The following is a 57,671-nucleotide window of genomic DNA, read 5'->3' as shown; positions in this document are numbered from 1 at the left end:
TGATAATCGCTATTAAAATAATATTCATAAGTAATAAGTATTGTGAATTATGATTTGTAAATATAATCATTCTTAAAGATAAGTTAGCAAGAATGCAAAATAGCAGTCGATAATCATTTTTAATTTATCTTTGCCAAAAAAAATTACATGCAGTTTCTTGTCTATATTTTAGCCTACCCATTACTTTGGCTTATCTCTATACTTCCTTTTCCTATATTTTACCTATTTTCAGATTTTGTCTGTTTTTTGGTTTATAGAGTTATTGGATATCGTAAAAAAGTGGTTCGCGAAAATCTTGCGCTTACTTTACCTCATTTGAGCGATGCCGAGAGAAAAGTTATAGAAAAGAAATTCTACAAGCATATGTGCGATATGTTTTTGGAAATGATTAAAACCATGAGCATGTCTCCTGAAGAAATGGAAAGAAGATTTCATGTCACTAATATTGATCTGGTTCGTGATTATGCTAAAAGAGGAAAAAGCGTGATTCTTGTGGCTTCGCATTATGCAAGTTATGAATGGCTTTTAACAATTAATCCCAAACTTGGATTTCAAGGAGTTGCTGTTTATAAGAAACTGGCTAATCCATATTTTGATAAATTGGTTCGAAAAATCCGTTCTAAATACAATACCGAGATGATCGAAACCCGAAAAGCAATTCCAACAATGGCAAAGAACCAACGTGAAGGTGTTTTAAGTCTGTATGGTTTAGCAAGCGACCAATCGCCAAAAATGGAAAGGATTTTTCATTCGATGAAATTTATGGGAGTTGAAGTTCCTGTGCACACAGGCGCCGAAACATTAGCAAAAAAATATGATTTGGCAGTTCTATTTGTAGAAGTTAAAAAAGTTAGAAGAGGGTATTATGAAGCTACATTTATTCCTCTTGCAGATAATCCGAAAGATTTTGAAAACTTTAAAATTACAGAGATGTATTTAAAAGAAGTCGAAAAACAGATTCTAGAAGCGCCAGAATTTTATTTGTGGACGCACAAAAGATGGAAACACCGTATTGAATAATCCAAAATAGAAAAAGCCTCTTTCGAAAGTTTCAAAAGAGGCTTTTTTATGTAATAAACCTAAAATCTTAGATTCCAGCAATTACTTTAATTTCATCAATAATTCGAAGTGCTAATTTATCTGCAGCATCTTGAGAAGGCGCTTCAGTATAAATACGAATAATTGGCTCTGTGTTTGATTTTCTTAAATGAACCCATTCTGTAGCAAAATCAATTTTTACACCGTCAATTGTCGAGATATCTTCGTTTTTATATTTTTCTGTCATTTGAGATAAAATCGCATCAACATCTATTTGCGGTGTCAATTCGATTTTATTTTTACTCATGTAGTATTCTGGATAAGAAGCTCTCAAAGCAGAAACTGGCATTTTTTTGTTTGCTAAATGCGTTAAAAACAAAGCAACTCCTACCAGACTATCACGTCCGTAGTGCAATTCAGGATAGATGATTCCACCGTTACCTTCACCACCAATTATTGCGTTATTTTTCTTCATTAATTCAACTACATTCACCTCTCCTACTGCACTTGCTTCGTAGCTTCCGCCGTGTGCTTTAGTAACATCTCTTAAAGCGCGAGAAGATGACATATTAGAAACGGTATTTCCTGGAGTTTTGCTCAAAACATAATCTGCACAAGCCACTAATGTATATTCTTCTCCAAACATTTCTCCGTCTTCGCTAATAAAAGCCAAACGATCAACATCTGGATCTACTACGATACCAAAATCAGCTTTTTCTTTTACAACAAGCTCAGAAATATCAGTTAAATGTTCTTTTAATGGTTCTGGGTTATGAGGAAAATGTCCGTTTGGTTCGCAGTATAATTCTACCACTTCAACGCCCATTAATTTTAGCAATTTCGGAATGATGATTCCTCCAGATGAATTTACACCATCTACAACCACTTTAAATTTAGCCTCTTTAACCACTTCAATATCAACCAATGGCAAGTTTAAAACTTCATCGATATGAATATCCATATACGCATCATTAGAAATAACTTCACCTAAACTATCCACATCAGAAAAGTCGAAAGCTTCAGCTTCAGCAATTTCAAGAATTTTTGCACCGTCAGCGCCACTTAAAAATTCTCCTTTTGCATTTAATAATTTCAAAGCATTCCATTGTTTTGGATTGTGAGATGCTGTTAAAATAATTCCTCCGTCAGCCTTTTCTAAAGGAACCGCCACTTCAACAGTTGGCGTTGTAGAAAGTCCAAGATCGATAACATCGATTCCTAAACCAATTAAAGTATTCACTACTAAATTATGAATCATTGGTCCAGAAATTCTTGCGTCGCGGCCAATTACAACTGTCAATTTATCTTTAGCAATATTATTTTTTAAGAAAGTTCCGTACGCCGAGGCAAATTTCACTGCATCAACAGGAGTTAGATTGTCTCCCACTTTTCCTCCGATCGTTCCACGGATTCCAGAAATAGATTTTATTAGAGTCATTTTTGTGAGTTAGGGTTATTTTTTTACAAATATAAAAAAGTTACCGAGTTACTAAGGCGCTAAGTCTCTAAGAATTTAAATTTAATCTATAAGAAACTACTTATTTCTCGTTATTTTTATAACAAAATGATTTAAAAAAGTTTTTATACATTTACTAAAATAACTCAGAATCTTAGTCTCTAAGGTTCTTGGCAACTTTCAAAAAAATGAATTTCTTAGCCCACATATACCTTTCTGGAGAAAATGATCTGATTAAAATAGGGAATTTTATGGCTGACGGAATTCGCGGAAAACAATTTGAACATTTTCCTGAAGATGTGCAAAAAGGAATTTTACTGCACCGATTCATAGATACCTATACCGATTCTCACGATATTTTTAGAACCAGCACCAAACGTCTTCATGACAGATACCATCATTATGCCGGCGTAATTGTCGATATTGTTTATGATCATTTTTTGGCCAAAAACTGGACAAAATATTCGGATGAGGAATTGGAACTTTTTGTAAAACGATTTTATCATTCTTTGCATGATAATTACGAGATTTTAACCGAAAAAACACAAGGTTTAATGCCATACATGATCGAAAGAAACTGGTTGGTAAGTTATCGTACAACAGAAGGAATTCAGCATATTTTGACGCAAATGGACAGAAGGTCGAAAAACATTTCTCAAATGCAATTTGCTGTTGAAGAACTTATTGAGTTTTATGATGAATTTGAAGAAGAATTTACCCTTTTCTTTGAAGAAATGAGAGTAAAAGCCAAAGAAAAACTGCTTTCTCTTTAGCCCAATTTAATTTTATTGCACATGAAAAAAATTACACTTTTAATCGCCCTTTTATATTTAAATAGCAGCAACGCACAAGAAGCTCTTCCAAAACCAACAGGATTGGTTGTTACAAAAGCAATGGTCGTTTCTGCTCGTGAAGAAGCTTCAAAAATTGGTGCCGACATTATGAAAAAAGGAGGAAATGCTTTTGATGCGATGGTCGGGACAGAATTGGCTCTTGCAGTTGCTTTTCCGTTTGCAGGAAATATAGGCGGTGGCGGATTTATGGTTTACAGAAAAGCAAATGGTGAAGTGGGTTCGTTGGATTATCGAGAAAAAGCACCACTTGCTGCCACAAAAGATATGTTTTTGGATAGTGAAGGAAATGTTATAAAAGGAAAAAGCACACAAACAGCTCTTGCTATTGGTGTTCCTGGAACTATTGCAGGCGTTTTTGCCGTACATAAAAAATATGGAACAATGCCTATTTCTAAAATTCTAGAGCCTGTTATCGCTTTAGCAGAAAGAGGTGTTGTAGTAACCAAAAAGCAAGAGAAAAGTATAAAAGATTATCATGAAAGCATTGTAAAAATTAACGGCGAAAATTCACTTGTATCAGGCAATTTCAAAGAAAATGACACGATCAAATACTTAGCTTTAGCCAAAACTTTAAAAAGAATTCAGAAAAAAGGAAGAAATGAATTCTACAAAGGCGAAACTGCAAAAATCTTAGTCAATTATCTTCAGAAAAAAGGCGGTATTATCACGATGCAAGATTTAGCCAAATATGAGGCAAAATGGAGAAAGCCGCTTCAGTTTACTTATAAAGATTTGAAAATCATCTCAATGTCTCCTCCAAGCAGTGGCGGAATTTGTCTGGCGCAAATCTTAAAAATGCTTGAGCCTTACGATTTAGCAAAAATGGGACATAATTCTCCCGACGCTATTCAGGTTATTGTTGAAGCCGAAAGAAGAGCCTATGCAGACAGAAGTTACTTTTTAGGCGATCCTGATTTTGTAAAAATTCCGATGAAAGAATTGTTAGACGCAAACTATCTGCGCGAAAGAATGGCAAGTTTTAATCCTGAAAAAGCAACTTTGTCTACCGAAATTAAAGAAGGAAAAGTAAATTATGCCGAAAGCACAGAAACTACACATTACTCTATTGTAGACCAATTCGGAAACGCAATTGCAGCTACAACCACTTTAAATGATGGTTATGGTTCTAAATATTACTGTGACGAATTAGGTTTCTTTTTGAATAATGAAATGGATGATTTTAGTGCCAAACCTGGATCTCCAAATATGTTTGGTTTGGTTGGAAATGAAGCCAACAGCATTGCACCGCAAAAACGCATGTTAAGCTCTATGACCCCAACAATTGTAGAAAAAGACGGAAAACTTTTTATGGTTGTGGGAACTCCAGGTGGTTCTACCATTATTACTTCTGTTTTGCAAACGATTTTAAATGTTTACGAATGCAAATTAAGCATGCAGGAAGCGGTAAATGCTCCACGTTTTCATCATCAATGGCTACCCGATTTAATCACTTTCGAACCTAATACTTTTGAAACGAAAACTATAGAAAAACTAAAAGCTAAGAGTTACATTATCAACGAAAAGCCAACTCCAATTATCGGAAAAGTAGATGCCATTTTGGTCTTACCTGACAATAGATTAGAAGGAGGAGCAGATTTTAGAGGAGACGACACAGCGGTTGGTTTTTAAAGTGATTCTTGATTTTATTTTTTTTAAACAAGATTAAAATCTAATTTTGTAAGATCGATAATTTTTAAAACATAATGATAAAAAAATATTTCAGACGACTTGAAAGTATAATTGCTTTGGCTCAATCTTTAATGACACCAAAACAATTTCTTTTTTTATCCAGTGTATTAACAGGAATCTCGTGCGCGTTTGCGGTAATTGTTCTTAAAACATTTGCACACAGCGTTTTTTCTTTTGCAACTTACATCAACGGGATTCTAAAATTGAGTTTCATCAATAGTATTTTGCCTATTATTGGTATTACACTAACGGTTTTTGTTGTAAATAAAGTTCTTAACGGAAGTATTCAGAAAGGAACTTCACAAATACTTTATGCGGTTGCCAAAAAAGCCAGTATTATTCCGAAAAAGCAGATGTATGCCCAGATTGTTACTAGTTCGTTAACGGTTGGTTTAGGAGGTTCTGCTGGTTTAGAGAGTCCGATTGTGATAACAGGAGCCGCTTTTGGCTCTAATTTTGCCCAAAACTATAAGTTACAATACAAAGACAGGACATTGTTAATTGGCTGTGGCGTTGCGGCCGGAATTGCTGCCGCATTTAACGCACCAATAGCCGGAGTTCTTTTTGCGATCGAAGTTTTATTGGTAGATGTTAGTATTTCTGCCTTTACGCCAATTATGATTTCTGCTGCGACAGGCGCATTGGTTTCTGCGATTGTTCTGGACGAAAGCATTTTATTAAGCTTCAAAAAACAAGAAACATTCGATTATCATAATATTCCATTCTATGTTCTCTTAGGCGTTCTTACGGGATTGGTCGCTATTTATTACTCTAGAAATTTCCAGAAAGTAGAGCATTATTTTGCCAAACAGCAAATTAATCCATACAAAAAAGCTTTGATTGGTTCATCGTTATTAGCGTTACTAATTTTTATTTTTCCAACACTATTTGGTGAAGGTTACGAAAGTATTAAAACATTATCTGATGCAGATCCGGGACTTTTATTAGATAATACTTTGTTTGCAGATTTCAGAAACAATCAATGGGTTTTACTTTTATTTGTTGGGGCAACAGCAATGGTTAAAGTTTTTGCTTCGGGACTAACTCTTGGAAGCGGTGGAAATGGAGGAAACTTTGCTCCTTCTCTTTTTCTAGGATCATATTTAGGCTATTTCTTTTCTAAATTGGTTACGATGATTGGCTTATCTAAACTTCCTATCAGTAATTTTACAATGGTCGGAATGGCCGGAATTTTGAGCGGTTTATTTCATGCTCCGCTTACGGCTATTTTCTTAATCGCAGAAATTACAGGAGGTTACGGATTAATGATTCCGCTTATGATTGTCTCTTCAATCAGTTTTGCTATTTCTAAGCGTTACGAAAAATATTCGCTTGACGTAAAAGGATTAGCTAAAAAAGGACATGCTTTTACAAGTAATAAAGATTCTAATATTCTATCCACTTTAGAAATTGACACGATCATTCAGTGCGATTACCTAACCGTTCATCCAGACGAAAACTTAAGCAAATTGGTAGATTTGATTTCGCATTCTAATCAAGTTGTTTTTGCGGTTGTAAACAATGATAAAGATTTAGTCGGAGTGGTTCATTTTAATGATATTCGCGAAATTATATTTAACTCTTACCGTGTAAAATATACTTTCATTAGAGATGTAATGAAAGCACCAACTGCTACAATTTCTACACTCGACAGCATGGAAATTGTAATGCGTAAATTTGAAACCTCAAAATCTGCTTTTCTTCCTGTTCTAAGAGACGGAAAATATCACGGATTCATTTCAAAATCGATAGCACTTGAAGCATATAGAACAAAACTTCGTTCTATGACCATTGAATAGCCTTAATATAGGATAGGTTAAAAATTTTTATTCACCCAATATTAAAATGTTTTCCAGCAAAAAATAAAACTATAAGAAACTACTTTTATTTTGTTACTAATTGTAACATAAAGTTTTGCTATCGAGCACTAAAAGAACAAATCAAAGTGGTAACTTTGCGTTTTGCTCAAAATTATGTTAGATAAAGACAATACTATTGAAGTTCTTGGTGCAAGAGTTCACAATCTAAAAAATATCGATATATCTATTCCGCGTGAAAAACTGGTTGTAATTACAGGTTTATCAGGTTCGGGAAAATCTTCTTTGGCTTTTGATACGATTTATGCCGAAGGACAGCGCCGTTACGTAGAAACGTTTTCTGCCTACGCGAGGCAATTTCTTGGCGGATTAGAGCGTCCAGACGTTGATAAAATCGACGGACTTTCGCCTGTAATCGCGATTGAACAAAAAACAACTAGTAAAAGTCCGCGTTCTACCGTTGGGACTATCACTGAAATTTACGATTTCTTAAGGCTGTTATATGCGCGTGGCGCAGATGCCTACAGTTATAACACTGGCGAAAAAATGGTTTCGTATTCTGATGAGCAGATTAAAGATCTGATTATTCAGGATTATAATGGAAAACGCATCAACATTCTTGCTCCGGTTATTAAAGCTAGAAAAGGTCATTATGCGGAATTATTCCAACAAATAACTAAACAAGGATTCTTGAAAGTTCGTGTAAACGGAGAAGTTCAAGATCTTGTTGCGGGAATGAAATTGGATCGTTACAAAACACACGATATTGAGATTGTTGTAGACAGAATGGTGATTGAAGATAATCCAGATACACAAAAAAGATTATCTGAAAGCATCAATACAGCGATGCATCACGGTGAAGATGTCTTGATGATTTTAGATCAAGATTCTAATGAAGTGCGTTATTTCAGTAGAAATTTAATGTGTCCTTCAACAGGAATATCGTATCAGAATCCAGAACCAAATTTATTTTCGTTCAACTCTCCAAAAGGAGCTTGTCCACATTGCAACGGATTGGGAACGGTACACGAAATCAATGTTAAGAAGATTATTCCAAATCCGAAATTATCGATAAAAGCTGGTGGTTTTGCTCCGCTTGGCGAATACAAATCGTCTTGGATTTTCAAACAATTGGAAACCATTGGAGAAAAATTCGGATTTAAAATTACCGATGCAATTGAGAAAATTCCTGAAGAAGCAATGCAAATGATTTTGTATGGCGGAAAAGATAAATTTTCGATCAATTCAAAAGATCTTGGCGTAACGAGAGAATATAAAATTGACTTTGAAGGAATTTCTAATTTCATCAAAAATCAATATGACGAAAGCGCTACAACCAGCATAAAACGTTGGGCAAAAGATTTTATGGACGAAATTAACTGTCCTGTTTGCGACGGTTCACGTCTTAAAAAAGAAGCTTTATTTTTTAGGGTAAACGAAAAAAATATCACCGAATTATGTGATATGGATATTTCAGATTTAACAGCTTGGTTTCAAGATTTAAATAGCCATTTGACAGATAAACAGCTTTTAATTGCATCTGAAGTGGTAAAAGAAATTAAAGACCGTTTGAACTTTTTAATGAATGTTGGTTTGAATTATTTGGCTTTAAGCCGAAGTTCAAAATCGCTTTCGGGCGGGGAAGCGCAGCGTATTCGTCTGGCAACACAAATTGGTTCTCAGTTGGTTGGAGTTCTTTATATTTTGGATGAACCAAGTATTGGTTTGCACCAAAGAGATAACGAAAAGTTGATTCATTCTTTGGAACAATTACGCGATATCGGAAACTCGGTTATTGTGGTTGAACATGACAAGGACATGATCGAAACAGCAGATTATGTAATTGATATTGGACCAAAAGCAGGTAAATATGGAGGAGAAATCATCAGTATTGGAACTCCAAAAGAAACTTTAGCTTCGGATACTATAACCGCTCAATATTTGAATGGTAAAATGAAATTTGAGATTCCGAAGAAAAGAAGAAAAGGCAATGGCAAATTCTTGAAACTAACCGGTGCAACAGGAAACAATCTTAAAAACGTTTCGATAGAAATTCCGTTAGGGCAATTAACCTGCGTTACAGGAGTTTCAGGAAGCGGTAAATCGACTTTAATTAATGAGACGCTGTATCCAATTTTAAATGCGTATTATTTTAATGGAGTAAAGAAACCACAGCCTTACAAAAAGATTGAAGGTCTGGAACATATTGATAAAGTAATTGATATTGACCAAAGTCCGATTGGAAGAACACCACGTTCGAATCCGGCGACTTATACAGAGGTTTTCACTGAAATCAGAAATTTGTTTACAATGACTTCTGAAAGTATGATTCGTGGTTATAAAGCGGGACGTTTTAGTTTTAACGTAAAAGGTGGACGTTGCGAAACCTGCGAAGGTTCTGGTGTAAGAACAATCGAAATGAACTTTTTACCAGACGTTTACGTAGAATGCGAAACGTGTCAGGGAAAACGTTTCAACAGAGAAACTTTAGAAATTAGATACAAAGGAAAATCTATTTCTGATGTTTTGGATATGACGGTTGATGAAGCTGTTCCATTTTTTGAAAATATTCCGAAGATTTATAGAAAAATCAAGACAATTCAAGATGTTGGTTTAGGTTATATTACACTTGGGCAACAAAGTACAACGCTTTCGGGTGGTGAAGCGCAACGTATTAAATTAGCGGGAGAATTATCTAAAAAAGATACTGGAAATACATTTTATATTCTAGACGAACCAACAACAGGATTACACTTTGAAGACATTCGCGTTTTGATGGAAGTAATCAATAAACTGGTTGATAAAGGAAATACTATTCTGGTGATCGAACATAATATGGACGTAATCAAACTTGCCGATTATATTATCGATATTGGTCCAGAAGGTGGAAAAGGTGGCGGACAATTGGTTGCCAAAGGAACCCCAGAAGAAGTGGCTCAGAATAAAAAGAGTTATACGGCTAAGTTTTTGAAAAAAGAACTAACTTAGTATCATTATTATAAATATTATTTTTATGAACAGTTTAAGTTTGAAAGTAGATTTAGATTTTAAAGAATTGATGAAAGTTGTAAAACAATTATCACCTGCTGAAAAATTAAAACTCAATGAGGTGATTTGGAAAGATGATAATATTGAAATCCCTGAAGAACATCAAAAAATAGTTTTAAGCAGAATTAAAAAAAGCAAAGCGTCTCCTGAACGAATGCTTGACTGGGATGATGTTTCCGATTTACCAATTCAATAATTTTTGAAATGTACAATATTAAAATAGATCAGGATGCTTTAAATGATCTAACACAAATAGTTAAATGGTATAATAACCAGTTAGAAAATTTGGGGCTTCGTTTTCATAAGCAAGTTAAAACTCAAATTAACTCATTAAAAACTCAACCACATATTTGTGCTATTCGTTATAAAAATATTCGTTGCATGATAGTCAAAAAATTTCCGTTTATAATTCATTATTCAATTAACGAACAATTAAATTTAGTGGAGATTTTCTCAATCTTTCATACTAGCAGAACCCCTGAAATTTGGAACTCAAGAACTAAAAAGTAGCAGATATATTATCTAAACAATCCAAAAACTATAATCATCTGATAGTGAACCAAAACCTTAGGCATATTCATTATCCAAGCATTACTTTTGGATTATAATTACTCTTTTTTATAACAATTCTAGAAAAAAGCGTTAATTTAGTGTCCGCTTTTTCTGAAAAACTCAAGCTTTTTAAAGAAAATATGTTTCAATTAAGCCAAATGGTTTATATGAGACCAACTGCCCTAGCCCTGATGGGAGCGGCATCTCCCGATTTAGAAAAACAAGGCTTTTTAGCCGTAGTTTTTGTTTATCGGGAATATAGCTGACAGCGGGAAACGGCTCCTTCTTCCGACTATGATCAGGATGACAATTACAGGGACAAAAACATAAATAAAATAATAAATTAAAATACCTAAAATGAGATTAGAAGATTTTGATAATGATGAAGATAAAGTAATTCAGGATCGTTTGAAACAAAGAACGTGGAATGAAATTAAAACCAATGACAGCTGGGCAATTTTTAAGATTATGTCTGAGTTTGTAAATGGTTACGAAGCAATGGGACGTATTGGTCCTTGTGTTTCTATTTTTGGATCGGCGAGAACAAAACCAGAGGATAAGTACTATCAATTGGCTGAAAAAATTGCTTATAAAATCAGTAAAGCAGGTTACGGTGTGATTACAGGAGGTGGTCCCGGAATTATGGAAGCTGGAAATAAAGGCGCGCATTTGGGCGGAGGAATTTCGGTTGGTTTAAATATCGAACTTCCGTTTGAGCAGCATTTTAATCCTTATATTGATCATGACAAAAACCTGAATTTCGACTATTTCTTTGTGAGAAAAGTAATGTTCGTAAAATATTCGCAAGGTTTTGTGGTGATGCCAGGTGGTTTTGGAACTTTAGACGAAATGTTTGAAGCTATCACTTTGATTCAAACTAAGAAAATTGGAAAATTTCCGATTATTTTGGTTGGAGTTGAGTTCTGGTCTGGCTTAATCGAATGGGTTAAAACTGTTTTGGTTGAAAAAATGCATACTGTAAGCCCAGAAGATTTGAATTTATTTAAAATTGTAGACACTGAAGATGAAGTTGTGGAAGCATTGGATAAATTCTACAAAAAATACGATTTAAGTCCGAATTTCTAAATTTAATTTTCATGTGTGAGATCACATTTCGCTGTGAACATCATACTATTTATCGTTAAATTACGTAAAGTATCGTAAAAATTGAAAGCTGTTTTTTTAAACAGCTTTTTTTATACTATTTTTACAAAAATCCGAAACCGCAATATGTCCGTAATTTAAGTATGTCTGATAATTTTTAAGCCACTATTTGAAAGCACTTTATAAAATTATTTGCCTCGTTTTAGCTTTATCATTTTCGATAAAACTAACTGCACAACATCAATCTAAGATGGAAGTGGCGGTAAATCTCGAACTTAAAACACTAAACATAAAACAAGATCTTACGTATCATAATACTACAAATGATACTTTGGCTTTGATTGTTTTGAACGATTGGAATAACGCTTTTGCGGATAAAAACACGCCTCTTGCAAAACGTTTTTCTGATGAATTTTACAGAGGTTTTCATTTGGCAAAGGCTGCCGACAGAGGAAAAACGACAATTATAAACCTAACAGAAACTAATTTTTCGGCTCTGGAATGGGAAAGAAGCAATCAGGATCCTGACTATATTACGGTTAAGCTGAATCGCAAACTGCTTCCTAACGAAAAAATCGTTTTACATCTTAATTATATTGTAAAAATACCAAACGATAAATTCACACATTTTGGTTTTGATCAAAATGGCGGTATGGCTCTTAAAAACTGGTTTATAAGTCCTGCCCGTTTTGAAAATGGCCTTTTTGTAAAGTATAACAATTTCAATCTGGATGATATTGCCAATGCGGTGAGCGATTATGAAGTTGAAATTAAAATCCCGAATCCATACTCTATTACTACCGATTTAAATTCGGTTTCTAAAGATACCAGCAATCAGGGTTACAATATTTATTCTTTCTCTGGCAGAAACAGAACCGATTTTAGTCTTTATATCGAAAAACAAAATAGCTTTAGAACATATGATAATGGTTCTCTACTGGTTGAAACCAATTTAAAAAATAAAAAAATAGACGAAATCCAGAAAGCTATTATCATTAATCGTGTGGTTTCTTATGCTGAAAAGTTTATTGGCAAATATCCGCATGAAAAAATAACCGTTTCTCAGATCGATTACGACAGAAATCCTTTTTATGGTTTAAATCAGCTACCTTCTTTTATCAGTCCGTTTCAGGATGATTTTATATTTGAAATTCAGTTTTTAAAGACTTTTCTAAACAATTATCTCAAAAACAGTCTTCGCTTAGATCCTAGAAAAGACAATTGGATTTATGACGGAATCCAGATTTATGCCATGATGAAGTACATGGAAGAACATCATAAGGAGGAAAAAATGCTAGGAAGACTTTCCAACATGAAGCTCTTTAAAAGCTACAATATCACGAACCTGACTTTTAACGAGCAGTATAGCTATTACTATATGCTAATGGCTCGTAAAAACTTAGATCAGCCACTTGGCGACCCAAAAAACACCTTAATAAAATTTAACGAGCAAATTGCCAGTAAATATCGTGCTGGTTTGAGCTTGAGTTATTTAGATGACTATCTGAATCATGATATTGTTCCTAAAAGTGTCAAAGAATTTTACAATCTCAACCAATTCGGACAATCGAATCGTTATGATTTTGAGAAAATCTTAACCCAAAAAAGCCCAAAAAATATCAATTGGTTCTTTAAAACCATTATCGATTCGAGAGATATTATCGATTATAAATTTTCGAATGTTTCGAGAACTGCAGATAGCGTTATGTTTTCGGTTAAAAATAAAACTGGCATCTACGCTCCTATTCCGATTTACGGAATTAAAAAGAAAGAAGTCATTTTTAAAGAATGGATTGAGCCTACTAAAAAAGACTCTGTTTATGAGTTTAGCCGTAAAAATGCAGAAAAAATTGTAATTAATTATGACAATGAAGTTCCCGAATACAACCAAAGAAACAACTGGAAATCGCTAAAACATGTTGCGCTCAACCGACCTGTTAAATTTAATTTTGCTAAAGATTTAGAAGATCCAGACTACAATCAGATTTTATACATTCCGACATTAAACTATAATTATTATGATGGTATTACGCCAGGAATTCGTTTTCATAATAAAACCATTTTAGACAAACCTTTTAATTTTGACATTAATCCGGCGTATTCTATAAAAGCGGGTACCGTTTCGGGTTCGTCTGCTTTTTCATGGAATCAATATTATAGAAACAGCACCTTATATAATGTTCGATATTCTATCAGTCAGAATTATTATCATTACGCTCCAGATGCAACTTATTTAAGGTTAAATCCGATGGTGCAGTTTCGTATTCGAGAAAAAGATTTTAGAGATAATAGAAAACAGCTATTTTTAGCTCGTCAGGTTATTGTAAATCGTGAAGCAAGCACCTACATTACAGATAATTCGAAACCAAACTATTCGATCTTTAATGCCCGCTATTCTAATACGAAAACAGAATTAATTGATCATTTTAATTTTATGACTGATTTGCAATTTTCTAGCGGTTTCGGAAAAGCTTCTGGAGAAGTTGAATACAGAAGACTATTTAAAAATAACAAAAAGCTAAATTTAAGACTATACGTTGGAACTTTCTTGTACAACACAACAAATTCAGATTATTTTAGTTTTGGCTTAGACCGTCCGACAGATTATTTATTTGATTATAATTTATTCGGAAGATCAGAAAGCACAGGTTTTTTTAGCCAGCAGTATGTTATCGCTGAAGGAGGTTTCAAATCGCAACTAGAACCTTCATACGCTAATCAATGGATGGCAACTTTGAATGCCAGTTACGCCATATGGAACTGGGTTGAGATTTATGGTGACATTGGTTTCTTAAAAAACAAGCACAAAAGTGAGTTCTTTGCTTACGATTCTGGAGTCCGTTTAAACTTGGTTCCTGACTACTTTGAACTCTATTTTCCTGTTTATTCGAATAATGGATGGGAAATATCACAACCTAAATACAATGAAAAAATACGATTTATAATCACTTTTTCGCCAAAAACTTTAGTCACTCTTTTTACCCGAAAATGGTTTTAATCAAATAAATTTTAAACAAAAACTTGCGAAATTATCAATAAAATTAAATTTCATATAAAAATAACATAAATAAAATACGTAGTTTTTAGATTTGAATACAAATAATTAAATTATATTTAGTTCAAAGAATTATGATTATTGATTGTTTTTAAGTAATTTCGCGACATAAACAACATGACGCTACAAGATTATGATAAAAGAAAAAAGCAATACTACACTGACATTTGAAGACTTCAAAACTGAGGTATTGAATGACTATAGAATTGCGGTAACAAGCCGTGAATGTAGTCTTTTAGGTCGAAAAGAAGTATTAACAGGAAAGGCTAAATTTGGAATTTTCGGTGACGGAAAAGAAGTTCCGCAGCTGGCAATGGCAAAAGCTTTTAAAAACGGAGATTTTCGTTCTGGATACTATCGCGACCAAACTTTTATGATGGCTATTGGTGAATTGAATGCCAGACAGTTTTTTGCCGGTTTATACGGTCATACTGATTTAGCTTTTGATCCGATGTCTGCCGGAAGACAAATGGGCGGACACTTTGTAACGCACAGTTTAAACGAAGATGGTTCTTGGAAAGACTTAACCAAACAAAAAAATTCAAGTTCAGATATATCTCCAACAGCAGGACAAATGCCAAGATTACTTGGTTTGGCACAAGCTTCAAAAATTTACAGAGAGGTTGGTGGAATAACAATTAAAGAGAAATTTTCTGTTAACGGAAACGAAGTAGCTTGGGGAACTATTGGTAACGCAAGTACCTCTGAAGGTTTGTTTTTTGAAACTATAAACGCTGCTGGAGTGCTACAAGTTCCAATGGTAATGAGTGTTTGGGATGATGAATACGGAATTTCTGTTCATGCTAAACATCAGACTACTAAAGAGAATATTTCTGAAATTTTAAAAGGATATCAGCGTGATGAAGATTCTAAAGGTTATGAAATCTTTAGAGTGAAAGGCTGGGATTATGCCGAACTGGTTTCTACTTATGAAAGAGCCGGAGCAATTGCGCGTGAAGAACATATTCCAGTTTTAATTCACGTAAACGAATTAACACAGCCACAAGGTCACTCTACTTCTGGTTCTCACGAACGTTACAAAAATGCAGAAAGACTGGCTTGGGAAAGAGATTTTGACTGTATTCGTCAAATGCGTTTATGGATGATTGCAATTAATATTGCATCTCCAGAAGAATTGGCAGAAATTGATTTTGAACTAAAGAAAGAAGTTTTAGAGGCTAAAAAAGAAGCTTGGAATAGCTTTATCAATCCAATTATTGAAGATCAAAAAAACCTTCTTACTTTATTAGAACAAATTGCTGATGCAAGCATTAACCATAAAGATAGAATCAAGAAATTAATTTCTGAATTAAGTGCGATTAAAGCGCCTTTAAAGAAAGAATTATTGGTTTATGCTAGAAAGATTCTTCGTTTTATCGAAGTTCCAAACAGCAAAGTTCTTTTATCAAATTGGATTACAGATTTCATAGCAGAAACTCAGGAAAAATTTAGCAGTAATTTACATTCTGAATCATCTAAAAATGTATTTTCAGTACAGGAAGTTCTTCCTAAATATGCTGAAAATGCAAAAGCAGATTTAGACGGAAGAATGATTCTTCGTGATAACTTTGATGCTTTATTTGCCAAATATCCCGAAACTTTAATTTTCGGTGAAGATGTTGGAAACATCGGAGACGTAAACCAAGGTTTAGAAGGGATGCAGGAAAAATACGGAGAACTTCGTGTTGCCGATGTCGGAATTCGTGAAGCGACTATAATTGGTCAGGGAATCGGAATGGCATTGAGAGGCTTGCGCCCGATTGCTGAAATTCAGTATTTAGATTATTTATTGTACGCTATTCAGATCATGAGTGATGATTTAGCTACATTACAATATAGAACCGTTGGAAAACAAAAAGCACCATTAATCATTAGAACCCGTGGGCACCGTTTGGAAGGAATCTGGCATTCTGGTTCTCCAATGGGAATGATTATTAATGCTATTCGCGGAATCCATGTTTTGGTTCCAAGAGACATGACACAAGCAGCTGGTTTCTACAACACTTTGTTAGAATGTGATGAACCTGCTTTGGTTATTGAATGTTTGAACGGATATCGTTTAAAAGAAAAAACGCCACTGAATTTTGGTGAATTCAAAACGCCAATTGGAGTTGTAGAAACGCTAAGAGAAGGTTCTGATATTACTTTAGTTTCTTACGGATCAACTTTAAGATTGGTTATGCAAGCGGCTAATGAATTGGCAGAAAAAGGAATTGAGTGTGAAGTTATTGATGTTCAATCTTTACTTCCGTTCGATATTAACAAAGACATCGTAAAAAGTGTTGCCAAAACAAACCGTCTTTTAGTAATTGATGAAGACGTTCCTGGAGGAGCTTCAGCATTCATTTTACAGCAGATTTTAGAAGAACAAGATGCTTACAAACATTTGGATAGCAAACCACAAACTTTAGCAGCAAAAGCGCACAGACCTGCATACGGAACTGACGGCGATTACTTCTCTAAACCTTCTGCAGAAGACATTTACGAGAAAATTTACGATATGATGCACGAAGCAAATCCTTCTAAATTTCCTGCTTTATACCAGTAATTTAGATTGTTTTAGATATTAAAAAAGCTCCAAAAATTTGGAGCTTTTTTTGTTTTATTTGTCATCCTGATGAACGAAGGATCACACTAGAAACTCTGTTTAGAATGTCTCCAATCTTTGCCGATTTACGAGTGTGATCCTTCGTTCCTCAGGATGACAAGTTTGTGGATATAAATATTAATTAAATATCTCTCAACATTGCTCGAGCTCTTTCCAAATCCTCAGCCGTATCAATTCCAATTCCAACATGCGTCGTTTCAACCATTTTGATGCGTTTTCCGAATTCTAAATATCTTAACTGCTCCAACTTCTCAGAAGCTTCTAAAGTTTTCATTGGAAGGCTGTAAAAGTCTAACAAAGCCTGTTTTCTAAAAGCATAAATTCCGATGTGCTGAAAATATCTCACACCAACATTTTTCTCTCTCGGATACGGAATTACAGATCTTGAAAAATACAATGCAAACTGCGACTGGTCTACAACCACTTTTACATTATTCGGATTATCGATTTCTTCTTCATCTGTGATTTCGCGCATTAATGAAGCTAAATCAATCTTTTTATCTGAATCATTTTTAAAAACTGATAAAACCTGCTCTAATGGTCCAGCTTCTGTAAAAGGCTCATCACCTTGCACGTTCACTACAATATCAACATCTAGATTCGCAACAGCTTCTGCAATACGGTCACTTCCAGATTCATGTTCTTTAATGCTCATAATGGCTTTTCCTCCATTAGAAACAATTTCGTCAAAAATCAGATCAGAATCTGTTACTACAAAAACATCATCGAACAATTTTGTAGAAACTGCTGCTTCGTAGGTTCTTAGAATTATTGTTTTGCCTCCCAAATCCTGCATTAATTTGGCAGGAAAACGAGTTGAAGCATATCTGGCTGGAATTACCGCTATTATTTTCATTCTTATATTTTACTGAGTTTCAAAAACTCAAAATTTAGTAATTTAATTTTCACCGGTTTTAAGTGTTTGCAAATATGCAAAAATTACTTTTAATTTTCTGTTTACTAGCAAATCATACATCGATTATTATTAACAAACTTCTTGTCTTATGTATTTAGAAAAAAATTAAGCCAAAACCGTAACACGAAGATAAGTTGCAGGAATTAAGGTAGAATTTTTGTCATTACTTTGGTTTTGGCTATTCACTAATCCTTCAAGTTTAGCATACAAATCTGAAGTTTTTCCATTTTGCTCGGCAGCTTCAAAAGCATTCATAGTTGGACCATAGTAATTTTTTAATCGATTTAGCCACTCCGAAGGTGGAAACGCTGCTTTAAATGTAAAGGTATCTCTCTCAAAAGAAATATTTTCTTTAGGAATACCCGCATTTGTGAATCTTTCGATAACATTATCCTCAATACCCCACAGCATTGGACTTACAAAACCCTCAGGAGGCGGTGGTGTAAATTCAGAACTAATTTTCAAGATTTGTGCAATCAACGTTGGATCTCCCGGTATCCAATTACCCATAATAATTTTACCTCCAGGTCGTGTGACACGAACCATTTCTTTAGCAACATCAAAAGGTTTTGGAGCAAACATTGCTCCAAAAATACTCATCGTCACATCGTAAGATTGATTTTTCAATTCATTTAAATCGGTTGCGTCCCCTTCTTTAAATACAATATTATCTAATCCTTCTTTTTTTGCTCGAAGATTGCCAGCTTCAACTAAATTTCTTGCTATATCAACACCTAAGACATTGGCTCCTAATTTTGCAGAAGGTATTGCGGTAGTACCATCACCACAGCCGAGATCTAAAACGTCACTATTTTCTTTTATTCCAATTTTGGCAACCAATTCCGCACCGCTTTCTCTCATAGATTCTGCAACGCGTGTAAAATCGCCTTTTTCCCATAATGCTTTGTTTGGATTCATCTTAGTTTTATCAGTGATTATAGTGCTGATGCCGCACTTTAAATTAATTTGTAAACATCTTCTATCGTTTTTTAAATTTATCACCAGTTAATCACAAAAGGCATTTAAAAAACTACTCAAAAAGAAAACACAAACCAAACAATCAACTGACAAACAATTACTTACACAAAAATAAACAAATTTAGATGAAACATTTTATTGTCTCACCAATTTATTTTTTAAACAAATTGTGCAGATTATAAACTTTTACACCAATATCACATAAATAAAAACGATTGGAAAACTTTGACGAGTTCTTCCGTTATTTCCATATAAAAACAAATACACTATTCACAAAGAGCTTTCTAAAATATTTTTATAACATATTCCTCAAAGCATTGTATTTTAATATCTTATAAATATTTTTACTTTTATAAGAAAAACTATGAAAAGAAACTTTACTTCTCTCCTGCTCTATTTCTTTTTAATTTTTACTTCCAATACTTTTTCTCAGAACAAAACGGATGTTTTAAATGCATTTTCAAATCGCATTTTTGCTGGAAAAGATTATCAGCCCATACAAGATTTAAAATGGAAATTTAAAACGGAAGGTAAAATCTTTTCTTCTCCAATTGCACAAAACGGAACTGTTTATATTGGCAGCGAAGACGGTTATTTTTATGCTGTCGATGAAAAATCTGGAAACCTGAAATGGAAATTTAAAACCAACGGAGCGGTTCACAGTTCTGCAAGCCTTTATAATGATACTGTTTATTTTGGAAGTTTTGACGGTCATTATTATGCTTTAAATGCCAAAACAGGAAAAGAAATATGGCGCTTTAAAACCAAAGGCGAACATTGGTATAGCGAAATCGGAATGTGGGGTATGAAACCTAGCGATTTACTCATGGCTGATTTGTGGGACTTTTATCTTTCGACTCCCGTTATTTATTTAGACCATAATTCTGCATTGGCGATTTTTGGAAGTAGTGACGGGAATCTTTATGCCGTTGATGCTAAAACGGGAAGTCCAAAATGGAATTTTCAAACTAAAGCGGCTATACATAGCACTCCTATTTTAGAAAAAAACACGGTTTATTTTGGCGGATGGGATGGTATTTTTTATGCTTTGGATTGTAAAACAGGAAAAGAAAAATGGAAGTTCTCGACTGAAACAAAAACAGGTTTTACAGGAATTCAAGCTTCTGCAGCTATTTCTGATGGTATTGTTTATTTTGGTGCAAGAGATCCGTATCTATTTGCACTTGATGCCGAAACAGGAAAAGTAATCTGGAAATACAATGCCGAAAACTCTTGGATTTTGAGTTCGGCTGTTATTAAAGATAATACCGTTTATGTGGGAACATCAGATACTTACGCTTTATTGGCATTGGATGCAAAAACTGGAGAAGAAAAGTATCGCTTTAAAGGCAATGGCTACGTTTATTCTTCGCCCGCAATTGCTGGCAATACGATTTATTTTGGAGATTTTTCGGGTAATTTCTTTGACTTAAACCTAATTTCTGATGGAAAAGAATCGCATATAATTCCAACCGAAAATAGAACTAAATATGCTGCAAGTATTCTTAACAACAATCTTTTAGATTTTGGTTTCGCTGCCAAACAAGCCGATTTATCTATTTATGCCGAAAACAAAAAGGTGATGGATGAATTTTATAAATTAGGTTCAATTGTTTCTTCTCCATTCATAAGCAATAATGTTATTTTCTACGGAAGTGCAGATGGATATCTTTATGCCTATAATTTGAAAAAAGAAAAATAATCTCTTTGCGAATCTCCGTGTAAATCTTTGTGCAACTTTGCGGTATAACCTATTTCACAGAGACTCACAAAGGTTTCGCAGAGATACACAAAGCATATCACATCAGTTTTACTGAAGTCATACTCAGAGAACCTGCTAGTAATTTATCATTAAAGAGACTTAACTCATCTGTTTTGTCTTTTAAACCTAAAGTGTATAACAACGGAAGATAATGCTCTGGGGTTGGAACTGCCAATTGCACGGCTTTATTCATTTTTTCGAAATCTATTAAAGGCTGGAAATTTCCATCGAGCAAATAATTATTTACAGTTTCACGAGCTTCAATTGCCCAATCGTAACCGTAATTGTCTTTATCAAAATTTCTAAAATCGACCATACGAAGATTGTGCACAATATTGCCACTTCCGATAATTAAAACACCTTTATAGCGAAGTGCCTTCAGTTTTTGAGCCAATTCAAAATGATATTGTCCCGATTGGGTATAATCGATGCTCAGCTGAATTACGGGAACATCCGCATTTGGATACAAATGTTTGATAACACTCCAAGCACCGTGATCCAATCCCCAATGTTCGTCTAATTCGACCAGTATGGGATCTAAAATCTTTTGTGTTTCTACGGCTAATTCTGGACTTCCTTTTGCTGGATATTGCACATCAAAAAGCGCTTGCGGAAAACCGCCAAAATCATGAATGGTTCTCGGCATTTCCATCGCTGTAACCTTTGTTCCTTTGGTAAACCAATGCGCCGAAACACATAAAATAGCATTGGGCTGCGGCAATGTTTTAGCCAGATTACGAAAACCAGCCACAAACTGATTTTCTTCAATAGCATTCATCGGACTGCCATGTCCTAAAAAGAGAACTGGCATTTTATCGGTATTCGAAAACGTTGATGAAATCGAATGTAAGTCGTTTAGTGTTGTCATTTTTATTTTTTTACTGCCACAGATTAAAAGGATTAAAAAGATTTTTTTGGATGCGTTTAAATTTCTCTCGCAGATTTCGCAGATTTAATTGATTGCGCTTTGAGAAACTTAATCAAAAAATCTGCGAAATCTGTAAAATCTGCGTGAGACAAAAAATAAGCGTTTATACTTCTTTGCAAAAAAATCTGTGAGAATATTTTTAATCTGTGGCTAAAAAAACTATTCCTCGAAACTCTCGTCTTTAAATCCTATCAAATATAGCTTATTTTTGGCACGTGTCATCGCCGTATAAAGCCATCTAATATAATCAGTATCAATTCCGTTTGGAAGAAATGGCTGTTCGATAAAAACAGTGTTCCACTGTCCACCTTGCGATTTATGACAAGTTATCGCGTAAGAGAATTTAACCTGTAATCCGTTGAAATATTCGTTTTCTTTTACCTTTTGAAATCTTTTATATTTGGTTGATTCGTCTTCATAATCTTTCATCACTTCTTCATACAAACGATTCGATTCTTCATAGGTTAAAGAAGGTGATTCGCTTGTTAGAGTATCTAGAATTAAAACCGTCTCAAAGGGCTTCTGCTCTGGATAATCAACCATTCTTATTTTTACTTTTGCAAACTTAAATCCATACAGTTCTTTGATTCCGAAAAGTTCTAAAACTTCAATAATATCTCCGTTGGCAATAAATCCAGCTTCGTCCGTTTCTTTCAGCCAGAAATAATTATTTTTTACCACCATCAAAAAATCTCCAACCGAAAGTTCGCTTTCTTTAAATAAAATTCGGCTTCTAATTTGCTCATTATATTGATTGGCACGTTTATTAGAACGAACAATAAAAGCAGTATCTTCAATGCTATAATTGCTGTATGCAGTATTAATCGCATCTTGAATATCGTAACCGTCAGTTAGTCGAACAATGTCCTTAAACTTCTTTACATTGAATTTAAATTCGGTTATAAAACTTTCTTTCAGCAATTCACGTAATTCTGTTGCGTTGAATAAAATTCCTGAACTTTCTTCCTGACGCATTACTTCGTCCAATTCGATATGTTCAATTTCTTTGTCATAATGAATGCCCAAAGTCTGAATATCTAACGCCGGACTAATATCTAAATTTACTGGAGGCAACTGGGCAGTATCTCCCAAAAGAATCATTTTGCAATTGCTTCCAGAATAAACATAATTGATCAAGTCGTCTAGAAGCGAGCCGCTGTCTAATGTACTGTCTGAGATCATCGAGGCCTCATCGACGATAAAAATGGTGTTTTTATGTTTGTTGACTTGCTTTGTAAAAGCCACTCCGCCTCCAGAAGATTTCTTCGGGAAATATATTTTTTTATGAATCGTAAAAGCTGGATTATTCGAATAATTGGCAATTACTTTTGCCGCACGTCCTGTTGGTGCTAACAAAACATATTTTTTATTGATCTCGCTAAGATTATTAACGATGGTAGAAATAACGGTAGTTTTTCCCGTTCCCGCATATCCTTTCAAAACGAAAATCGTGTCGTTTTGGGGTTCGGTTAGAAAGATTGCAATTTTCTGAAAAAAAATATCCTGTTTGTATGTTGGAGCAAAAGGAAATCGCTTTTGTAAAGTACCGTAAAACTGTGCAGAATTCATAGAGTAATATTGAAATACAAAGGTCGCTTTTTTTAATGGCAATGTCAATAGCAATGTCAATAGCAACGCCGAAATTCAATATCGATTTTAATGGCAATTTCAATATAAATGATGCTAAATATTCGAAAAACAGTTAAACCGCGCTCCAAAATACATAACCCATTAACTTTCAAATAAATAAACTTTTTCTTAACCTTGTTTTAAACTCAGATTCAAATTGTTTTTTGAAATTGCAATTATAATTGTTCCTTTTTAATTTGTAAGTTTGTGGTCGCTTAAATTCTTTCTTGATTTAAAACAGGTAACGAATTGTAAATCAACTATGTCATTACAAAATACTAACATTACTTCAAAAAATTACAGAAAACTTTCTATTCAGGTTTCACTGACTGGATTTTCATATTGCTGTTTTGATACTTTAAATAATATCATCACTTCTTTTAAGGAAATAAAGTTTGATACTAACAGTAAGACATCTCGAATTGAAGATCTGTTCAATGATGCTTTCAAAAGCAATCCTGAATTAAAAAATACTTACGATGAAGTAATGGTTATTCATAACAATAACCTTTCGACTTTTGTTCCGACTGCTTTGTTTGATGAGAATTATTTAGGAAGTTATCTCCAATACACTACAAAAGTGTTTGATACCGACTTTTTTACTTTTGATCAAATTCCTAATTATCAGATGAACTCGGTTTATATTCCGTTTGTGAATATCAACAATTTCTTAATCGATAATGTGGGGTCTTTTGATTATAAACACGCTAACAGTATTTTGGTCGAAAAACTTTTGGATAACTCAAGAAATAACGACGATAAGAAAATGATCGTCAATTTTAATCCTGAGAATTTTGAAATTATTGTAGTCCAGAATCAAAAACTTTTGCTGTTTAATTCATTCGAATATAATACTCCAGAAGATTTTATCTACTATATTTTATTTACAGCAGAACAAATGAGCATGAATCCGGAAAGTTTCAAATTAGAATTATTAGGAACTATTTCAGAAAATGATCCATTTTATGCCATAGCGTACAAATACGTGCGCCATATTTCTTTTATGGATGTTTCAAAACTGAAGGAAAGAAACAGCTTTACAACCGCTCAAAATCAAAAACATTATATCTTATTTCAATCATGAGAATCATTTCAGGAAAATACAAAGGACGCCGAATTTTTCCGCCAAAAAATCTACCTGTAAGACCAACGACTGATATGAGTAAAGAAGCATTGTTTAATGTTTTGAATAATCATTTTAGTTTTGACAGTTTAAAGGTTTTAGATCTTTTTTCGGGAACTGGCAATATAAGTTATGAATTCGCTTCGCGCGGAAGTGCTCCCATTACTTCTGTTGATGGCGATTTTGGATGCGTAAAATTTATCAAACAAGTTTCATCAGAATATGATTTTGATATTGCTGCAACCAAAAGCGATGTTTTTAAATTCTTAGAAAATTCTAAAACTACTTACGATATCATTTTCGCAGATCCACCTTACGGATTGGATCAGGCCACTTTTGAGAAAATCGTTCTAACCGTTTTTGAACGAGATTTATTGGAAGACGACGGAATGATGATTATCGAACATTCAAAATACACCAAACTGGATCATATGAGTAATTTTTCTTTTCAAAAAAGTTATGGCGGTTCTTTCTTTAGTTTTTTTGAATTGAATTCGACCGATGATGATGAAGAATTACCACATGATGCTTCTAAAAAAGAATCTGAAGAAGACGAAGGATAGTCTTTCTTTTTATGATATTAGCGCCCCTTGTAATTGAGTTTACAAGGGGCTTTCTTTTGAGTTTAAAAAAAAGTCTTAAACTATCATATTAAAGTCTTCCTTATCCTTTTCAAAGAATATAACTTCTTTTTTTTGTAAAAAAAGAAAATGAAAAAAATATGCTTATTAATTATAATAGTTTGTTGTGTTTCCTGTTATCAAGATCATTATGATGATAATTACTATGATTATGATTATGATTATGATTATTATCAAAGACCACAATATATAGCACCTCCAATTTGGATTAGAGGAATCTGGATGGATGATAAACAAAGAGGCTTTAAATTTACAGACGATGATTTATTATATATTTATCCAATGCAGAACTTTATTTCTGCTGATGATGAAATATATAATCTTGCAATAAAAAATTGGTATAATCCTAATCAGTATCAAAATCCAGAAGTTCAAGAAGTTGAATTATTAGATTACTATAGTTTGAAATATAATTGCAACAACGCGCCAAGCAAAAAATTCATATTCACCAGAATTTCAAAAAATCAAATCGAATCAACAGGTTTTATGCCTGGTGTATATACTAGACAATAACAACTAATTTATTTAAAAAAAATCCGTTGAGAACTTCAACGGATTTTTTTTCTTATTTTTTTCTAATACCAAAATAATATGTTAGACCTGCGCCAACTCCTATAGTAGTATAATCAACATTGTTATATGGAAGCCTGTTTAATGTCTTACCAAAATTTATATTGCTTATATCTATGCTTAATGCTATAGAATTTGTTTCTGACACTGGAAACTCCATTCCTACAGAAAGACCAAAAGAGTGCTGCCAATCAGCAATTTTTTCATTTTTATAAAAATTATTTGAAGCATTATTATGATCAATAAATGCATAATTTCCAGTTGCAATTATCCTGGACATATTAACTTTTGGAGTTATATAGTATAAATATGATAATCCGTCTTCTTCATCCTCATGATGCCAAAAATATATTTTAGGCCCCACAGAAAAGTTTAAACCATAAGCAGACCCAGTATTAATTTCTGTCGTATTAGTATCAAAATCATATTGTTTTTGATCTTTTATTCCCATAAGAGAATAACTTATTGCTATTTCTGGTTTAAATATTGGATGAAATTCAAACTCAGCTCCTCCACCCAGATTTACTATGACGCCTTTTTTGAAATCACCGCTAACAATATAACCAGTTACATTTCCAAAACCTCTAATTGCCTGCGCATTTACAAAAGAAAATGATAACATCATAAGGATTAAAAAAATCCCACTTTTTAAATTATAAAACTTCATTGCCCAATTTTTTTAATTGTTTAAACTTAAAAATCAAGCACTCAAAAACCGTTCCTTTTTAAGAATTATCTTACTTTATTTTATTTAATTCTATTTTCACTTTCATTTACGCTCTTTTGCTTATATTCAGAATCTTTTATTTTTCCGAAAGAATAACGAACTGCAATAGAAATCTCGTTGGCATCGACTAAATATTTAAACTTGGAATGAATATTATTCACCGTAAAAGTATCGGTGTAACTTGTCGCTTTAAAAATATCATTGTAATTCAAGGTACAGCTCCAATTTTTGCCAAATGTTTTTGCCAAAGACATATCGACTACAAAATTAGCTTTACGTTCAAAAATCCCATCATTTTGTTTGGTTGTTCCCCAGAAAGAAAAAACGAAACTAAAATCTCTTGGTAATTTGAATGTATTGTTTGAGTAATAATACAAATAAGGTTTTGAAGGATGCAAAAGTGCCGTATCGTCTTCAACCTTACTTTTTACAAAAATTAGAGAGCTGGTTGTTGTCCAGAATTTATAGGTAAACGGAAGTGTAAAATCTATCGTAAAACCCCTTTCTCTCTTAAAATTAATGTCGGTAATCATTAATACATTGGTTTCCTCATTAAAAACAAAACTCGGATTGGTTACGTCTTTCGTCTGATAATAACTCAATTTTAAAGTTTTGTCGTGATATTGAAATGAGCTTGAAAGTTCATCTACAAATGCTGGCCCTAAATTTATGCTACTCCCATATAAAAAATACGGATTTATATAGGTGGCAATCTGACTTAAAGACGAATAATTAGGCCTCACAATACTTTTTGAATAATTTACATTGATGCTTTTTGTGCTGTCAATAGGAATTGTAAGATCGGCTTTAGGAAACAGATTGGTGTAGTTTTTATCTATAGAGGGTAAAACTTGCACTTTAAACTTGGAGTACACATTGGTATTTTCTGTTCTTAATCCGAATGAAAAATCGATCTTTTTCAGCTTTCCCGAAAACTGAACATAAGCGGCGAGGTTTTCTTCTTTAAAATCATAATCTGAAACTTCGCTTTTACCCTCTTCAAAATCAAAAATGTCAGCATTTGATTTTGATTTCGCTTTTAAATACAATCCGCCGTATTCCAGAGTCATTTCATTTTTGAACTTTTTCTCCAAATCGATCCTTCCAGAAAAAACATCCACATTAAATTTCTGATCCCGGTTTTGCGACAATTTAAAATCTGTTTCATTAAAATTATTTTGCACCAAACTCAACAAATGCTGATTGTAGTTGGAACCCTGAAAACCAATAAAAAGCTTAGTGTCTATAGCTTTTATTTTTTTCGAATAATTGATGAATGAATTCAAGAAATTCTTAGCGCTCGAATTTTCGCTAAAAGTGAAGACATTATTTACCTGACTCTGATTTTGATTAAAAGTGAAAGTATTGATATCAAAAGTATCATTTCGCATTTTGCCATTTATATTAACCGACAAATAATCATCTTCATTTATTTTATAAAACACACCTCCTCCAAAAACATATTCCTTTACACGCGAATTTGCTGTCACATCATAATTGGAGACTATAGAAGCCTTCGGGATTTCATATTCCAAACTATGATTTTCCCACGGATTTCGTAGATTGTAATTAAAATTGGCTTTCCATTCTAATTTATCTTTTTTAAAGCTAGAATTAAACCCCAAATAATTATTGTAATTTCTTTTAAAAGAAGCCACTTCAGAAATTTCGGTTTTAAAACTATCTTTTTTACTTACTTTTCTAGTAATCAAAATTACAGCACGGCCTTCGGCTTCGTATTTAGAAGACGGATTTTTAATAATTTCTACTGTTTTAATATCGGCAACAGATAAAGCGTTTAAATCGGTTATGGTTCCTTTTTGACCATCTATATAAATTAACGGATTTCCTTTTCCGACAATCGAAATACTTTCACGATCACTACCTATTTGAACCGATGGCAGTTTTGAAAGCAAATCAATCGGATTTGGAATTGTACTGTAAACCGAATTGGCAACGTCAATCTTTACATTTCCGTTTGCATTGGTAAACATTTTTTTCTCCTTACTGATAACCACTTCATTTAATTCATTTGAAATCGAATCTTTTGGTGTTTCATTCTGAGCGTTTGCCATAAATGAAAGACAAAAAAGTAAAATAGTAATAAGCAGTTTTAATGGCAGGTAATTCATTCTTGAATAGGGTTTAGATTAGATATTTTTCGTTAATTAAGAATCCATTTTATAAGATCCTCCCTTTCTATCAAATTCCAAGAATGAGGTTTTTTATTTCCTTTCGCATCAAATCCTCTGTTTGAAGTCTTTATAAATTCAACTTTTTGTGCTCCTAAATTCAATAATGAATCATATGTTTTTTCTAAATGAAAGGCATTCAATTCTTCATAAGTTCTTTTTTTGTTCTTCCAATACCATTCTAAATCTGGTTCGCAGTACAATCGAATTTTAATATCTTTTAAGTATTCTATATTTACTTTTGAATCACTTGAAACCAAATAAGGAGACATTTTTTTATAGGTTTCAATATTAGTTTTTGGATTTCCGAGATCATCGTTGAAGAGTTGTATTAAATAATTTCCTTCTTCAACAGCTTCTTCACTAACATTCTTTTTCACATCCTCTTGTGCGCCATCATAAAGTCTTTCTAAATCTAAAGGAGAATCGACCACAACTAAACCTTTGGGCTGTATGGCATTTTTGGTTTGAATAAGATAATTAGAAAGCAAAAGCGCCAGATTGCCACCGCTCGAAAAACCACCAATAAAAATATTCTCTTTTGCTATTTTATTGCGATCAAAAATTGAATTTAGTGCTAACGAATATTCTTTTTTTTCTGATTCTGACAAATACAATTTCACGTTATAATTCAGCAACAAGGTAGTTATACCTTCCTGTTTTAAGTTTTTAAGAAATTGGGCTTCGTTTTTAGTGTTTTCGATATTGCATGGAAAGCAAGGAAATAAAATTAAAACAGCCTTTTGTTTTGGAGCAATATTCAATTCATAATGCTTTTCTTTAATCAGTCCGTTTGCGTGACCATTCATAAAAAAAAGGAAAGCAATTAAAGCTCCTTCAAATCTTTTCGTTTGTATCATTTTATAAAATTTGGTTTTGTGTCGCTGCAAAAATGCTTTGAAAACCCAGTTCTGAAAGTTAATCGTAGGTTAATGCAAGGTTAATCTCCTATTTGTTGGCTAAAAACTGTATTTTTGAAGCGTCATTTCAACCAATATGAAGCAAAGAATCAATTTATTAATCGGATTTTCTGTTGTAGCGCTATTTGTGCTTATGACAGTACAATGCTATTTAGTAAAGACGGCTTATGAATATAAAGTAGCGCAGTTTCATACACAGATTAAAAACGAAATTGCTCAAATTACCAATAATTATAGCGATATCGATTCGGCTTTGGTTTCTAGAAAAGAAGTGCTTTACAAAAGCCTTTCAGAAAAATACATGAAAGGAAAAAAAAGTAAATTGGACATTAAAAATGGCGTTTTGAATGCGCAATCTCAAAACATCATAACTCAAAAAATCAAACGAAAATTTGAGAAAGATTTACCCGATTTTAAGATCGATTTTGCCGTTGTTCTAAACAAATTTATTCTTTACAAAAACGAACAGGAAGCGGATACTATTTTCTCTGAAAAACCTTTTATCCAGAATAAATTGTACGGAAATCTGGCTTCTTTAAATCATGCCTTTTTAGTAAGAAGTTATGTTGGAACAACAAACGGTACTTTTGAAAATGAGGAATATAAATTATTGACAGAAGATTCGATGTACGTTTCTGTTATTGACTGGGAAATGATTATTCTAAGAAGAATGATGTTTATTCTGATTCTTTCCTTATTCTCGATTGCCATTTTAATCAGTCTGTTTGTAATTGCGATTAGAGCTCTAATTAAACAGAAAAAAGTAAGCGACGTTAAAACCGATTTCATCAATAATATTACGCACGAACTGAAAACTCCATTGGCTACTTTGGGGATTTCGACAAAGATTTTAGCGCAGAAAAATATTCGTGACAATGATGAAAATTTCAATTCGATTGTAAATACCATTTCGCGCCAAAATAATCGTCTCCAGAATCTGATTGATCAGGTTATGGCAAATTCTTTGGCTGAAAATGAAATTGAACTGCAAAAAGAAAAAATAGAAGCCGAAGATTTTCTTCTTTCTATTACAAATGATTTTAAAATTACTTTTCCAAAAATCAATCTTAAAACCGATTTCCAGACTGAGAAAACTATTTTGGTTTTGGATAAATTTCATTTGACAACTGCTTTCTTAAATGTTCTCGAAAATGCTGTAAAATATGGTTCAAATACCATTACAGTAAAAACAAAAATTGTCGAAAAACAATTTTCAATAAGTTTTGAAGATGACGGAATTGGAATTGCCAAAAACAAGCAAGCGTTTCTTTTTGATAAGTTTTACCGAGTAGAACAAGGAAATCTGCACAACACAAAAGGTTTAGGTTTAGGATTGTATTATGTTGACCAAATCGTAAAAGCGCATCAGGGTTCTGTAAACGTTATTAGCGATTTAGGAAAAGGAACTCAGTTTACTATTTTATTAAAAGTTTAATCCCTTTATTTTGAAAAGATTACTATTAGCCGAAGACGATTTTGACTTTGCGGCGATTTTAAAACAATATCTAGAATTGCATCAATTTGAAGTAATCTGGGCCGAAAACGGCGAAATAGCTTTAGACTATTTTAAAAACCAGACTTTTGATATTTGTGTTTTTGATGTAATGATGCCCAAAATGGACGGATTTTCATTGGCTGAAAAAATAATTACCATTAATCCCGAAATTCCATTTATTTTTCTCACCGCAAGAAAGCTAAAAGAAGATAAAATAATTGGTCTAAAACTTGGCGCAGATGATTATATCGTAAAGCCGTTTGAAGTTGACGAACTGGTGCTGCGTTTGCAGAATATTCTAAAAAGAATCGAACAAAAGAGAAGTCTTGACGGAAATAACATAATCGAAATTGGTTCGTATATTTTTGATAACGAACGTCTGACACTTAACAATAAAAATCATGTGCAGCAGCTTACAGAAATGGAAGCTTCTCTTATCGAATACTTGTATTTAAACCACAATCAGTTATTAAAAAGAGATCAGATTTTAATGTCGGTCTGGAAAAAAGACGATTATTTCTCCGGACGAAGCATGGATGTTTTTATCAGCAGACTTAGAAAATATTTTAATTCAGATCCTAAAATCAAGATTGAAAGCGTCCGAAATATCGGATTGGAGTTTAAAATAGAAAAATAGCATCCTGTAAATCATATAATTTTATATAAGCAATTGTATAACAGCAATTAACTTATCGAAATTTAACTTTGTTAGAGAACTTTTAAATCTAACAATCATGAACCTAAAAAGATTTTTCGGTGGGTTGCTTACAATCCTCGGAATTGTAGGACTTATTTATACGGCTGTTATTTTTGCCGGCACATCTGGAGAAACCAGAGATATAAAATCGCTTATTATTTACGGAATATTAGGAATTGTCTTTTTCATGTCGGGCATTAGTCTGGTGCGAACAACAAAGGACGAATCGTAATTTTAAGTGACAAAGTAACAAAGTGCCAAAGATGCAAAGTTCTGATTACTTTGTTACTTTGTCACTCTGTTACTTTGTAACTCAAATCTAACTCTGTAAAATCTCTTTCTGTTTTCGAGATTATTATCGTTGCAACTGTATTTCCTATTAAATTGGTGATTGCTCTGGCTTCGCTCATAAATTTATCTACTCCCAATAAAAAGGCTAAACCTTCAACGGGAATTTTATGCAAAGCGGTTAATGTCGAGGCCAAAACAATAAATCCGCTTCCGGTTACGCCTGCTGCGCCTTTCGAAGTAATCATTAAAATTCCAATAACGGTCAGGATTTCGAAAAAACTCAAATGAACATCATACAATTGTGCAATAAAAAGTACCGACATCGAAAGATAAATTGAAGTTCCGTCCAGATTAAAAGAATAACCTGTCGGAATAACCAAACCTACAACCGATTTACTGCAACCCATTCGTTCCAGTTTCACCATAATACTTGGCAAAGCGGCTTCAGAAGACGATGTTCCTAAAACCAATAAAAGCTCTTCTTTGATATATTTTAAAATCGAAAAAATATTTATTTTATAATATCTCAAGATACTTCCAAGAACCAAAAAGACAAATAATGCCATAGTGAGATAAACGCAAAGCATCAGTTTTCCTAGCGGAATCAAAGTTGCAAGGCCAAATTTACCTATTGTATAGGCCATTCCGCCAAAAGCACCAATTGGAGCTAGATACATTACATACTTTAACCCGAAGAAAACCACTTTTGAGAATCGTTCCAAAACCAAAATAGTCTGCTCTCTTTTCTGATAAAAATTCAATGCAATTCCGCAGATAATGGCAGCCAATAAAACCTGCAAAGTAAAATTGGATAAGAAAAACTGCAACCACGAGAAATGTTCGGAAGCTCCTTTTGTATACTGACTTGCATCGCCAAACGTCAAACTCGATTTATCAATTTTTCCAGGTTTAAACAAATAAGCAACAGCGACACCAATTGCCAATGCAACGGTCGAAACCACTTCAAAATAAGTTAAAGCTTTTACGCCAATTCTTCCCACTTTTTTTAGATTTCCCATTCCCGAAATCCCTAAAACTATGGTTAAGAAAATAATGGGGCCAATAAAAAGAGAAATTAGCTGGATAAACTTTTTACCCAGAAATTCCATTTTCACACCATTTGCTGGAGAAAAATGTCCGAGTAAAATACCCGAAATAATAGCAATTAAAACCCAAAAAGTAAGATTGGTTACAATGGTTCTAAAAAGGCTTCTTTTGGATTTTGAAGAAGAATTTGGAGTGGCAGTATTCATGAAAACAAGTTAGATAGTTTCACAAATATATAAAAAATGCAGACCTGTAAGCCGGATTCTGTTCTTGTCTCATTTTGCAACGATACAATACCTTATCATTTATCTAGATCCAGCATTACTGCTGGACTCAATCTACCTACCCTTCGGCAACGAACGAGAAGCCCTTAAATGCCGATATACTTGGTATTTCACCGCATAGAGTTTACCTGGTTTCACTACAGCATTACCTGTACATACTTTCTGCTGCACTTGTCCTAATCCCTTTCGGACCGACGGGCGTTACCCGCTATGCTTCTCTATGGTGTCCGGACTTTCCTCCCTCCCGATGAATCGGGACGACGATAAGGCGGTCTGCGGTGCAAAAGTAGGGATTTAAGCACTAACAATAACGATTTTAAATTTCAGATTTTATGAATTTTATCATAACATTTTAATTTTAAAATAGTTATCTTTAAAAATCTATAATTTAAATTCAGTTTATCATGAAAAGAATGTATCATTACGCAACTGTTTCAAAGGCTTTAGATCAATTGAATGAAAAAGGATTTACGTGCGATTTTAATCGAAATGCAGACGCGATTAAAAAGAATCCTGAGAAATTTGAAATTGTTCATGTGTATCGATACGAGGGTGAGTCAGACCCAGCGGATGAGGCAGTTGTATACGGAATTAAATCGACTTCGGGTAAAAAAGGAGTTTATGTTGCTGGCTTTTCGGCAGATTCAGATCAGGAAACAGCAAAATTTTTATTTGATTTAAGTATTAGAGGAAGGTAGTTTTTAGAAGAAAATATCTTTTAAATCAAGTAAAAACAAACTGAGAACAAAAAACATTCAATAATCTATGTCATTCTTAGAAGCTAAATTCCTTTTAATTTCTAAGAATGACATAAAATAAAAAAAAATTACTTTGCAACTTTGAACTTTTGCAACTAAAAAAATTATGCTATTGGTATTTTCAATTTCCAGCCTGGTTTAATCAAATCAGGATTTGAAATAATATCTTTATTCGCTTCAAAAATATCATTCCACGAAATACCGTATGCCGCAGCAATTTTAGATAACGAATCTCCTCCTTTTACAATATATTCTTTTGTTGCACCTTCTATAACAGCAATATTCATTACAACATCTGCCGATCTGTATTCAGGATCAATTTTTTCGTACGCATTCCAAATTTTTTCTTTATCAGAAGCCGATTTAGCTGTACCATCAATATAAAGCACATTATCCTGTTCTCTTACCTGCAAATTAGCAATTCCAATTTCGGATGCTAAATTTATCACTTCCTTGTATTTATCTTTCAAACTCATAACATCCTTATTTAATAGTTAATTTATTGTCTACTTTTTTAGGATGCAATTCCTGAATACTTTGCATTAAAGGCTGCAATCTATCTTTTGCAATTTCTCCCGAAAGCGTAACAACGCCACCAACAACAGTTGCACTCACACCATCGTACGCATCGACTACTTTGCTTACAGCTTTATCCAAATCGGTGTCTGAATTAATAATAACAGTCGCTGCAGCAGGTTCTTGATTGGCTCTGGCGAGTTCGCAGGTATTGACAACAGATTTTACACCTTTGGTTGCTCTTACGCTTTTTTCAATATTTTTCTTGAACATTTCATCGTCACAAATACCTGTAATTGTAGCCACACCTTCGTGTACAGCAACTTGGATATCAGGATCATTTATTTTTTCATTAATTGCTTTTTCAATATCAGCATCATTAGATTTACAGGAAACCAAAGCAACAGTAAGGCACATTCCTAATAAAATGGATCTCATTTTCATAATACTCTCTTTTAGTAATTTACATTTTTTAAAATTAAAGAGATTAATTATCAAATGATTATAAAATGTTGTGATGAGATTTATATGTTTTCAAGTAGGATATTAACCTGAGGTTCTTTAGTGACATAATGAGAATAAATTTTTCGATTAAATCACAACAAAAAAAGCCCACCATTGAGATGGACTTTTGCAACACACCATAAGTAAAATTATGCTGTTGGTATTTTTAACTTCCAACCTGGCTGTATGATATCTGGGTTCTTAATAATGTCTTTATTGGCTTCATAAATAGTCTGCCATGAAACACCATGCGCTTTTCCTATTTTTGATAAAGAATCTCCACCTACAACCGTATATTCTATCGAAGCTCCTTCAGAAACTTCAATATTCATTACTACATCTGCCGATCTAAAATCAGGATCTATTTTTCCGTAAGCAGCCCAAAGTTTTTCTTTATCATCTGCAGATTTTGCCGTTCCATCAACATACAGCACATTATCTTGTTCTCTTACTTGCAAATCAGCCACTCCTAAATTAGAAGCTAGATCTGTTAACTCTTTGTATTTATCTTTTAAACTCATAACATCAATTATTTAATAGTTAATTTGTTTTCTACTTTTTTAGGCTTCAATTCCTGAACACTTTTTATCAAATTTTGCAATTGACTTCTTTTGATATCACCAGTAAGTGTAACCACGCCATCTTTAACTGTTGCCGTTACACCGCTGTACGTTTTTACTACCTCATTTACCGAAGTGGTTAAAACTGCATCAGGATTAATTTCTACAGGAGCCGCAACTACAGGTTCTGGAGCTGGAATCTCGCAATTGTTCACGACCGATTTAACACCTTTTATTCCTTTCACAATGCTTTCTGCATTTTGCTTGAAAGCATCATCTTTACAAGTACCCGAAATAGTCGCAACACCTTTCTCTACAGTCACTGAAACTCCAGGTAATTCGCTTAATTTTGCAGTAATTTCCTTTTGAATATCTGCATCTTTAGGTCCACAAGCCACTAATAAAAAAGCAAAACTCATTCCTAATAACATCGATTTAATTTTCATAATGATATCTTTTTTAAAATTAATTAATCTTCTAAGTTAACGAATAAATCAATCACATATTACAAAATAATCTTACATTTTTAAATATTATTGATTTCTTAAAATTAGCTAATAAAAAAAGTTTTGAATCTTACAATTCAAAACTTCTATGATTTCATAAAACACAAATGACTATTTATTACTAACAATAAAGATAAATCTATTTATCTTTATCAGATAATTTACTCACTAATTGTTCTAATTGAGTTATAGGCATTTTGACAACTGACTCAACCATAACATCATCAGAAGAAATAACTAAAACGCCTTCATTATCTTCTTCATAACCTGCAGACACAGTATAAAAATGGGGATTTATTATTACAGTTTCCTTTTTTCCATCTTTAAACCATCCGTAATTGGCTTCGTAAATAATTTTGTTTTCAAAAATTTGAATGACCTCTTCACCATAAGTGTTCCATAAAGAAACTCGTAGTGTATAAAACCCAATCAAGGAACAAATTCCGATTGCAATAAAATAGCCAATATGTAGACCGCTCCCAAGTGCAATGCCAAACATCGCTCCTCCTATAGGTAAAATAAATAAAGAAAAAGCCAATACAAACATTACTGTTCGCACTAAAAAAGGTGATTTCTTGACTTTCAGATTTAAAACATTATTGTGATAATGATATTGTTGCATAAAATTTTAGTTAACTATGGAACTTCTCTAATTGTTATTCTTAATTAGGTGAATAATTAAGCTTAGTCAAAACTCGATCTTCAATATTCCCCACAACATCACCATATTTCTCAGTGTACATCTTTTTGATATCAATCCATTCCTTATCTTTTCTAAAATCTTCCCAAGCTTTTTTCATTATGGCTTCATTTGGCCATTCTAGAAAATATACAAACTCTGTTTTCTTCTCTGATTTTGATTCGTAAATCGAAATAATCTTAAAGTTATATTTCTTCATAATTCGCATGGCATGATCCCGAAAACGCTCATGAAATTCTTTTTTATTGCTTTCAAAAATCTCATAGATCCGCAATTGAAAAAAGGGACTCGTTTGAGTTGCTTTTTGTGCTTTTATAACAAATGCTGTAAGCAAAAATATTATTAGGAAATATTTCTTCATAAATTATAAATTTATCAGCTTTACATTTTACCGTATCGCTGCTGTTCAGAAAAATAGATAATAATTGTTTTTCCATTCTTTTTATATGGGTAAAACAATTCATAATTTCCTTTACTAGAACTATATCGTAATTCCTCACTGTTTTTACTAAAAACTTCATTCAAATAAGCTCTTTCTTCTTTAGTAGTCTGATAAATATAATTTACCTTTTTAGGCTGTATGCTATCATTTGAATCTAAACTTTCATTGTAATAGGCATTAAAACCAAGAAAAACAGGCGAATCTTTAATAGAATCTTTTACAATTAAGGTTACGCTCGGAAAGTTTTTATCTGTTTCAGACAAAACTCTTAAAATGCCAGTGGTTTCCTTGATATATGCTTTAGAAAAAGTATAATTTAAAAGTTTATCACTATTTGACTTGTTTGACTCTATGATTGATTTTGCAGAATCAATTAGCATTTTTTCTTTTTTAGCAGAAGTTAGATAATTGCCTCCAAAAAGTATAATTAGAATTAATGGAAAAATTAAAAGTAAAGTCAAAACCTTACGTCTAGTCGATTTGGAATTTACTTCTTCTTCATTTTTTCTTTCGGCAATTCTTGTCAAATTGAACATTAGATTCACTATTAGAGATCCCGCCATAAGAGCAAGAATACCTAGAATGCTTAAATAAAAGCTTTCGGTCATGTTTTCTCTAAAAACCTTTAGTCCGAAAACCTCAATTACGATAAAGGTAAAAACCCAATAAAGTAATAAAAGTATAGACGTAATCCCGATAATATTACTTAATCTGACAATTTGTTTTGCGTTCATGAATAATGGATGTTTTGTTAAATGACATTTAGTTTCGGATTAAAAATAGTGCATTTTTTATTACAAAAATTCAATTTAGAGATGAAAAAATAAACGTAAAAAGTTTATTATTGTATTCTAAACTGATCTTATGAAATTAAAATACCTATTACTTATTGCGACCTTACTACTCACTAATTATTCTTTTTCATGTGAATGCATGCCTATTGACAAAGAAAATATGATTGAAAAAGGGTTAAAACAATCTGAAATTGTATTCTACGGAGAAGTCATAAAAGTGGATTCAATAAAAAGAACTTTTACTTTTAGAATTATAGAATTATTCAAAGGAAAATACAATTCTCAATATATTAAAGGGAAAGAATTTACTAGCTGTTCTATTTTACCAATCCAAAAACAACTTTGGATTGTTTATGCCAATTTTAAAAAAGATAAAACTATTATTGACATAAGCGGCTGTTCACCAAGTATGGGATTCAAACCATATCAAAATTACTTCCTCCCTCCACCACCTCCAAAAGATCCTCTATTAATTTCAAAAGATGAAAAAATAAATTTATTATCAAATTGCGTCTGGAAACTAAAATACGAAAATCAAAATATACAAGATTGGATTTATCATCTAGAAAAACTTAGAGCATATAAAACTTTTGAAAATCAAAATTTAGAAAAAGAAAAGCAATCAAAAATAGAATCGTATAGTCAATATATTATCATTTCTTTGATTGTCAACATCGTATTATTTCTGACTTTACTCTTTGTTATTTTAAAGAAAAAGAATTTCGCTAAATAACTAAAATCGGTTTTAAACAACGAAACAAAAGTCATATATTTGCTATCGAATAAAAAAGAATATGGAACAATTTGTAGTATCGGCTCGTAAATATCGCCCGCAGACCTTTAAGGATGTTGTGGGGCAAAAAGCCATTACAAACACTTTGTTGAACGCTATAGAAACCAATCACTTAGCTTCTGCTCTTTTATTTACAGGACCACGTGGAGTTGGTAAAACTACCTGTGCGCGTATCTTGGCTCGAAAAATAAATCAGCCTGGATATGATGATCCTACCGAAGATTTTGCATTTAACGTTTTTGAGCTAGATGCTGCTTCAAACAACTCGGTTGATGATATTCGTAGCCTTATCGATCAGGTTCGAATCCCACCTCAGACTGGACAATACAAAGTATATATCATTGACGAGGTCCATATGTTGTCTTCGGCCGCTTTTAATGCTTTTCTTAAAACATTGGAAGAACCGCCAAAACATGCTATTTTTATTTTAGCAACAACAGAAAAACACAAAATTCTTCCAACGATTTTATCTCGTTGTCAGATTTTCGATTTTAAAAGAATTACAGTAAAAGATGCTAAAGAACATTTGGCAGATGTTGCTGAAAGTCAAGGAATCGTTTTTGAAGATGATGCACTGCATATTATTGCTCAAAAAGCAGATGGTGCAATGCGTGATGCTTTGTCTATTTTTGACCGTGTAGTTTCATATTGCGGAACAAATTTAACACGTCAGGCTGTAACTGAAAACCTAAACGTTTTAGATTACGAAACTTATATTTCGATTACCGATTTACTTTTAGAAAATGAAATTCCGAAGCTTTTATTGGCTTACAACGACATTCTAGCTAAAGGTTTTGACGGGCATCATTTTATTGCTGGTTTGGCTTCGCATTTTAGAGATTTATTGGTAAGTAAAACGCCTTCGACTATTGCTTTATTAGAAGTCGGAGAACAAGCACAGCAAATGTATGCCATTCAATCGCAGAAATGTTCTCAGGAATTTTTATTAAAAGGAATTGACATTGCAAATGATTGCGATTTAAAATATAAATTAAGTCAGAATCAACGACTTTTAGTTGAATTATGCTTGATGCAATTGGCCTCTATCAACTTTGATGGAGAAAAAAAAAAGCTGAGCAATTCATAATTCCACCCGTTTACTTTAAAAACGGAGGTTATTCTATAGTTGAAGTTTCAAGTGTAAAACCCCAAACTCCAAGTTCGGAAGAAAAAAATAATGTCAATGCTACTTCAAATAGCAATGATAATGCTGTTGCTGTAAATATTACAAATACAGCACAAATTCCTGTTGAAACTCCAAAAGTTCAAACTCCAGAAGTTCCAAAAGCAGATACAAGCGGCGCTCCTAAAGTTTCTGCTTTTTCTCTTGCCAGTATCCGTAAGAAAAAAGAATTGGAAGCTAGCACAAAATCGTATGTTAAACCATCTTCTGTTTTACCAACTGAAGAGTTTAACGAAACCGATATGCGTCTTCATTGGAACAAATATGCGGAACGCTTAGGTCAAAAAGGACTTAAAATCATGGAATCGATTCTATTGATTAGTGATCCTGTTTTGAACGGTACAACAATTTCTTATGAATTGCCAAACGAAGGTTCAAAACTAGAATTTGAAAGTCAAATGAACGCTTTATTAGGGCATTTAAAAGGTCATTTACACAATCACGATATTACTATTGAAGTAATTGTAAATGAACAGGCTGAAATGAAACGAACTTACAACAACCAGGATCGTTATAATCGTTTCTTAGAAATCAATCCAAACATCGAGCTTTTGCGTTCAACATTTGGATTGGATTTGAAGGATTAATTTTTTTGTTGGCCACGAATTTCTCGAATTTTCACGAATTTTTTTCTTTCTTAAAACTGTTTAATAATTTATTGAATTTGCTTTGCCCATTCGCTATCGCTCGAGTCGTAGAAAATAAAAAACTATTTATTTTTTAGTCCGAAATTGTAGACTTTATCTAGCCATTTTTTTCTTTGTTCTTCCTTAGAACCTTTTATAATTCCGATGTAGCTTACTTTAACTGGTTTTACACCGCAGAATTCTAAAGTTGATTTTTTTAATTGATTAACACTTGGTCTTCCAAAAAAGAAACGATAATACCAGCTTGGCTGATCTAGGGTCGTAATGATGTGAGCTGTTTTGCCTTTTAATAATTTATCCCACCAAACTGAATTTTCACGGTATTGAAAAGCCATTCCAGGCAAAAACAAACGATCGATAAATCCTTTCGTTATCGCTGGAAGCCCGCCCCACCAAACGGGATGAATCCAAACTAGATGATCTGCTCTTTTTATTTTCTCCCAAGATTCCAATAAATCCGGTTCTAAATCGGTTCGTTTTTGATAACCGAATTTCAGATTTGGATTGAAGTTTAAATTGGCAATTGTGATGGCTTCTACTTGCGCACCAGAAGCAATTGCACCTTTTTGATACGATTCGGCTATTCCGAAATTGAAGCTTTCGGCATTTGGGTGTCCGTTTATTATTAGTATTTTTTTCATCTGAAAATGTTTTATCAAAAATACTACTAGTATACTTTATTTTACTGGACAAATGTCCTATTCTTTTTTTTCACGCAGATTTTGCAGATAAAGGAGATTTTGAAGACTGTCAAGATTTGCGCAGATTTTAATATCAGAATAAATAGAAATAAAAAAAATCTGCTTAGATCATTTTAAATCTGCGTGAAACAAAATTCAAAGTTTATAAAACAGCTTTTCTAATTCTGCTTAAATGTCTTGGTGTAATTCCTAAATAAGAAGCTAAATATTGCAACGGAATTAATTGAATATACTTTTGATGATTCTGGCGAAGTTCTTCGTAACGCTGTGCTCCAGATAATTTCTGAAAAGAAATCATTCTTTTATGCAGGTTTACAAATTCTAATTCGGTTAATTTTCTGCCCGTTTCTTGCCAATTGAATCCTGATTGATAGAGTTTTTCTAAAGCTTTTCGGTCTAGAATTTGCAATTCTGTATCGGTTAAAGCCTGAATATTTTCCTCTGCTTTTTCTTCGGTAATAAAACTGGCGAAAGAAGCCATAAACTCATTTTCGAAAGCAAAACAATTGGTAATTTCGTCTCCTTTATGATTGACAAAAAAGGAACGCAGAATTCCTTTTTCAATAAAAACTATTTCATTGCAAACCTGATTTTCAGTCAATAAAAGTTCCCCTTTTTTCAATGTGCGAAATGTAATTAAATCGTCTAAAAGACTTAATTCGTCAGCAGAGAAATCTTGAATGGACTGAAAAACAGATTTCATAAATTATTCATTTGAAGCAAAAATATTCTCGATTCTTTTGTCTGGAATAAGCCATAACATTGCAACTGTAAAGTAAGCGGCTCCAGAAATCCACTGATTGTAAAATGCAGTAACAATTCCGATTACGTATAAAACTAAAGAGATTTTTCCTTTATAATCTTTTTTAAGCACTCTTCTTAAAGCAGAATCTTTTCCTTCGCTGCACATAATGGTATATTGCAAAATAATGTAGGAGATTGCAGAAAGAAGCAGCACAACGCCATACATTGTCATTGCAGCCTTTTCAAAATTATGTTCTCCCATCCAAGCGGTAGAAACTGGGATTAAAGAAAGCCAAAACAAAAAGTGCAGATTGCTCCATAAGATTTTTCCGTTTACCCTTAATAATCCATGAAGCAAATAGTGGTGATTATTCCAATATATCCCAACATAAATAAAGCTCAAAATATAACTTAAAAACTTCGGTATAAGCGGTTTTAAATCTGCAAATTGATGTCCTTCTGGCGCTTTAATTTCCAAAATCATAATCGTAATAATGATTGCCAAAACGCCATCACTAAAAGCTTCTAGTCTGCCTTTATTCATTAAAAAAATAGTATTAAATTTTACCGTAGTACATTGCTTTTACGATACCATCAGAAAGTCCGATTTTAGGCACATAAATCTGGCGTGCACCACTCCATTTCATCGCGTTCAGATAGATACGAGTGGCATGGATAATTACGTCGGCACGGTCAGAATTCAGACCTAATTCGGCGATTCTCTGTTCGTAAGTCAACGAATTTAAAAATGCATACTGCGAGTTAACATAAATGTACGAAAGCGGTTTTTCCTGCTGTTTTCCAGACATTTTAAACAATTTATTGATGTTTCCTCCAGAACCTATCAGCGTTACTTCATCGTAATCGGCTGTATTGGTTTTAATCCATTTTTCGATCTCATCCCAAACTGAATCATGAACCATATTATTCAGTAAACGAACAGTTCCCGCTTTGAAAGATCTTGAAGTAATCATTTTTCCGTCAGAGAATAAGGTAAACTCGGTACTTCCACCTCCAACATCCACAAAAAGATAGGTTTCGTCCGATTTAATTAAATGATGCAAATCTGTAGAAGCAATAATTGCGGCTTCTTTTTTACCGTCGATTATCTCGATTTTAATGTCGGCTTTTTTCTTAATTAAAGCCACCACTTCTTTGGCATTATAGGCTTCGCGCATTGCAGAAGTTGCAAATGCCATATAACGCTCTACTTTATGTACTTTCATCAAAAGGTTGAATGCTTTCATGGCATCAATCATTCGATCTATATTTTCTGGTGAAATTTCTCCAACTGTAAAGGCATCTTGTCCTAAACGAATTGGTACACGAACAAGGGAACTTTTGTTAAACTGCGGTTCTTTGCCTTCTTGTTCCACAACGTTAGCGATCAAAAGCCTCATGGCATTCGAACCGATATCTATCGCTGCAAACTTCCTAATATTAATCATGCTCACTTTATGATTTGAAAATTGGTATTTATTATTAATTTACTTTTTGAGGAACCTCTTCTAATATGGCTACTTTATTCTGATAATATTTATAGGTTTCAAATTGTGCTCTAAATGGGGCATGATGATTTTTCGGCTTATATTTATTATCTAATTTGTATGAATGATATCTTACTTTTACGTTTCCTTTCCACGCAATATTAAAGTTATCAATCAATTCTTTCTTAATTTCTAGGTCATAAATTGGACAAGTTACCTCTACTCTTCCGTCAAGGTTTCTAGTCATAAAATCGGCAGACGAAATGTATACTTCGGTTAAACCTGCGTTTCCGAAAATGTAAACTCTCGAATGCTCCAAGTAATTGTCTACAATGCTTATTGCTTCTATGTTTTCGCTCATTCCTGGAATTCCTGGAATTAAAGAGCAAATCCCTCTTACTTGAAGCTGGATTTTTACTCCTGCATTACTTGCTTCGTATAATTTATCGATCATTTTAAAATCGGATAAACTATTCATTTTTAATTTGATGTGTGTTTTTCTACCAGCAAGAGCATGTAGAATTTCACGATCGATCAGTTTTATAAATTTAGTCCTTGTATAATGAGGAGAAACAATTAAATGCTTGTATCTATGAACTCTATAATTGATATCGAAAAACTCAAATATTTTTGAGGTGTCTTTTAATATTCCTTGATGGCAAGTTAAAAGCGTTACGTCGGTATAGATTTTGGCTGTAGATTCGTTGAAGTTTCCAGTTGAAATGAATCCGTAACGGCGGTTTTTACCTTCTTCTAATCTTTCGATTACACAAATTTTACTGTGAACTTTTAATCCTTTAATACCAAAAATAAGTTCAATGCCTTCTGTCTGCATTTGTTCTGCATAAGAGATATTCGAAGCTTCATCAAAACGTGCCTGAAGTTCGATTTGCACTACTACTCTTTTGCCATTTTTAGCTGCATTTATTAGAGAACTAATTACTTGCGAGTTTTTAGCTAAACGATATAAGGTTATTTTGATGCTTGTAACTTTGGGGTCTAAAGCAGCTTCACGCAAAAATTTGGTCAAATAAGAAAACGACTGATAAGGTGCATGAACTAAATAGTCTTTTTTACTGATTTTTTCTAAAATACTACCTTCTAAACTTAAACCAGGAACTGGCATAGGTTCATTTGGTTTGTATAATAAATCGTATCTGCCAAGGTTTGGAAAACTCATATAATCGCGACGATTATGGTATCTTCCTCCTGGAATTATACTATCTGTTTCTACAATTTTCATTTTATCTAAGAAAAACTGGAGCGTATCTTCTTCAATTAAATTATCGTAAATAAAACGAACAGGCTCTCCAATACGACGGTCTTTTACAGAAGAAGCAATTTTTTCGAGCATACTTTTACTCAAATCACTATCTATATCTAATTGTGCATCGCGGGTAATTTTGATCATGTGGGCAGAAACACTCTTATAATCAAATATATTAAAGATGTTTTTCAGTTTGAAACGAATAACATCATCAATTAAAATAACATATTGTTTTTCGTCCTCAGAAGGAAGCACAACAAACCTATTGATGGTTTTTGGAATTTCTATTAAAGCATAGCGGACCTCATCATTAGCCAATTCTAAACGAACAGCCAGATAGCCTAAAGTGTCTTTAAGAATAGGGAAAACGGCTAGATCATTTAAAATGATGGTTACTAACTCTGGGCTTAATTTTTGGTTATAAAAATCTTTTAAGAAACACTCTTGTTTTGGTGTAATCTGTGTTTCATTTATAATAAAAATATTCTCAGACTCAAGCTCCGCTTCAATATTGCCGAGAATACGTAAACTTTCAGATTGTTGCTGAATTACGATTTCGGTAATATCTTTAATCAATTGATGAGCAGAAATACCACCTAAATATTTTTCGCCAGAAATACCCGAGAGGCTTAATCGCCGAATGGCCGCGTATCGAACTCTAAAAAATTCGTCTAAATTGTTTGAAAAAATTCCAACAAAACGCAGTCTGTCTAAAAGTGGCACCGTATTATCTGCAGCTTCTTGAAGTACTCTTGCATTAAACGCTAACCAGCTTTTTTCTCTATCGATATATTTCTGTTCGTACACTGTAATTATTTTAAATCTTTGGGGAAAATAGTTTTATGTGTTTTGCCCTTATGGATTGTATCCCAACTGTCGGCATCAAATTGCAATGATACGAAGCCCGAAGTTGGAACATTCTCTATAAAAACATCCCCAAATTTATTAACAAAATTTGTAATAGCCTCGTTATGTCCGAAAAGAATAACGCTTTCAAAACTATTATCACACGATTTAATAACTTTTTCGAGTTGTTTTTCATCAAAAGTGTATAAATCATCTCTAAAAATAATACTTTCTAAAGGATAAGATATGTTTTGCGCAAAAATTAAAGCAGTTTCTGAGGCTCTCGCAGCTGTACTGCTCCACATTATATATGTTTTAGGTAGATACTCTGAAATATTTAATGAAACATCATGCGCGTCCAAAATTCCCCTTTTCATTAACGGACGATCAAAATCTTTTAATGGTGCTTCCCAGCTAGATTTGGCATGACGAATTAAAATAAGATTTTTCATAAACAGCAGAATTTAAAAACCTGAATTGCAGGCTATTTTTAATTAAGTTCTAATTTACAAAAGAAATTTTAAACCTTCTCCTTTTTTTATTTCTGTTAACATTATAACGAAATTTTAACAAGAATAAACAATTCGCAATCTGTTAACAATTACAAAATTATAGAAAACCAAAAATCACATTTTATGTACTTCATCTATAAAATTAGTATTTAGTCGATAATGTGACAGTTCGTAATATTTTAACTAAATATTTGATTATTAGCTATTTATGCGATGGCAAATAAACCATTTTCAACTAATAAATCAAAAAAATGTACGAAAAAATTTCAATTTTTAGAGTTAAAAAAAAGCGTTTTTGAGTCAATTTTTGACAAAAAAACAACACTTCAACGAGTTTTTAGGTTAGTTATAGATAAAAAAATAATAATAGAAAAACTCTAATATAACTTTGATTCTGTTAAAATTTCATAAATACTTTAAAACTAAATCTTAAGTTATGAAAACAAAATCTACTCTTGAAAAAGCAGTAAAATTTGTAAGCAATTGTAAGTTTATTTTTTTCTCGAAGAAAAATATCTTTAGCAAAAACATTTTTAATCTGCTTTGCTTATTAATTACTTCAGTTGCATTTTCGCAAGCTGGTTCGTGTAATTCTGAAATAACTATTGACGGAGATAATTATCAAAAGTACAATGGTTTTGAAGTTTCGTTTTTACTGCAAGTTAAAAATACTGGAAGTAATACGGATACTTATCAATTATCTGCTGAGAACTTTTCAAATTTTCCAGAAAACCCTGATGGCAGTACTACAAAAAGCAATGTTTTAATGAACAATAGACTGGAGAGCAAAAATTATTCTCCCCTGAATAAAACACTTACACTTTCTCCAGGAGAAACGGCTGAGTTTTATGTAAAACTAAGCTTGGCTGATATTTCTACACTCGATCAATGGAACGGCACTTCGGTCACAGTAACTTCTACCACTTGCCCGGACAGCAAAAGCCAAACTATTGTGCATACCTATATTCCCCCAAAAAAGACAAAAGGTATTGGATTTACTTTGCCAGTATTAGATCTGAAAAATAAAACAACTCCCAAAACATTAAGTGCTTTTTACTACTCTATGTAGGTGCAAATCGTTTTCAGTTAGTTAAAATATTATATCAATATTAAACATTTTAATATGAAAAACTTTACTTTCGAAAAAAGAATAAAAATCCTTCTAAGTTTTCTATTAAGCATTTTGTTTCTTAATGTTTATGCTGGAGAAGGAAGTAAACAAACAACTCCTGACATTAATCATAGGGCTTCACTTGCGATAAACAATAGCACTTATGGAAGTTTTGGTAGATATGGTTCGACAGATGCACAGCGATTGTATATTCGAATTCAAAACCCAAATAGCGAAAAAGTATATTTAGGTTTTAGCAGAGCTAGAAGATCAAGTCCAACTGGCACTGAAATTAATTCTAGATTTAGAATCATAAGACCTGATGGAAGTGTAGCATATGCAAACTATACTTTGGATGGTACCTCATCGAACATATCAGGTACTGAGGCTCAAAAACTTGCAAGAGCTCAAAATGGTCCAAATGGTATCGACGGAGTTACTACTGCTGGATACACTCCTATAGTTTTTAACCCAAATGGCATGCCTGCTGGTGATTACTATATCGAATTTGAGAGCTCAACTGATGGTAGCAGTACTGAAATTTACTATAACTATTACGATATTACAGTTGCCAATAGTTCAAACAAATCAATTCCTGGACGTATTTACTCAAAACGCTGGGCTTTTGCTATGGATGATGTTGATACTGACTTTAATGGCGCTTTTTATGTTTTTGCTCCAGATAACGGTTCTACAACTGGGGCCGTTACTCAAAACGGTTTTGTAAATAAAATCAATTTTAATGGTGCTGGTTTCAGACCTTGGTATTTCAATGTGGCTTTTAATAATACAGGCCCAGGAAATTCAGGAAATGCAGCTAATGATCAAAAAAGTATTTATAATGCACCGAATGCTACGCAAATGAGTCCAAAATATGAGGTCTTCCTAAATGATCCTGATATTAATATATGGAAAAATGGAACTTATAACGGTAACATACAAATTAACGGAATTACCAATTGCGGTATTGGCGAAAGCAATATAAACATTAGTGTTTTTAAAAGCGGAACTATCGAAATACTTCTTGACTTTAACGGTGGAGATGGAATTTATACTCCAGGCACAAAAGATGTATTAAGTACCCAAACAGTTACAGCATCGGGAGCTCCTCCTTATGCCGTAAGTGTTCCTTGGAATGGAAAAGATGGTTTAGGAAACACTATCGCACAAGGCACCTCAATACCAATAGTCGTTACTTTTGGACAAGCTGCTTTCCATTTCCCGATATATGATGTAGAAGAAAATCAATATGGTTTCTCCTGTACAACGGTTAGACCTGCGGCTCCATCTGGATATGTTTTAAAATTCTACTGGGACGACAGCAATATTACTTATACTGGAGGTACTTTTGACGCCAAAGTAAATCTTACTGGCTGTACACCAAATGGTACTCCTCCAAGCAATTGCCATAGATGGAATGGGTTTAATGACAATAATAATAGCTCGCCTCAATATGGAAATTTAAATACCATCAATACTTGGTGGTATGCCAATCGAGACTTTGTAACTTCTAATATCGTTTTGCCACCATTCTACACTGTTGCACTAGGAACAACAAGCAATGTTACTTGTTTTGGCGGTAATGATGGTAAAATTCAGATTAATGTAACAAACGGAACGGGTCCGTTTAAGTATTACATTAACGGAGAAACAACCGTAAATACTTTACAAAGTTTACCTGCTGGAACTTACAATATCAAAGTTGTTGATGCAAATGGATGTTCTGCAAATATAAATGGCGTTGTAATTACACAACCTGCCGCTGCAGTAACCGTTGCCAAAACGTCTCAAACTGATGTATTGTGTTTTGGAGCTTCAACTGGAGCTATTAATATAACAGCCTCTGGAGGTGTAGCGCCTTATACTTATGACTGGGCAGATCTTACAGGAACAACTGATCCTGAAGACAGAACTGGACTTATTGCCGGAACATATACCGTAACCGTAAAAGATTCTAAAGGATGTACTTCTGCGCCTCTTACCATTACAATCACACAATCAGGTTCAGCAGTAACCGTTGCCAAAACATCTCAAACTGATGTATTATGTTTTGGAGCTTCAACTGGAGCTATTAATATAACAGCCTCTGGAGGTGTCGGACCTTATACTTATGACTGGGCAGATCTTACAGGAACAACCGATCCTGAAGACAGAACTGGACTTATTGCCGGAACATACACAGTAACCGTAAAAGACGCAAACGGATGTTCTGCAGCGCCTCTTGCCATTACTATAACACAGCCTGCTTCAGCAGTGGTCGTTGCCAAAACTTCCCAAACTGATGTATTGTGCTTTGGCTCTTCAACAGGAGCAATCAACATAACAGCTTCTGGAGGTGTAGCGCCATATACTTACGACTGGGCCGATCTTGCGGGAACCACTAATCCTGAAGATAGAACCGGACTTATTGCAGGAACTTATACTGTAACGGTGAAAGATGCAAACGGATGTTCTTCAGGTCCTCTTTCTGTAACCATAACACAGCCTGCTTCAGCAGTGGCTGTTGCTAAAACTTCCCAAACTGATGTATTGTGCTTTGGCTCTTCAACAGGAGCAATCAACATAACAGCTTCTGGAGGTGTAGCGCCATATACTTACGACTGGGCCGATCTTGCAGGAACTAATGATCCTGAAGACAGAACAGCACTGCCTGCAGGAACTTATACCGTAACGGTGAAAGATGCAAACGGATGTTCTGCCGCGCCTCTTGCCATTACTATAACACAGCCTGCGTCAGCAGTGGTCGTTGTCAAAACTTCCCAAACTGATGTATTGTGCTTTGGCTCTTCAACAGGAGCAATCAACATAACAGCTTCTGGAGGTGTAGCGCCATATACTTACGACTGGGCCGATCTTGCGGGAACCACTGATCCTGAAGATAGAACTGGACTTATTGCAGGAACTTATACTGTAACTGTGAAAGATGCAAACGGATGTTCTGCCGCGCCTCTTTCTGTAACCATAACACAGCCTGCTTCAGCAGTGGCTGTTGCTAAAACTTCCCAAACTGATGTATTGTGCTTTGGAGCTTCAACTGGAGCGATCAACATAACAGCTTCTGGAGGTGTAGCGCCTTATACCTACGACTGGGCTGATCTTGCAGGAACTAATGATCCTGAAGACAGAACAGCATTGCCTGCAGGAACTTATACCGTAACCGTGAAAGATGCAAACGGATGTTCTACAGCGCCTCTTGCCGTTACAATTACACAGCCTGCTTCAGCAGTAGCCGTGGCTAAAACTTCGCAAACCGATGTATTGTGTTTTGGCGCTTCAACAGGAGCAATAAATATAACAGCTTCTGGAGGTGTAGCGCCTTATACTTACGATTGGGCCGATCTTGCGGGAACTAATGATACTGAAGATAGAACAGCATTGCCTGCAGGAACTTATACTGTAACGGTGAAAGATGCAAACGGATGTTCTGCAGCGCCTCTTGCCGTTACAATTACACAGCCAGCTTCAACAGTAGCTGTGGATAAAACTTCACAAACCGACATATTATGCTTTGGATCATCAACTGGAGCTATTAACATAACAGCTTCTGGAGGTGTAGCGCCTTATACTTACGATTGGGCCGATCTTGCAGGAACCACTGATCCTGAAGACAGAACCGGACTTATTGCAGGAACTTACACCGTAACCGTGAAAGACGCAAACGGATGTTCTGCCGCGCCTCTTGCCGTTACAATTACACAGCCTGCTTCAGCAGTAGCCGTGGCTAAAACTTCCCAAACCGATGTATTTTGCTTTGGCGCTTCAACAGGAGCGATCAACATAACAGCTTCTGGAGGTGTTGCCCCTTATACGTACGACTGGTCCGATCTTGCAGGAACTAATGATACTGAAGATAGAACCGGACTTATTGCAGGAACTTTTACCGTAACCGTAAAAGACGCAAACGGATGTTCTGCCGCGCCTCTTGCCATTACAATTACACAGCCTGCTTCAGCAGTATCCGTAGCTAAAACTTCCCAAACTGATGTATTGTGTTTTGGCTCTTCAACAGGGGCAATCAACATAACAGCTTCTGGAGGTGTAGCGCCTTATACGTACGATTGGGCTGATCTTGCGGGAACCACTGATCCTGAAGACAGAACAGCATTGCCTGCAGGAACTTATACTGTAACTGTGAAAGATGCAAACGGATGTTCTGCCGCTCCACTTTCTGTAACTATTACACAGCCAGGTGCTGCTTTATCATGCTCTGTTGTACAAAATAAACCAGTGACCTCAAATGGTTTAAGCAATGGTGAAGCAACTGTAACTCCAATTGGGGGTACTCCTACTTACACTTACTTATGGGATAATGGCGAGAATACGCCTAAAGCAGTAGCTCTAAATGCAGGAACACATAGCGTAAAAGTTACGGATGCAAATGGCTGCTTTACAGAATGTACTGTTTTAATTACAGAACCTAATGTACTTTCATGTAGTATTTCGCAAGATAGCGCTGTAAAATGTTATGGAGGGAATACTGGTAAAGCGACGGTAACAGCTGTGGGCGGTAACGGAGAGTATACTTACCTTTGGGATAATGATGAAACAACTGCACAAGCAGTTGCTTTAACAGCAGGTTTACATTCTGTAAAAGTTACTGACAAATTAGGATATACTACTACATGCGAAATAACAATTGGTCAGCCTCAAGCTCCTTTAAGCGCAACAACAACGCAAGTTAATGTAGCTTGTGGTGGCGGAGCAACAGGTTCTGCAACTGTTATACCATCTGGCGGAACAAGTCCTTACACTTACTCTTGGGATACTAATCCTGTTCAGACAGATGCTACAGCTACAGGATTAAAAGCTGGAAATTATAATGTTACGGTTAAAGATGCTAACTTATGTGCCATCGTAAAAACTGTAATTATTATCGATGGAGATTCTGTTATACCGGTTATAGATCCACTACCTGCAGTTTCTACTATCAATTGTCCAGCAGAACCTGTTTTTGCACAAGCAACAGCAACTGACGACAGTGGAACGATCTCTTCATTGACTTATGAAGATACTACTACAGAAGGAAATTGCGCTGGAACTTATACCAAAACAAGAACATGGACTGCGAAAGATGCTTGTGGAAATGTTTCACTTCCTGTAAGTCAAACCATAATTGTGCAAGACAATTCTGCTCCAACTTGGACAACTCAAGCCGCATCTTTAGACAAAACTATAGAATGCAGTGACGAACAGGCTTTAGCAAATGCTCAATCTTTATTCCCAATAGCTAATGATACTTGTGACAGTGATGTTTCTAATATCACTAAAGTAAGCGGACAATTTGTAGCTTCTGAAGGATGCGGAAATGCAGGAACTTACACCAACACTTGGACGGTAAAAGACGATTGTGGAAATACTTCTGAAACTTTCACTCAGATAATTACAATTCAGGATACAACTGCGCCAACATGGACTACTCAAGCTGGCACTTTAAACGCAACTTTAGAGTGTAGCGATACAGAAGGACTTGCTGCTGCTCAGGCTCAATTCCCAATTGCTTCTGACTTATGCGATACTGATGTTTCTAATATCACTAAAGTAAGCGGACAGTTTACAGCTTCTGAAGGATGCGGAAATGCAGGAACTTACATCAACACTTGGACTGTAAAAGACGATTGTGGAAATACTTCTGAAACTTTCACTCAAATAATTACAATTCAGGATACAACTGCGCCAACATGGACTACCCAAGCTGGCACTTTAAACGCAACTTTAGAGTGCAGTGACACAGAAGGACTTGCTGCTGCTCAGACTCAATTCCCAATTGCTTCTGACTTATGCGATACTGATGTTTCTAATATCACTAAAGTAAGCGGACAGTTTGTAGCTTCTGAAGGATGTGGAAACGCAGGGGCTTACACCAACACTTGGACAGTAAAAGACGACTGCGGAAATACTTCTGAAACTTTCACTCAGATAATTACAATTCAGGATACAACTGCGCCAACATGGACTACTCAAGCTGGCACTTTAAACGCAACTTTAGAGTGCAGTGACACAGAAGGACTTGCTGCTGCTCAGGCTCAATTCCCAACAGCTTCTGACTTATGCGATACTGATGTTTCTAACATTACTAAAGTAAGCGGACAGTTTGTAGCATCTGAAAACTGTGGAAATGCTGGAACTTACACCAACACTTGGACTGTAAAAGACGATTGCGGAAATACTTCTGAAACCTTTACTCAGACAATTACAATTCAGGATACTACAAAACCTGCTTTTGTTGGCGAATTGCCTTCAGATATTACAGTTTCTTGTGATGCAGTTCCAGAGCCATTTAATATGGAAGCTTCTGACAATTGCAATGGAGACTTGCCAATTGTTTTCAGCGAAACAAAAAGCGATATTAAAAACGAATGCGGTACAGAATATACCTTAACTCGCAACTGGTCAACAAGTGATTGTGGAGGAAATTCAATTTCTTATACTCAAATTATTACAGTAAGAGATACAACACCTCCAACAGGTACTGCACCAGCAGATGTTGCTAATTTGCAAAATGCTGCAGACATTCCAGCAGGAAGCCCAGAAGACATAAAAGATGCGGCTGATAACTGTAGTGGAACGGTAAATATTACTGTAAACGACACTAACAATGGAGGAACTGGATGTAATGGAGAATCTTACATTTTAACCAGAACTTATACGCTAACAGATTGTGCAGGAAATAAAACTGAATTGGTACAAACCTTTACAGTTGAAAATAAAGTTTCTGTGAGCGGTATAGCTACCAATGTAAGCTGTCAAGGAGAAAGCAACGGTTCGATAGCAGTTACTAGCAGTCCTGGAGCTACGGTAGTGATTACAAATCAAAATAATGAGGTCGTTGGAAATACTAATTTACCAGCTGGAACATATACACTTACTGCAACGTCTGTAGTAAATGGTGAAAACCAAACTTGTACAGCAACTGCAACAGTTGTGATTACAGAGCCTGATTATAGAGTTAAAATATCTGGACAAATCATAAATGTAGATACGAATGCTCCAATTGCAAATGTACCTGTGACATTGATTCCGCAAGGAACAACTACTGGTCCAATACAAATGCGTATTACTGGCGCCGATGGAATGTACAGTTTTACAGGAATGCCTGCTGGAAGCTATTTGGTACAAGTTCAAGATGCTAATTTAAATAGTGCACATCAATTATATCCTGTTGATTCAAGCTTGTTCTTTACTACTCTTGAAGAATGTGCTTTCCAAGTTCATAACTTTGAATACGGAAAATCAAACCTTCCAGTTCTTGGAGATTATGTTTGGTATGATCTTAACAATAACGGAATTCAAGATGAATGGTACGACGCTAATAATGATGGAGTGGTGACCAAAAACATTCCAGATTCAAATGGATCTATCGACTATAGCCAATGGGAATGGATTGACCTTAACGGAGACGGAAGCTATACTGGCCCACAAAACAATGGCGAATTAAATGCCGCAGGTTTTGGAAATGCGTTAAGTGCCAATGTAATAATCGATGGTCCAAACGGATATCATGAAGAAGTAATAGTGGGTATCGAAGGATTCTGGAGAGATCGTCCTGAGACAGCAAATCCTTATGGAGACTATACGATCAAATTGGTTAGAGATGCCAACTTTGATGCTGTGGCTGCTGCTTTAGGAGCAACTGGTTTAGTAAAAGTTCTTCCATCAATATCTGGTAAAAAAATAACAGCTAAAACAAGCAAATTGCAATTGCATACCGTTTGTACAACAACAACAGACAGTGGTTATGTTGTAACGGTAACTCCAGAAGATTTGGTTCATTTAGATGCCGACTTTGGTGTAAGCTGTAAAGATTACAAAGATATTGTTGCCAACGATGATAATGCTGGTCCAATTGCAGGTGTAAACCATACTACAACTAATGTATTAAATGTATTGCCAAATGATACTTTAGAAGGAAATGCCATAACTGCATCTGATGTTATTATTACAACTGTAACACCAAACGAGTTTTTACAGTTAAATCCTGATGGTTCTGTTGATGTACTACCAAATGCTCCTGTAGGAACATTAACAATGGTATATCAAATTTGCGAAGCTGATCAAACAGACAACTGCGACACTGCAACAGTTACAGTTACAATTGAAGCTCCAGTAATGACCGTTACAGCAACTTCAATATGTGTTAATGATGTTCCATATATTGATTATGTAGTAACAGCAGTAAACTTCACTCCTGTAAATGGTGTAACCATTGCTTGGGCAGACGGCAACAACAATGTCGTAACAACAATGAACAATTTACCATTAAGCGGTCGTGTATTGTGGCCAGGAGCGGTTGTAGACGAGCAAGGAAAAGGAATCGATTGGCCAGGCTGGATTTTTGAAAACAACAGATGGATTGAAGGAGCAGATGGATTTGAAAAATTACGTCCAACTACCAATGTAACTTTCACTGTTAATCCAAGTGAGACTATTACAATTAGTTATCCACCTGCAGATCCTTATTGTACTGCAAGACCAACATTTGCAATAGTGGCTAATGATGATACTCCTGCACCAATAACAGCAAGTGCAACGCAAACTACTGTAGGCAACGTTTTAACTAACGATACATTAAATGGTAGCCCAGTAAATATAAATGATGTAACACTAACCACAACTATTTCGGATCCAAAAGGTTCAATATCTATTAATCCTGATGGAACTATAAGTGTTGCACCAAACACACCAGGCGGTACATACACTTTGACTTATCAAATCTGCGAAAAAGCCGATTTTGGAAATTGTGATACCGCAATTGTAACAGTAGTAGTTCTTGATCCGCCAGCACCACCTACTCCAGTAGTAGCGAATGATGACAACTTCAATAATATTGGATGTAATTCTTTTGGATTAGTAGGCAATGTATTGAGTAATGATGTAAAAGGAATAACTCGCGCATCACTTGAATTAGTAAACTTTACACTTCTTACAGAAGGTAACAATACTAAAACAGATCCAAACATTACTATTGACAATTCTGGAAACGTAAATGTATCCAGTCTAACACCTGCCGGGACTTATACTTATAGCTATAGAATCTGCGATAAATTAAGTTCTGAAAATTGTGACACTGCAACGATTACTATTATAGTAGTTCCAAATGGTGTTACTGAAACCAGATCGACAGCATGTAACGATGATTCAACATTGGTTAACTTAAGTAGCCTACTTCCTGAAGGAAGCCCTACAACAGGAGTTTGGCAAGATAGAAACAATACCAATGCGTTACAAGGAGGCATTCTTAATCCGTTTGGTTTAGCATTAGGCAATTACGTTTTTGAATATGTAATAGCAGATCAAAACTGTCCAAGAAGCATAGTTTTAAACATGGAAATCAATGATGATTGTAAAGTCTTAGCTTGTGGTGATGTGTTAGTGCATAATGCTTTCTCTCCTAATGGCGATAACATGAACGATTTCTTCAAAATTGATAATATTGACGAACTAACTTGTTATCCAGGCAATACTGTTGAAATATATAATCGCTGGGGAATTCTAGTTTTTGAAACTTCAAATTATAACAATACAACAAATGCTTTTGATGGAACTTCACGAGGAAGAACAACTGTTAAGCAATCTGACGGACTACCAACTGGAACCTATTTTTACATTATTACGTATAAATCTCTAGATGGAAACAACAATGTTCAAGATCATAAACTAGACGGGTATTTATATTTATCTAGATAGCAATTAGAATACGCTGCAAATAAATATTTGCAGCGTATTAAAAAATCTATATTTTTTTGATTAATTCCAAAACATAATTAATTAAAAAACAATGATTTAAATAGTCAATAGTAATTATTAAATTAATAAAATCTACTATGAGAACAAAATTATTTTTCTTCGTCATTCTGTTAGTTACATGTTCAGGGTATGCACAGCAAGATGCGCAGTACACACAGTATATGTACAATACAATAGCCATAAATCCTGCCTATGCAGGTTCCCGTGGAGTATTCAGTGTATTTGGCCTTTACCGCACCCAATGGGTCGGTCTTGATGGAGCGCCAGAGACAAGCAGCTTCTCAATCAATACGCCAATAAACAATAGCAGATTAGGCATTGGAGCTTCATTGGTCAATGATAAAATTGGCCCTACAAATGAAAACAACATCTCAGTCGATCTGTCTTATACCATTCAGACCTCTGCAGATTTTAAGCTTTCATTTGGCATCAAAG

47 protein-coding genes and 1 other RNA gene (1 of these 48 running past the window's edge) are annotated in these 57,671 nt (G+C 34.2%); 24 read left to right on the top strand and 24 right to left on the bottom strand.

Annotated elements, in window-relative coordinates; genetic code table 11:
- Nucleotides 1–28, bottom strand: partial view of a rhomboid family intramembrane serine protease gene (locus SOM12_RS00235; RefSeq protein WP_095931565.1) — the beginning only. It extends 611 nt beyond the left edge of the window; the window shows 28 of its 639 coding nt (coding positions 1–28); its start codon is at nt 26–28; the stop codon falls past the left edge of the window.
- A 119-nt stretch (nt 29–147) separates the two neighbouring features.
- Here SOM12_RS00235 and SOM12_RS00230 point away from each other — a divergent pair, with 119 nt between their 5' ends.
- Entirely contained in the window at nt 148–1,020 is an 873-nt protein-coding gene (locus SOM12_RS00230) for a lysophospholipid acyltransferase family protein (RefSeq protein ID WP_320491964.1), read from the top strand.
- A 67-nt stretch (nt 1,021–1,087) separates the two neighbouring features.
- Here SOM12_RS00230 and glmM read toward each other — a convergent pair whose 3' ends face one another.
- Nucleotides 1,088–2,476, bottom strand: coding sequence for a phosphoglucosamine mutase (gene glmM / locus SOM12_RS00225; RefSeq protein WP_095931563.1), 1,389 nt, complete (start codon nt 2,474–2,476; stop codon nt 1,088–1,090).
- A 206-nt stretch (nt 2,477–2,682) separates the two neighbouring features.
- Between glmM and SOM12_RS00220 the strand changes: the two genes are divergently transcribed.
- The 9 genes from SOM12_RS00220 (at nt 2,683) to SOM12_RS00185 (ending at nt 17,161) form a co-directional block, all read left to right on the top strand.
- Nucleotides 2,683–3,267, top strand: a complete 585-nt coding sequence (locus SOM12_RS00220; RefSeq protein ID WP_095931591.1) for an ACP phosphodiesterase — start codon at nt 2,683–2,685, stop codon at nt 3,265–3,267.
- Nucleotides 3,268–3,288: 21 nt separating this feature from the next.
- Nucleotides 3,289–4,977: a gamma-glutamyltransferase gene (gene ggt / locus SOM12_RS00215; RefSeq protein WP_320491963.1), complete on the top strand. Its 1,689-nt coding sequence runs from the start codon at nt 3,289–3,291 to the stop codon at nt 4,975–4,977.
- A 74-nt stretch (nt 4,978–5,051) separates the two neighbouring features.
- The gene (locus SOM12_RS00210; protein WP_320491962.1) at nt 5,052–6,836 is read left to right on the top strand and encodes a chloride channel protein; all 1,785 of its coding nucleotides are present in this window, start codon (nt 5,052–5,054) and stop codon (nt 6,834–6,836) included.
- Between the two features lie 174 nt (nt 6,837–7,010).
- Nucleotides 7,011–9,842, top strand: a complete 2,832-nt coding sequence (gene uvrA / locus SOM12_RS00205; RefSeq protein ID WP_320491961.1) for an excinuclease ABC subunit UvrA — start codon at nt 7,011–7,013, stop codon at nt 9,840–9,842.
- A 25-nt stretch (nt 9,843–9,867) separates the two neighbouring features.
- On the top strand, nt 9,868–10,098 hold the full coding sequence (locus tag SOM12_RS00200) for an addiction module protein (protein WP_320491960.1): 231 nt from the start codon (nt 9,868–9,870) through the stop codon (nt 10,096–10,098).
- Nucleotides 10,099–10,106: 8 nt separating this feature from the next.
- Nucleotides 10,107–10,412 carry a type II toxin-antitoxin system RelE/ParE family toxin gene (locus SOM12_RS24130; RefSeq protein ID WP_414655666.1) on the top strand — a complete coding sequence of 102 codons (306 nt, stop codon included), beginning with the start codon at nt 10,107–10,109 and terminating at the stop codon, nt 10,410–10,412.
- A 399-nt stretch (nt 10,413–10,811) separates the two neighbouring features.
- Nucleotides 10,812–11,540 carry a TIGR00730 family Rossman fold protein gene (locus SOM12_RS00195; protein WP_095931557.1) on the top strand — a complete coding sequence of 243 codons (729 nt, stop codon included), beginning with the start codon at nt 10,812–10,814 and terminating at the stop codon, nt 11,538–11,540.
- Between the two features lie 268 nt (nt 11,541–11,808).
- Nucleotides 11,809–14,556, top strand: a complete 2,748-nt coding sequence (locus SOM12_RS00190) for an aminopeptidase (RefSeq protein WP_320491959.1) — start codon at nt 11,809–11,811, stop codon at nt 14,554–14,556.
- A gap of 190 nt (nt 14,557–14,746) precedes the next feature.
- Nucleotides 14,747–17,161 (top strand): alpha-ketoacid dehydrogenase subunit alpha/beta, encoded by a 2,415-nt coding sequence (locus SOM12_RS00185; RefSeq protein WP_320491958.1) that lies wholly within the window; start codon nt 14,747–14,749, stop codon nt 17,159–17,161.
- A 181-nt stretch (nt 17,162–17,342) separates the two neighbouring features.
- On the opposite strand, the gene kdsB is transcribed toward SOM12_RS00185, so the two are convergent.
- Complete coding sequence (kdsB, locus tag SOM12_RS00180) at nt 17,343–18,077, bottom strand: 3-deoxy-manno-octulosonate cytidylyltransferase (RefSeq protein ID WP_320491957.1); 735 nt, start codon at nt 18,075–18,077, stop codon at nt 17,343–17,345.
- A 165-nt stretch (nt 18,078–18,242) separates the two neighbouring features.
- Nucleotides 18,243–19,055, bottom strand: coding sequence for a class I SAM-dependent methyltransferase (locus tag SOM12_RS00175; protein ID WP_250836680.1), 813 nt, complete (start codon nt 19,053–19,055; stop codon nt 18,243–18,245).
- 424 nt (nt 19,056–19,479) lie between these two features.
- Here SOM12_RS00175 and SOM12_RS00170 point away from each other — a divergent pair, with 424 nt between their 5' ends.
- Nucleotides 19,480–20,817, top strand: coding sequence for a PQQ-binding-like beta-propeller repeat protein (locus SOM12_RS00170; RefSeq protein WP_320491956.1), 1,338 nt, complete (start codon nt 19,480–19,482; stop codon nt 20,815–20,817).
- A 97-nt stretch (nt 20,818–20,914) separates the two neighbouring features.
- On the opposite strand, the gene ygiD is transcribed toward SOM12_RS00170, so the two are convergent.
- Together ygiD and SOM12_RS00160 are read right to left on the bottom strand one after the other, a co-directional pair.
- Entirely contained in the window at nt 20,915–21,745 is an 831-nt protein-coding gene (ygiD, locus tag SOM12_RS00165; RefSeq protein ID WP_320491955.1) for a 4,5-DOPA dioxygenase extradiol, read from the bottom strand.
- A gap of 219 nt (nt 21,746–21,964) precedes the next feature.
- Nucleotides 21,965–23,374, bottom strand: a complete 1,410-nt coding sequence (locus SOM12_RS00160) for an ATP-dependent DNA helicase (protein ID WP_320491954.1) — start codon at nt 23,372–23,374, stop codon at nt 21,965–21,967.
- A gap of 322 nt (nt 23,375–23,696) precedes the next feature.
- On the opposite strand from SOM12_RS00160, the gene SOM12_RS00155 reads away from it, so the two are divergent.
- The 3 genes from SOM12_RS00155 to SOM12_RS00145 all read left to right on the top strand — a co-directional run bounded on the left by SOM12_RS00155 (nt 23,697) and on the right by SOM12_RS00145 (nt 25,711).
- Nucleotides 23,697–24,518 carry a DUF3822 family protein gene (locus SOM12_RS00155; protein WP_320491953.1) on the top strand — a complete coding sequence of 274 codons (822 nt, stop codon included), beginning with the start codon at nt 23,697–23,699 and terminating at the stop codon, nt 24,516–24,518.
- The gene (locus SOM12_RS00150; RefSeq protein ID WP_095931549.1) at nt 24,515–25,120 is read left to right on the top strand and encodes an RsmD family RNA methyltransferase; all 606 of its coding nucleotides are present in this window, start codon (nt 24,515–24,517) and stop codon (nt 25,118–25,120) included. Before SOM12_RS00155 ends, SOM12_RS00150 begins: the two co-directional genes overlap by 4 nt.
- 147 nt (nt 25,121–25,267) lie before the next feature.
- The gene (locus tag SOM12_RS00145) at nt 25,268–25,711 is read left to right on the top strand and encodes a hypothetical protein (RefSeq protein ID WP_320491952.1); all 444 of its coding nucleotides are present in this window, start codon (nt 25,268–25,270) and stop codon (nt 25,709–25,711) included.
- A gap of 52 nt (nt 25,712–25,763) precedes the next feature.
- Here SOM12_RS00145 and SOM12_RS00140 read toward each other — a convergent pair whose 3' ends face one another.
- From SOM12_RS00140 to SOM12_RS00130, 3 genes are all read right to left on the bottom strand, one after another.
- Nucleotides 25,764–26,435 (bottom strand): hypothetical protein, encoded by a 672-nt coding sequence (locus tag SOM12_RS00140; RefSeq protein WP_320491951.1) that lies wholly within the window; start codon nt 26,433–26,435, stop codon nt 25,764–25,766.
- A gap of 80 nt (nt 26,436–26,515) precedes the next feature.
- Entirely contained in the window at nt 26,516–28,627 is a 2,112-nt protein-coding gene (locus tag SOM12_RS00135; RefSeq protein ID WP_320491950.1) for a TonB-dependent receptor domain-containing protein, read from the bottom strand.
- A gap of 32 nt (nt 28,628–28,659) precedes the next feature.
- Nucleotides 28,660–29,547, bottom strand: coding sequence for a hypothetical protein (locus SOM12_RS00130; RefSeq protein ID WP_320491949.1), 888 nt, complete (start codon nt 29,545–29,547; stop codon nt 28,660–28,662).
- 136 nt (nt 29,548–29,683) lie between these two features.
- On the opposite strand from SOM12_RS00130, the gene SOM12_RS00125 reads away from it, so the two are divergent.
- The 3 genes from SOM12_RS00125 (at nt 29,684) to SOM12_RS00115 (ending at nt 32,031) form a co-directional block, all read left to right on the top strand.
- Nucleotides 29,684–31,042 (top strand): HAMP domain-containing sensor histidine kinase, encoded by a 1,359-nt coding sequence (locus tag SOM12_RS00125; RefSeq protein ID WP_320491948.1) that lies wholly within the window; start codon nt 29,684–29,686, stop codon nt 31,040–31,042.
- 10 nt (nt 31,043–31,052) lie between these two features.
- Nucleotides 31,053–31,739 (top strand): response regulator transcription factor, encoded by a 687-nt coding sequence (locus SOM12_RS00120; protein WP_095931545.1) that lies wholly within the window; start codon nt 31,053–31,055, stop codon nt 31,737–31,739.
- Nucleotides 31,740–31,836: 97 nt separating this feature from the next.
- Complete coding sequence (locus SOM12_RS00115; RefSeq protein ID WP_008467912.1) at nt 31,837–32,031, top strand: hypothetical protein; 195 nt, start codon at nt 31,837–31,839, stop codon at nt 32,029–32,031.
- A 61-nt stretch (nt 32,032–32,092) separates the two neighbouring features.
- Here SOM12_RS00115 and SOM12_RS00110 read toward each other — a convergent pair whose 3' ends face one another.
- Both SOM12_RS00110 and rnpB read right to left on the bottom strand, forming a co-directional pair.
- On the bottom strand, nt 32,093–33,343 hold the full coding sequence (locus SOM12_RS00110; RefSeq protein ID WP_095931544.1) for a cation:dicarboxylate symporter family transporter: 1,251 nt from the start codon (nt 33,341–33,343) through the stop codon (nt 32,093–32,095).
- A 31-nt stretch (nt 33,344–33,374) separates the two neighbouring features.
- An RNA gene (rnpB, locus tag SOM12_RS00105) (RNase P RNA component class A) lies at nt 33,375–33,701 on the bottom strand.
- Nucleotides 33,702–33,825: 124 nt separating this feature from the next.
- On the opposite strand from rnpB, the gene SOM12_RS00100 reads away from it, so the two are divergent.
- The gene (locus SOM12_RS00100) at nt 33,826–34,119 is read left to right on the top strand and encodes a hypothetical protein (RefSeq protein ID WP_008467915.1); all 294 of its coding nucleotides are present in this window, start codon (nt 33,826–33,828) and stop codon (nt 34,117–34,119) included.
- A gap of 164 nt (nt 34,120–34,283) precedes the next feature.
- Here the strand turns inward: SOM12_RS00100 and SOM12_RS00095 are convergent, their stop codons facing one another.
- The 7 genes from SOM12_RS00095 to SOM12_RS00065 all read right to left on the bottom strand — a co-directional run bounded on the left by SOM12_RS00095 (nt 34,284) and on the right by SOM12_RS00065 (nt 38,141).
- Nucleotides 34,284–34,655: a LysM peptidoglycan-binding domain-containing protein gene (locus SOM12_RS00095; RefSeq protein WP_320491947.1), complete on the bottom strand. Its 372-nt coding sequence runs from the start codon at nt 34,653–34,655 to the stop codon at nt 34,284–34,286.
- A gap of 7 nt (nt 34,656–34,662) precedes the next feature.
- Nucleotides 34,663–35,139, bottom strand: coding sequence for a BON domain-containing protein (locus SOM12_RS00090; protein ID WP_320491946.1), 477 nt, complete (start codon nt 35,137–35,139; stop codon nt 34,663–34,665).
- 209 nt (nt 35,140–35,348) lie between these two features.
- Nucleotides 35,349–35,720, bottom strand: coding sequence for a LysM peptidoglycan-binding domain-containing protein (locus SOM12_RS00085; RefSeq protein ID WP_320491945.1), 372 nt, complete (start codon nt 35,718–35,720; stop codon nt 35,349–35,351).
- Between the two features lie 8 nt (nt 35,721–35,728).
- Nucleotides 35,729–36,205, bottom strand: coding sequence for a BON domain-containing protein (locus tag SOM12_RS00080; RefSeq protein WP_320491944.1), 477 nt, complete (start codon nt 36,203–36,205; stop codon nt 35,729–35,731).
- A 199-nt stretch (nt 36,206–36,404) separates the two neighbouring features.
- On the bottom strand, nt 36,405–36,887 hold the full coding sequence (locus SOM12_RS00075; protein WP_320491943.1) for a hypothetical protein: 483 nt from the start codon (nt 36,885–36,887) through the stop codon (nt 36,405–36,407).
- 40 nt (nt 36,888–36,927) lie between these two features.
- A complete protein-coding gene (locus SOM12_RS00070) occupies nt 36,928–37,326 on the bottom strand; it encodes an NIPSNAP family protein (protein WP_320491942.1) in 399 nt (132 codons plus the stop codon).
- 20 nt (nt 37,327–37,346) lie between these two features.
- Nucleotides 37,347–38,141, bottom strand: coding sequence for a hypothetical protein (locus tag SOM12_RS00065; RefSeq protein ID WP_320491941.1), 795 nt, complete (start codon nt 38,139–38,141; stop codon nt 37,347–37,349).
- 130 nt (nt 38,142–38,271) lie between these two features.
- Between SOM12_RS00065 and SOM12_RS00060 the strand changes: the two genes are divergently transcribed.
- From SOM12_RS00060 to SOM12_RS00050, 3 genes are all read left to right on the top strand, one after another.
- Complete coding sequence (locus SOM12_RS00060) at nt 38,272–38,934, top strand: hypothetical protein (RefSeq protein WP_320491940.1); 663 nt, start codon at nt 38,272–38,274, stop codon at nt 38,932–38,934.
- A 61-nt stretch (nt 38,935–38,995) separates the two neighbouring features.
- Nucleotides 38,996–40,081, top strand: coding sequence for a DNA polymerase III subunit gamma/tau (dnaX, locus tag SOM12_RS00055; RefSeq protein ID WP_320491939.1), 1,086 nt, complete (start codon nt 38,996–38,998; stop codon nt 40,079–40,081).
- 266 nt (nt 40,082–40,347) lie between these two features.
- Entirely contained in the window at nt 40,348–40,764 is a 417-nt protein-coding gene (locus SOM12_RS00050) for a DNA polymerase III subunit gamma/tau (RefSeq protein WP_095930548.1), read from the top strand.
- A gap of 122 nt (nt 40,765–40,886) precedes the next feature.
- Here SOM12_RS00050 and SOM12_RS00045 read toward each other — a convergent pair whose 3' ends face one another.
- The 6 genes from SOM12_RS00045 to SOM12_RS00020 all read right to left on the bottom strand — a co-directional run bounded on the left by SOM12_RS00045 (nt 40,887) and on the right by SOM12_RS00020 (nt 46,321).
- On the bottom strand, nt 40,887–41,465 hold the full coding sequence (locus tag SOM12_RS00045) for an NAD(P)H-dependent oxidoreductase (protein WP_320491938.1): 579 nt from the start codon (nt 41,463–41,465) through the stop codon (nt 40,887–40,889).
- Nucleotides 41,466–41,667: 202 nt separating this feature from the next.
- A complete protein-coding gene (locus tag SOM12_RS00040) occupies nt 41,668–42,228 on the bottom strand; it encodes a Crp/Fnr family transcriptional regulator (RefSeq protein WP_095930546.1) in 561 nt (186 codons plus the stop codon).
- A gap of 3 nt (nt 42,229–42,231) precedes the next feature.
- Nucleotides 42,232–42,813 carry a TMEM175 family protein gene (locus tag SOM12_RS00035; RefSeq protein WP_320491937.1) on the bottom strand — a complete coding sequence of 194 codons (582 nt, stop codon included), beginning with the start codon at nt 42,811–42,813 and terminating at the stop codon, nt 42,232–42,234.
- Nucleotides 42,814–42,826: 13 nt separating this feature from the next.
- A complete protein-coding gene (locus SOM12_RS00030) occupies nt 42,827–43,717 on the bottom strand; it encodes a Ppx/GppA phosphatase family protein (protein ID WP_095930544.1) in 891 nt (296 codons plus the stop codon).
- Between the two features lie 34 nt (nt 43,718–43,751).
- Nucleotides 43,752–45,830 carry a polyphosphate kinase 1 gene (gene ppk1, locus SOM12_RS00025; protein WP_172426925.1) on the bottom strand — a complete coding sequence of 693 codons (2,079 nt, stop codon included), beginning with the start codon at nt 45,828–45,830 and terminating at the stop codon, nt 43,752–43,754.
- A gap of 5 nt (nt 45,831–45,835) precedes the next feature.
- Nucleotides 45,836–46,321 carry a SixA phosphatase family protein gene (locus SOM12_RS00020; RefSeq protein WP_095930542.1) on the bottom strand — a complete coding sequence of 162 codons (486 nt, stop codon included), beginning with the start codon at nt 46,319–46,321 and terminating at the stop codon, nt 45,836–45,838.
- Between the two features lie 496 nt (nt 46,322–46,817).
- Between SOM12_RS00020 and SOM12_RS00015 the strand changes: the two genes are divergently transcribed.
- The 3 genes from SOM12_RS00015 to SOM12_RS00005 form a co-directional block, all read left to right on the top strand.
- The gene (locus SOM12_RS00015; RefSeq protein ID WP_095930541.1) at nt 46,818–47,450 is read left to right on the top strand and encodes a hypothetical protein; all 633 of its coding nucleotides are present in this window, start codon (nt 46,818–46,820) and stop codon (nt 47,448–47,450) included.
- A gap of 54 nt (nt 47,451–47,504) precedes the next feature.
- Nucleotides 47,505–57,176, top strand: coding sequence for a gliding motility-associated C-terminal domain-containing protein (locus SOM12_RS00010; RefSeq protein ID WP_320491936.1), 9,672 nt, complete (start codon nt 47,505–47,507; stop codon nt 57,174–57,176).
- 137 nt (nt 57,177–57,313) lie between these two features.
- Nucleotides 57,314–57,671, top strand: a 358-nt coding sequence (locus SOM12_RS00005) for a PorP/SprF family type IX secretion system membrane protein (RefSeq protein WP_320491935.1), incomplete at its 3' end; no start/stop codon positions are given.

The organism is Flavobacterium sp. CFBP9031, from assembly GCF_034044945.1.
Classification (GTDB): Bacteria; Bacteroidota; Bacteroidia; order Flavobacteriales; family Flavobacteriaceae; genus Flavobacterium.
The sequence above is the reverse complement of the archived record's forward strand: the minus strand, read 5'-3'. Positions and strand labels throughout refer to the sequence as shown.

Coding starts and splice junctions, on each gene's coding strand:
- SOM12_RS00230 (WP_320491964.1), top strand. CDS start 148: ATGCAGTTTCTTGTCTATATTTTAGCCTACCCATTACTTTGGCTTATC.
- glmM (WP_095931563.1), bottom strand. CDS start 2,476: ATGACTCTAATAAAATCTATTTCTGGAATCCGTGGAACGATCGGAGGA.
- SOM12_RS00220 (WP_095931591.1), top strand. CDS start 2,683: ATGAATTTCTTAGCCCACATATACCTTTCTGGAGAAAATGATCTGATT.
- ggt (WP_320491963.1), top strand. CDS start 3,289: ATGAAAAAAATTACACTTTTAATCGCCCTTTTATATTTAAATAGCAGC.
- SOM12_RS00210 (WP_320491962.1), top strand. CDS start 5,052: ATGATAAAAAAATATTTCAGACGACTTGAAAGTATAATTGCTTTGGCT.
- uvrA (WP_320491961.1), top strand. CDS start 7,011: ATGTTAGATAAAGACAATACTATTGAAGTTCTTGGTGCAAGAGTTCAC.
- SOM12_RS00200 (WP_320491960.1), top strand. CDS start 9,868: ATGAACAGTTTAAGTTTGAAAGTAGATTTAGATTTTAAAGAATTGATG.
- SOM12_RS24130 (WP_414655666.1), top strand. CDS start 10,107: ATGTACAATATTAAAATAGATCAGGATGCTTTAAATGATCTAACACAA.
- SOM12_RS00195 (WP_095931557.1), top strand. CDS start 10,812: ATGAGATTAGAAGATTTTGATAATGATGAAGATAAAGTAATTCAGGAT.
- SOM12_RS00190 (WP_320491959.1), top strand. CDS start 11,809: ATGGAAGTGGCGGTAAATCTCGAACTTAAAACACTAAACATAAAACAA.
- SOM12_RS00185 (WP_320491958.1), top strand. CDS start 14,747: ATGATAAAAGAAAAAAGCAATACTACACTGACATTTGAAGACTTCAAA.
- kdsB (WP_320491957.1), bottom strand. CDS start 18,077: ATGAAAATAATAGCGGTAATTCCAGCCAGATATGCTTCAACTCGTTTT.
- SOM12_RS00175 (WP_250836680.1), bottom strand. CDS start 19,055: ATGAATCCAAACAAAGCATTATGGGAAAAAGGCGATTTTACACGCGTT.
- SOM12_RS00170 (WP_320491956.1), top strand. CDS start 19,480: ATGAAAAGAAACTTTACTTCTCTCCTGCTCTATTTCTTTTTAATTTTT.
- ygiD (WP_320491955.1), bottom strand. CDS start 21,745: ATGACAACACTAAACGACTTACATTCGATTTCATCAACGTTTTCGAAT.
- SOM12_RS00160 (WP_320491954.1), bottom strand. CDS start 23,374: ATGAATTCTGCACAGTTTTACGGTACTTTACAAAAGCGATTTCCTTTT.
- SOM12_RS00155 (WP_320491953.1), top strand. CDS start 23,697: ATGTCATTACAAAATACTAACATTACTTCAAAAAATTACAGAAAACTT.
- SOM12_RS00150 (WP_095931549.1), top strand. CDS start 24,515: ATGAGAATCATTTCAGGAAAATACAAAGGACGCCGAATTTTTCCGCCA.
- SOM12_RS00145 (WP_320491952.1), top strand. CDS start 25,268: ATGAAAAAAATATGCTTATTAATTATAATAGTTTGTTGTGTTTCCTGT.
- SOM12_RS00140 (WP_320491951.1), bottom strand. CDS start 26,435: ATGAAGTTTTATAATTTAAAAAGTGGGATTTTTTTAATCCTTATGATG.
- SOM12_RS00135 (WP_320491950.1), bottom strand. CDS start 28,627: ATGAATTACCTGCCATTAAAACTGCTTATTACTATTTTACTTTTTTGT.
- SOM12_RS00130 (WP_320491949.1), bottom strand. CDS start 29,547: ATGATACAAACGAAAAGATTTGAAGGAGCTTTAATTGCTTTCCTTTTT.
- SOM12_RS00125 (WP_320491948.1), top strand. CDS start 29,684: ATGAAGCAAAGAATCAATTTATTAATCGGATTTTCTGTTGTAGCGCTA.
- SOM12_RS00115 (WP_008467912.1), top strand. CDS start 31,837: ATGAACCTAAAAAGATTTTTCGGTGGGTTGCTTACAATCCTCGGAATT.
- SOM12_RS00110 (WP_095931544.1), bottom strand. CDS start 33,343: ATGAATACTGCCACTCCAAATTCTTCTTCAAAATCCAAAAGAAGCCTT.
- SOM12_RS00100 (WP_008467915.1), top strand. CDS start 33,826: ATGAAAAGAATGTATCATTACGCAACTGTTTCAAAGGCTTTAGATCAA.
- SOM12_RS00095 (WP_320491947.1), bottom strand. CDS start 34,655: ATGAGTTTGAAAGATAAATACAAGGAAGTGATAAATTTAGCATCCGAA.
- SOM12_RS00090 (WP_320491946.1), bottom strand. CDS start 35,139: ATGAAAATGAGATCCATTTTATTAGGAATGTGCCTTACTGTTGCTTTG.
- SOM12_RS00085 (WP_320491945.1), bottom strand. CDS start 35,720: ATGAGTTTAAAAGATAAATACAAAGAGTTAACAGATCTAGCTTCTAAT.
- SOM12_RS00080 (WP_320491944.1), bottom strand. CDS start 36,205: ATGAAAATTAAATCGATGTTATTAGGAATGAGTTTTGCTTTTTTATTA.
- SOM12_RS00075 (WP_320491943.1), bottom strand. CDS start 36,887: ATGCAACAATATCATTATCACAATAATGTTTTAAATCTGAAAGTCAAG.
- SOM12_RS00070 (WP_320491942.1), bottom strand. CDS start 37,326: ATGAAGAAATATTTCCTAATAATATTTTTGCTTACAGCATTTGTTATA.
- SOM12_RS00065 (WP_320491941.1), bottom strand. CDS start 38,141: ATGAACGCAAAACAAATTGTCAGATTAAGTAATATTATCGGGATTACG.
- SOM12_RS00060 (WP_320491940.1), top strand. CDS start 38,272: ATGAAATTAAAATACCTATTACTTATTGCGACCTTACTACTCACTAAT.
- dnaX (WP_320491939.1), top strand. CDS start 38,996: ATGGAACAATTTGTAGTATCGGCTCGTAAATATCGCCCGCAGACCTTT.
- SOM12_RS00045 (WP_320491938.1), bottom strand. CDS start 41,465: ATGAAAAAAATACTAATAATAAACGGACACCCAAATGCCGAAAGCTTC.
- SOM12_RS00040 (WP_095930546.1), bottom strand. CDS start 42,228: ATGAAATCTGTTTTTCAGTCCATTCAAGATTTCTCTGCTGACGAATTA.
- SOM12_RS00035 (WP_320491937.1), bottom strand. CDS start 42,813: ATGAATAAAGGCAGACTAGAAGCTTTTAGTGATGGCGTTTTGGCAATC.
- SOM12_RS00030 (WP_095930544.1), bottom strand. CDS start 43,717: ATGATTAATATTAGGAAGTTTGCAGCGATAGATATCGGTTCGAATGCC.
- SOM12_RS00020 (WP_095930542.1), bottom strand. CDS start 46,321: ATGAAAAATCTTATTTTAATTCGTCATGCCAAATCTAGCTGGGAAGCA.
- SOM12_RS00015 (WP_095930541.1), top strand. CDS start 46,818: ATGAAAACAAAATCTACTCTTGAAAAAGCAGTAAAATTTGTAAGCAAT.
- SOM12_RS00010 (WP_320491936.1), top strand. CDS start 47,505: ATGAAAAACTTTACTTTCGAAAAAAGAATAAAAATCCTTCTAAGTTTT.